The 55537-nt window shown below is 64.7% G+C and carries 53 protein-coding genes, 4 tRNA genes, 1 other RNA gene and 2 pseudogenes (1 of these 60 cut by a window edge); 34 read left to right on the forward strand and 26 right to left on the reverse strand.

Features of this window, described 5'->3' with window-relative positions; genetic code table 11:
- A pseudogene (locus tag AC1DD3_RS19170) lies at positions 1 to 115 on the forward strand (IS30 family transposase); the annotation flags it as partial.
- Between the two features lie 73 nt (positions 116 to 188).
- Here the strand turns inward: AC1DD3_RS19170 and AC1DD3_RS19175 are convergent.
- The 3 genes from AC1DD3_RS19175 to AC1DD3_RS19185 form a co-directional block, all read right to left on the reverse strand.
- Positions 189 to 1538 carry an MFS transporter gene (locus tag AC1DD3_RS19175; RefSeq protein ID WP_476882293.1) on the reverse strand — a complete coding sequence of 450 codons (1350 nt, stop codon included), beginning with the start codon at positions 1536 to 1538 and terminating at the stop codon, positions 189 to 191.
- Between the two features lie 181 nt (positions 1539 to 1719).
- Positions 1720 to 2517 (reverse strand): IclR family transcriptional regulator, encoded by a 798-nt coding sequence (locus AC1DD3_RS19180; protein WP_230120888.1) that lies wholly within the window; start codon positions 2515 to 2517, stop codon positions 1720 to 1722.
- A gap of 1173 nt (positions 2518 to 3690) precedes the next feature.
- The gene (locus AC1DD3_RS19185; protein WP_354962213.1) at positions 3691 to 4755 is read right to left on the reverse strand and encodes a D-2-hydroxyacid dehydrogenase; all 1065 of its coding nucleotides are present in this window, start codon (positions 4753 to 4755) and stop codon (positions 3691 to 3693) included.
- Between the two features lie 69 nt (positions 4756 to 4824).
- Here AC1DD3_RS19185 and AC1DD3_RS19190 point away from each other — a divergent pair, with 69 nt between their 5' ends.
- The 3 genes from AC1DD3_RS19190 to AC1DD3_RS19200 are packed head-to-tail and all read left to right on the forward strand — an operon-like array spanning position 4825 to position 7588.
- Positions 4825 to 5757, forward strand: coding sequence for an NAD(P)-dependent oxidoreductase (locus AC1DD3_RS19190; RefSeq protein ID WP_230120884.1), 933 nt, complete (start codon positions 4825 to 4827; stop codon positions 5755 to 5757).
- Complete coding sequence (locus tag AC1DD3_RS19195; RefSeq protein ID WP_476882294.1) at positions 5754 to 6524, forward strand: SDR family oxidoreductase; 771 nt, start codon at positions 5754 to 5756, stop codon at positions 6522 to 6524. Before AC1DD3_RS19190 ends, AC1DD3_RS19195 begins: the two co-directional genes overlap by 4 nt.
- An 8-nt stretch (positions 6525 to 6532) precedes the next feature.
- Positions 6533 to 7588 carry an L-idonate 5-dehydrogenase gene (locus AC1DD3_RS19200; protein WP_230120899.1) on the forward strand — a complete coding sequence of 352 codons (1056 nt, stop codon included), beginning with the start codon at positions 6533 to 6535 and terminating at the stop codon, positions 7586 to 7588.
- On the opposite strand, the gene AC1DD3_RS19205 is transcribed toward AC1DD3_RS19200, so the two are convergent.
- Positions 7585 to 8313: a FadR/GntR family transcriptional regulator gene (locus AC1DD3_RS19205; RefSeq protein WP_230120880.1), complete on the reverse strand. Its 729-nt coding sequence runs from the start codon at positions 8311 to 8313 to the stop codon at positions 7585 to 7587. The genes AC1DD3_RS19200 and AC1DD3_RS19205 overlap by 4 nt on opposite strands.
- Positions 8314 to 8553: 240 nt before the next feature.
- Between AC1DD3_RS19205 and gndA the strand changes: the two genes are divergently transcribed.
- Both gndA and AC1DD3_RS19215 read left to right on the forward strand, forming a co-directional pair.
- Positions 8554 to 9990, forward strand: coding sequence for an NADP-dependent phosphogluconate dehydrogenase (gene gndA, locus AC1DD3_RS19210; RefSeq protein ID WP_476882295.1), 1437 nt, complete (start codon positions 8554 to 8556; stop codon positions 9988 to 9990).
- A 101-nt stretch (positions 9991 to 10091) separates the two neighbouring features.
- Positions 10092 to 10925 carry an oxidoreductase gene (locus AC1DD3_RS19215; RefSeq protein WP_476882296.1) on the forward strand — a complete coding sequence of 278 codons (834 nt, stop codon included), beginning with the start codon at positions 10092 to 10094 and terminating at the stop codon, positions 10923 to 10925.
- 36 nt (positions 10926 to 10961) lie between these two features.
- On the opposite strand, the gene epsC is transcribed toward AC1DD3_RS19215, so the two are convergent.
- The 3 genes from epsC to msrA form a co-directional block, all read right to left on the reverse strand.
- Positions 10962 to 11546, reverse strand: a complete 585-nt coding sequence (gene epsC / locus AC1DD3_RS19220; protein WP_230120874.1) for a serine O-acetyltransferase EpsC — start codon at positions 11544 to 11546, stop codon at positions 10962 to 10964.
- 41 nt (positions 11547 to 11587) lie between these two features.
- Positions 11588 to 12523: a cysteine synthase A gene (gene cysK / locus AC1DD3_RS19225; RefSeq protein WP_230120872.1), complete on the reverse strand. Its 936-nt coding sequence runs from the start codon at positions 12521 to 12523 to the stop codon at positions 11588 to 11590.
- 65 nt (positions 12524 to 12588) lie between these two features.
- The gene (gene msrA, locus AC1DD3_RS19230) at positions 12589 to 13113 is read right to left on the reverse strand and encodes a peptide-methionine (S)-S-oxide reductase MsrA (RefSeq protein WP_476882297.1); all 525 of its coding nucleotides are present in this window, start codon (positions 13111 to 13113) and stop codon (positions 12589 to 12591) included.
- Positions 13114 to 13213: 100 nt separating this feature from the next.
- Between msrA and AC1DD3_RS19235 the strand changes: the two genes are divergently transcribed.
- Complete coding sequence (locus AC1DD3_RS19235; RefSeq protein WP_230120868.1) at positions 13214 to 14131, forward strand: Nif3-like dinuclear metal center hexameric protein; 918 nt, start codon at positions 13214 to 13216, stop codon at positions 14129 to 14131.
- Between the two features lie 62 nt (positions 14132 to 14193).
- Positions 14194 to 14931 (forward strand): zinc ribbon domain-containing protein, encoded by a 738-nt coding sequence (locus AC1DD3_RS19240; protein WP_230120859.1) that lies wholly within the window; start codon positions 14194 to 14196, stop codon positions 14929 to 14931.
- A 67-nt stretch (positions 14932 to 14998) separates the two neighbouring features.
- Here the strand turns inward: AC1DD3_RS19240 and AC1DD3_RS19245 are convergent, their stop codons facing one another.
- The 3 genes from AC1DD3_RS19245 to AC1DD3_RS19255 all read right to left on the reverse strand — a co-directional run bounded on the left by AC1DD3_RS19245 (position 14999) and on the right by AC1DD3_RS19255 (position 17600).
- On the reverse strand, positions 14999 to 15763 hold the full coding sequence (locus AC1DD3_RS19245) for a YaaA family protein (protein WP_230120857.1): 765 nt from the start codon (positions 15761 to 15763) through the stop codon (positions 14999 to 15001).
- A 51-nt stretch (positions 15764 to 15814) separates the two neighbouring features.
- Positions 15815 to 16663 carry an alpha/beta hydrolase gene (locus tag AC1DD3_RS19250; RefSeq protein ID WP_230120855.1) on the reverse strand — a complete coding sequence of 283 codons (849 nt, stop codon included), beginning with the start codon at positions 16661 to 16663 and terminating at the stop codon, positions 15815 to 15817.
- Positions 16664 to 16742: 79 nt separating this feature from the next.
- Positions 16743 to 17600 carry a slipin family protein gene (locus AC1DD3_RS19255; RefSeq protein ID WP_230120853.1) on the reverse strand — a complete coding sequence of 286 codons (858 nt, stop codon included), beginning with the start codon at positions 17598 to 17600 and terminating at the stop codon, positions 16743 to 16745.
- Positions 17601 to 17726: 126 nt separating this feature from the next.
- Between AC1DD3_RS19255 and rnpB the strand changes: the two genes are divergently transcribed.
- From rnpB to AC1DD3_RS19275, 4 genes are all read left to right on the forward strand, one after another.
- Positions 17727 to 18118: RNase P RNA component class A (rnpB, locus tag AC1DD3_RS19260), an RNA gene on the forward strand.
- Between the two features lie 270 nt (positions 18119 to 18388).
- On the forward strand, positions 18389 to 19879 hold the full coding sequence (locus tag AC1DD3_RS19265; protein ID WP_476882298.1) for a glyceraldehyde-3-phosphate dehydrogenase: 1491 nt from the start codon (positions 18389 to 18391) through the stop codon (positions 19877 to 19879).
- 107 nt (positions 19880 to 19986) lie between these two features.
- Positions 19987 to 20196 (forward strand): hypothetical protein, encoded by a 210-nt coding sequence (locus AC1DD3_RS19270; RefSeq protein ID WP_230119703.1) that lies wholly within the window; start codon positions 19987 to 19989, stop codon positions 20194 to 20196.
- 155 nt (positions 20197 to 20351) lie between these two features.
- The gene (locus tag AC1DD3_RS19275) at positions 20352 to 21149 is read left to right on the forward strand and encodes an HNH endonuclease family protein (protein ID WP_476882299.1); all 798 of its coding nucleotides are present in this window, start codon (positions 20352 to 20354) and stop codon (positions 21147 to 21149) included.
- A gap of 27 nt (positions 21150 to 21176) precedes the next feature.
- Here the strand turns inward: AC1DD3_RS19275 and def are convergent, their stop codons facing one another.
- The 3 genes from def to orn all read right to left on the reverse strand — a co-directional run bounded on the left by def (position 21177) and on the right by orn (position 22773).
- Positions 21177 to 21749, reverse strand: a complete 573-nt coding sequence (gene def / locus AC1DD3_RS19280; RefSeq protein WP_230119705.1) for a peptide deformylase — start codon at positions 21747 to 21749, stop codon at positions 21177 to 21179.
- Between the two features lie 122 nt (positions 21750 to 21871).
- A tRNA-His gene (locus AC1DD3_RS19285) sits at positions 21872 to 21944 on the reverse strand.
- A 145-nt stretch (positions 21945 to 22089) separates the two neighbouring features.
- Positions 22090 to 22773 (reverse strand): oligoribonuclease, encoded by a 684-nt coding sequence (gene orn, locus AC1DD3_RS19290; RefSeq protein WP_476882300.1) that lies wholly within the window; start codon positions 22771 to 22773, stop codon positions 22090 to 22092.
- Between the two features lie 154 nt (positions 22774 to 22927).
- On the opposite strand from orn, the gene mptB reads away from it, so the two are divergent.
- Positions 22928 to 24484 carry a polyprenol phosphomannose-dependent alpha 1,6 mannosyltransferase MptB gene (mptB, locus tag AC1DD3_RS19295; RefSeq protein WP_230119706.1) on the forward strand — a complete coding sequence of 519 codons (1557 nt, stop codon included), beginning with the start codon at positions 22928 to 22930 and terminating at the stop codon, positions 24482 to 24484.
- On the opposite strand, the gene AC1DD3_RS19300 is transcribed toward mptB, so the two are convergent.
- The gene (locus tag AC1DD3_RS19300) at positions 24477 to 25163 is read right to left on the reverse strand and encodes a DNA alkylation repair protein (protein WP_476882301.1); all 687 of its coding nucleotides are present in this window, start codon (positions 25161 to 25163) and stop codon (positions 24477 to 24479) included. The two genes, mptB and AC1DD3_RS19300, sit on opposite strands and share 8 nt — an antisense overlap.
- A 210-nt stretch (positions 25164 to 25373) precedes the next feature.
- Between AC1DD3_RS19300 and map the strand changes: the two genes are divergently transcribed.
- Both map and AC1DD3_RS19310 read left to right on the forward strand, forming a co-directional pair.
- Positions 25374 to 26141, forward strand: a complete 768-nt coding sequence (gene map / locus AC1DD3_RS19305; RefSeq protein ID WP_476882302.1) for a type I methionyl aminopeptidase — start codon at positions 25374 to 25376, stop codon at positions 26139 to 26141.
- Positions 26142 to 26221: 80 nt separating this feature from the next.
- Positions 26222 to 27127: an aldose 1-epimerase family protein gene (locus AC1DD3_RS19310; protein WP_476882303.1), complete on the forward strand. Its 906-nt coding sequence runs from the start codon at positions 26222 to 26224 to the stop codon at positions 27125 to 27127.
- Positions 27128 to 27135: 8 nt separating this feature from the next.
- Here AC1DD3_RS19310 and AC1DD3_RS19315 read toward each other — a convergent pair whose 3' ends face one another.
- The gene (locus AC1DD3_RS19315) at positions 27136 to 27327 is read right to left on the reverse strand and encodes a hypothetical protein (RefSeq protein WP_230119741.1); all 192 of its coding nucleotides are present in this window, start codon (positions 27325 to 27327) and stop codon (positions 27136 to 27138) included.
- Here AC1DD3_RS19315 and AC1DD3_RS19320 point away from each other — a divergent pair.
- Positions 27260 to 27523 (forward strand): annotated as a pseudogene (locus AC1DD3_RS19320) (hypothetical protein); the annotation flags it as partial. The gene AC1DD3_RS19315 and the pseudogene AC1DD3_RS19320 sit on opposite strands and share 68 nt — an antisense overlap.
- Positions 27516 to 27947 carry an SRPBCC family protein gene (locus AC1DD3_RS19325; RefSeq protein WP_230119710.1) on the forward strand — a complete coding sequence of 144 codons (432 nt, stop codon included), beginning with the start codon at positions 27516 to 27518 and terminating at the stop codon, positions 27945 to 27947. The pseudogene AC1DD3_RS19320 and the gene AC1DD3_RS19325, both read left to right, overlap by 8 nt.
- 33 nt (positions 27948 to 27980) lie before the next feature.
- Here AC1DD3_RS19325 and AC1DD3_RS19330 read toward each other — a convergent pair whose 3' ends face one another.
- The 3 genes from AC1DD3_RS19330 to AC1DD3_RS19340 all read right to left on the reverse strand — a co-directional run bounded on the left by AC1DD3_RS19330 (position 27981) and on the right by AC1DD3_RS19340 (position 30496).
- Positions 27981 to 28448, reverse strand: coding sequence for a LapA family protein (locus AC1DD3_RS19330; protein WP_230119711.1), 468 nt, complete (start codon positions 28446 to 28448; stop codon positions 27981 to 27983).
- A gap of 171 nt (positions 28449 to 28619) precedes the next feature.
- On the reverse strand, positions 28620 to 29048 hold the full coding sequence (locus AC1DD3_RS19335) for a hypothetical protein (RefSeq protein WP_476882304.1): 429 nt from the start codon (positions 29046 to 29048) through the stop codon (positions 28620 to 28622).
- A gap of 1375 nt (positions 29049 to 30423) precedes the next feature.
- Positions 30424 to 30496 (reverse strand) — tRNA-Arg (locus AC1DD3_RS19340).
- Positions 30497 to 30709: 213 nt separating this feature from the next.
- Between AC1DD3_RS19340 and AC1DD3_RS19345 the strand changes: the two genes are divergently transcribed.
- The 4 genes from AC1DD3_RS19345 (at position 30710) to ettA (ending at position 33756) form a co-directional block, all read left to right on the forward strand.
- Complete coding sequence (locus AC1DD3_RS19345) at positions 30710 to 31291, forward strand: single-stranded DNA-binding protein (protein WP_230119713.1); 582 nt, start codon at positions 30710 to 30712, stop codon at positions 31289 to 31291.
- Between the two features lie 39 nt (positions 31292 to 31330).
- Positions 31331 to 31621 carry a hypothetical protein gene (locus AC1DD3_RS19350; RefSeq protein WP_476882305.1) on the forward strand — a complete coding sequence of 97 codons (291 nt, stop codon included), beginning with the start codon at positions 31331 to 31333 and terminating at the stop codon, positions 31619 to 31621.
- 136 nt (positions 31622 to 31757) lie between these two features.
- Entirely contained in the window at positions 31758 to 32027 is a 270-nt protein-coding gene (locus tag AC1DD3_RS19355) for a DUF6993 domain-containing protein (protein WP_476882306.1), read from the forward strand.
- Positions 32028 to 32073: 46 nt separating this feature from the next.
- Complete coding sequence (ettA, locus tag AC1DD3_RS19360) at positions 32074 to 33756, forward strand: energy-dependent translational throttle protein EttA (RefSeq protein WP_230119716.1); 1683 nt, start codon at positions 32074 to 32076, stop codon at positions 33754 to 33756.
- A 114-nt stretch (positions 33757 to 33870) separates the two neighbouring features.
- Here the strand turns inward: ettA and AC1DD3_RS19365 are convergent, their stop codons facing one another.
- Complete coding sequence (locus AC1DD3_RS19365) at positions 33871 to 34842, reverse strand: acyl-CoA thioesterase (RefSeq protein ID WP_476875636.1); 972 nt, start codon at positions 34840 to 34842, stop codon at positions 33871 to 33873.
- A 63-nt stretch (positions 34843 to 34905) separates the two neighbouring features.
- Between AC1DD3_RS19365 and AC1DD3_RS19370 the strand changes: the two genes are divergently transcribed.
- Positions 34906 to 35568, forward strand: coding sequence for a DUF8185 domain-containing protein (locus AC1DD3_RS19370; RefSeq protein WP_476882307.1), 663 nt, complete (start codon positions 34906 to 34908; stop codon positions 35566 to 35568).
- A gap of 57 nt (positions 35569 to 35625) precedes the next feature.
- Here AC1DD3_RS19370 and AC1DD3_RS19375 read toward each other — a convergent pair whose 3' ends face one another.
- The 4 genes from AC1DD3_RS19375 to pepN form a co-directional block, all read right to left on the reverse strand.
- Positions 35626 to 36084: a globin gene (locus AC1DD3_RS19375; protein ID WP_290369779.1), complete on the reverse strand. Its 459-nt coding sequence runs from the start codon at positions 36082 to 36084 to the stop codon at positions 35626 to 35628.
- Positions 36085 to 36086: 2 nt separating this feature from the next.
- Positions 36087 to 36758: a mechanosensitive ion channel family protein gene (locus AC1DD3_RS19380; protein WP_230119719.1), complete on the reverse strand. Its 672-nt coding sequence runs from the start codon at positions 36756 to 36758 to the stop codon at positions 36087 to 36089.
- 106 nt (positions 36759 to 36864) lie between these two features.
- Positions 36865 to 37344 carry an OsmC family protein gene (locus tag AC1DD3_RS19385; protein ID WP_230119720.1) on the reverse strand — a complete coding sequence of 160 codons (480 nt, stop codon included), beginning with the start codon at positions 37342 to 37344 and terminating at the stop codon, positions 36865 to 36867.
- A 31-nt stretch (positions 37345 to 37375) separates the two neighbouring features.
- A complete protein-coding gene (gene pepN / locus AC1DD3_RS19390; RefSeq protein WP_476882308.1) occupies positions 37376 to 39928 on the reverse strand; it encodes an aminopeptidase N in 2553 nt (850 codons plus the stop codon).
- Positions 39929 to 40061: 133 nt separating this feature from the next.
- Between pepN and AC1DD3_RS19395 the strand changes: the two genes are divergently transcribed.
- The 3 genes from AC1DD3_RS19395 (at position 40062) to AC1DD3_RS19405 (ending at position 42612) form a co-directional block, all read left to right on the forward strand.
- On the forward strand, positions 40062 to 41078 hold the full coding sequence (locus AC1DD3_RS19395) for a hypothetical protein (RefSeq protein WP_476882309.1): 1017 nt from the start codon (positions 40062 to 40064) through the stop codon (positions 41076 to 41078).
- Positions 41079 to 41182: 104 nt separating this feature from the next.
- Positions 41183 to 41677 (forward strand): ribose-5-phosphate isomerase, encoded by a 495-nt coding sequence (locus AC1DD3_RS19400; protein WP_476882310.1) that lies wholly within the window; start codon positions 41183 to 41185, stop codon positions 41675 to 41677.
- Entirely contained in the window at positions 41677 to 42612 is a 936-nt protein-coding gene (locus tag AC1DD3_RS19405; RefSeq protein WP_476882311.1) for an Fpg/Nei family DNA glycosylase, read from the forward strand. The genes AC1DD3_RS19400 and AC1DD3_RS19405 overlap by 1 nt, the downstream gene beginning before the upstream one ends.
- A 102-nt stretch (positions 42613 to 42714) precedes the next feature.
- Here the strand turns inward: AC1DD3_RS19405 and AC1DD3_RS19410 are convergent.
- Positions 42715 to 42785: transfer RNA gene (locus AC1DD3_RS19410), tRNA-Gly, on the reverse strand.
- A 133-nt stretch (positions 42786 to 42918) separates the two neighbouring features.
- Here AC1DD3_RS19410 and AC1DD3_RS19415 point away from each other — a divergent pair.
- From AC1DD3_RS19415 to AC1DD3_RS19440, 6 genes are all read left to right on the forward strand, one after another.
- Positions 42919 to 42993: transfer RNA gene (locus AC1DD3_RS19415), tRNA-Pro, on the forward strand.
- Between the two features lie 79 nt (positions 42994 to 43072).
- Positions 43073 to 44455, forward strand: coding sequence for a trigger factor (gene tig / locus AC1DD3_RS19420; protein ID WP_476882312.1), 1383 nt, complete (start codon positions 43073 to 43075; stop codon positions 44453 to 44455).
- Between the two features lie 254 nt (positions 44456 to 44709).
- On the forward strand, positions 44710 to 45306 hold the full coding sequence (locus AC1DD3_RS19425) for an ATP-dependent Clp protease proteolytic subunit (RefSeq protein ID WP_230119726.1): 597 nt from the start codon (positions 44710 to 44712) through the stop codon (positions 45304 to 45306).
- Positions 45307 to 45344: 38 nt separating this feature from the next.
- On the forward strand, positions 45345 to 46004 hold the full coding sequence (locus AC1DD3_RS19430; protein WP_230119727.1) for an ATP-dependent Clp protease proteolytic subunit: 660 nt from the start codon (positions 45345 to 45347) through the stop codon (positions 46002 to 46004).
- 182 nt (positions 46005 to 46186) lie between these two features.
- Entirely contained in the window at positions 46187 to 47476 is a 1290-nt protein-coding gene (gene clpX / locus AC1DD3_RS19435; protein ID WP_476882313.1) for an ATP-dependent Clp protease ATP-binding subunit ClpX, read from the forward strand.
- A gap of 67 nt (positions 47477 to 47543) precedes the next feature.
- Positions 47544 to 48158 carry a mycothiol-dependent nitroreductase Rv2466c family protein gene (locus tag AC1DD3_RS19440; protein ID WP_476882314.1) on the forward strand — a complete coding sequence of 205 codons (615 nt, stop codon included), beginning with the start codon at positions 47544 to 47546 and terminating at the stop codon, positions 48156 to 48158.
- Positions 48159 to 48502: 344 nt separating this feature from the next.
- Here AC1DD3_RS19440 and valS read toward each other — a convergent pair whose 3' ends face one another.
- The gene (valS, locus tag AC1DD3_RS19445) at positions 48503 to 51124 is read right to left on the reverse strand and encodes a valine--tRNA ligase (protein ID WP_476882315.1); all 2622 of its coding nucleotides are present in this window, start codon (positions 51122 to 51124) and stop codon (positions 48503 to 48505) included.
- Positions 51125 to 51198: 74 nt separating this feature from the next.
- On the opposite strand from valS, the gene AC1DD3_RS19450 reads away from it, so the two are divergent.
- Positions 51199 to 51567: a DUF488 domain-containing protein gene (locus AC1DD3_RS19450; RefSeq protein ID WP_230119731.1), complete on the forward strand. Its 369-nt coding sequence runs from the start codon at positions 51199 to 51201 to the stop codon at positions 51565 to 51567.
- Between the two features lie 31 nt (positions 51568 to 51598).
- Positions 51599 to 52360: an SDR family oxidoreductase gene (locus AC1DD3_RS19455; RefSeq protein WP_230119732.1), complete on the forward strand. Its 762-nt coding sequence runs from the start codon at positions 51599 to 51601 to the stop codon at positions 52358 to 52360.
- 56 nt (positions 52361 to 52416) lie between these two features.
- Here the strand turns inward: AC1DD3_RS19455 and AC1DD3_RS19460 are convergent, their stop codons facing one another.
- Complete coding sequence (locus AC1DD3_RS19460; RefSeq protein WP_476882316.1) at positions 52417 to 53574, reverse strand: endonuclease/exonuclease/phosphatase family protein; 1158 nt, start codon at positions 53572 to 53574, stop codon at positions 52417 to 52419.
- Positions 53575 to 53981: 407 nt separating this feature from the next.
- Here AC1DD3_RS19460 and ileS point away from each other — a divergent pair, with 407 nt between their 5' ends.
- Positions 53982 to 55537, forward strand: partial view of an isoleucine--tRNA ligase gene (gene ileS / locus AC1DD3_RS19465; RefSeq protein ID WP_476882317.1) — the start only. The gene runs 1771 nt beyond the window's last position; 1556 of the gene's 3327 nt are visible here — the first part of the coding sequence; it begins with the start codon at positions 53982 to 53984; the stop codon falls past the right edge of the window.

Below are 55537 nucleotides of genomic sequence, written 5' to 3' on the forward strand. Positions count from 1 at the left end.
CTACGGTCCCGAAGACCTCGAACTCGTCGCTCAGAAACTCAACGGCCGGCCACGTAAAACGCTCGGCTGGGAAACCCCAGCCGAGCGTTTACGTGCTTTACTACTAACCACCTAACCAACAGGTGTTGCAACGACCCCTAGAAACCGCCAGGGGCCGCAAGTGTCCGTTCGCGCTTTTCAGGGAGGGGTTAGCTGGCGTCCTCGACCAGCAAGAGGTCGCGGGCCACGGTTTCCGGCGTGAAAAAGGTGGTGCCGAAGGAAATGAGGGCGAGCACCACGGAGTAGACGGCCAGCACAAGCCACGAATATCCCGTGGCGGCCAGCAGGGCTGCACCGACCAGCGGAACCAGGCCGCCTGCCAGAACGGCCGAGAGTTCACGGCTCATGGCCACACCGGTGAAGCGGTACTGGGAGCCGAAGAGTTCGGGAAGCAGCGGGCACTGCGGGCCAAGCATCGATTGCACACCGAGCGCGATGCCTACCACCATGACCACCCACACGAGAGTCACGTTGCCGAGGGTTACCAGATAGAACGCGGGGAAGGCGATGGCTGCCTGGAACAGTGCCCCGTAGCGGTATACCGGGACGCGGCCGAAGCGGTCGGACAAAGCTCCGAAAGTGACCACCATGACGGCGGCGAAACCGGCAGCGATCAGGAGACCGACCGGGCCGATGAACTTGTCGCCAGGGAAGACCCCGTCCTTTGCTGCCAGGAAAGCGATCAGCAACGCGGAATAGATCGAGGAGTTGCCGTTCTCTCCCATGCGCAGGCCGATGCCGATCAGGACATTCTTCTTTGAGTGCTTCCACAGCTGGCCGATGGGATTCTTAACCACATTCTTGTGCTTCTCCAGCTCCTGGAAGACCGGCGTTTCCTTCAGCCGCAGCCGGATGAAGATGGCCACCGCGATCAGGATCACGCTCGCGAGGAACGGCACGCGCCACAGCCAGCCCTCAAGAACAGCCTTGTCCGCCGTGGCGATCAGCGCAAAGGTGCCGGCACCCAGGAGCGTGCCCAGCTGGATACCAACGAACGGCAGCGAAGCAAAGAATCCGCGACGGCGGCGCGGCGCGACTTCGGAAATCAGGGTGGTGGCGCCTGCCTGTTCAGCGCCTGCACCAAGGCCCTGCAGGATGCGCAGCGTCACCAGTAGGACGGCGCCGAGCATGCCCGCCTGCTCGAAGGTGGGCAGCAGGCCGATCGCGAAGCTGGCTGTGCCCATCAGTCCGATCGTCAGGATCAGCACCATCTTCCGGCCAAACCGGTCTCCGATGTAGCCGAAGACAATGCCGCCGAATGGCCGGGCTGCGAAACCCACGCCGTACGTGGCGAAGGATGCGATCAGTGCACCTTCTTCACCAAGCGGCTTGAAGAACAGCGGCCCGAAGATCAGGGCGGACGCGAGTCCGTAAATGTAGAAGTCGTAGTACTCCAGGGCCGAGCCTACGGAGCTGGCAAGAGTTGCCCTTCGCAGCTGGTCCGGATCGACGACGGCGTCATCCGCTTCAGCCAGCGGTGTATCAGTACGAGTTGTCACAGGCACTCCCTCAAGAACACTCCAGGCCCCCGTTGGCCTGGTGGGATAGCGGCAACACCTATGGTGTGGATCACTATGTTGAACAGAGTACAACAAGTTGAACGACTAGCCAATACCCGGGGGAAGGAAAGGAGACGACGCGTCATTGTGACGCCGCTCGCACCGGGGAACGACGGGAAGATCAGCCCATGGGGTTGCCCAGGGACCTCGCCAGCTCCTTCAGCTCCTTGACCATTTGCGCGCCCTGCTCGTCCGAATACGTGGCCTTGAGCGCCGTAACGGACAGGCCCAGGCTGGGACCGTGGGCGCCACGGGTTGGCACCGAGACGGCGAGACAGACGACGCCGGTGGTGGATTCCTCATCCTCGAAGGCGTATCCCTTTTCCCGGATGTCTCGGAGCTGGGCCTTGAACTCGGCGCCGGTGCGGATCGACTTCGGGGTGAGTACCGGCAGTTCAACGTCGTCAGTGAACATGGCGTCGATGTCATGATCGTGAAGACGGGCAATGAGGGCCTTGCCCACCGCGCACAGTGAAACCGGCATCTTGTCTCCGATGTTGGAGGTCAGCCTGACGGCAGGATGTCCTTCATAGCGGGCAAGGTAGATGACGTTCGTGCCGTCCAGCATGGCAATCCGGACGGTTTCCCCGGAAAGCGTGGGGGCCTGTTCACAAAAGCGGTAAAACTCCTGGACCTCATCCAGCCTGCTCAGGTAGGCAGCGCCGAGCTCGACGAGCTTGCGGCCCAGGGTGAATTCAGAGCCTTGCCGGCTAATCAGGCGGGCATCCTCAAGGGCCAGCAGCAAATTGGACGTGGAGGACTTTGGAATGCCCAGTTCGCGTGCCAGATCACTGAGCGTCAAGCGGCCCGTGGCTGATCCGGCGAGGGCTTCCAACACCGCCGCGGCACGGGTCACGGCGGGTGCCGGCGAGGTACTGCCTAATCCATCGCTGGGGCGGGAAGCGCGGGAATCGACCATGATTCTCCTTCAATCGGTACGCGCTCAGGACAGCGCAGGCAGCATAATCGGTTAGCGGCGGCAGCGGCGGGGGTAGTCCATCGCTGTTCATTTGGCTGAACACTTACCATCATAATGGCTCGGCGGATCACGGCGGCATGACGCTGGCCACGGAACCAGCGGTGCGAGGCTGGGCGGGGGCCCGCCTTGGTCGGGCCCAGCATCGGTTCTGTCTACAGCGCTGGCCTGATTAGACGCATGCCCACCCGCGCGGCAGGTGTGGCCCATTACAGACCTGCCACGCCGTAACCCACCGACGCGCTTCCATTCGCCATGGACGCGGCACAGGCTGGCGAGGCACTTCTTTGCCGATTCTAAGATCGGGTAACTAGCCTTCCGGGAGCTGTAGAAGGTCATGAAAAGCCCCCTACAGCCCCTAAAGGTTAATTTCCGCAGTTCCAGTAATAAGTACCGTCGTATGCCGAGGCGGTGTACCGGGTACCGCCGGAATACAACTCGCCGGTGGTGCTTCCCGAGAAACCGCTGTAGATGCCGGTCGTGCATGTGAAGGTGGGGGTTGTCGTAAGGGAGGCTACGTTGTATCTCCCATCAGAATCAGAAGCCACATCATCCCACCAACCCCAAAATGTGTCGTCCTTGTTCAGTATGGAGTTCTTTCCGACCCTTAAACGCGGAACGTGCAGCAGGTGAGCGCTGAATGCACAACGTCGCTGTAGGTACCGGAGTTCTAATTGAGGTACGTAATAACGTGAAGGCCACACCCGCTGGGATAGTACATGGGTGTCACGGTGCCGCGCTTCTTTGCTGACCCTTTCACCGGGTCGGCTTCGTAGGCAACCTTTTGTTCGCCGACTATACGGCCACCCTTGATGCGGATTTCTTCCTTCACTTTGGCCATGTGAGCGTCGAAATCTGTCTTGATTTTCGGCGAAGACGCCTCAATCGGAAGTGGAGGAGCCGGCGTGTAGCTTCCTGGAGGATCAGCTGGTGGCTGTGCCGCATTTGCAGCGCCTGCACTCCACAATGCACTGTATACAAGTGCGACCGTCGCGCTCACTCGGTACGGCAAGGCGCTCAGTCCGTGCCGCAAAGGGCCGGGCATCCACAGTGGTTGCCCGGCCCTTCGTTTCATCGGCTTACACGCTGCGCGGGTGCGTCCTGTTGAGGCCCGGCCTAGTAGAAGTGAACCGTGTCCACGAGGTGTGGGAGCTCTCCGCCGTCGAGGAACGTGCGCAGGTTGCTGCAGAACCGATCCGCAATGAGGCGGTTCTCGGCGGCGCTGAGTGCCGACGTGTGCGGCGACACCATGACCCTGGGGTGGTTCCACAATGGGCTGTCCTGGGGGAGCGGCTCAACCGCGAAAACGTCCAGGCAGGCGTAGGACACCTGCCCGTTCTCCAGTGCCTCGAGCAGCGCTTCCTCGTCCACCACCGTGCCGCGTCCCACGTTCACGAACACGGTGCCGGGCTTCATGGCGGAAAAGGTCTCGCGGTTGAAGAGCTTCTCCGTGTAGGGCGTTCCGGGCAGCGTGTTCACCACGGCGTCGGCGGAGGCCAGCAGGCCGGCCAGGCCATCGTTGCCTGCCACTTCCTCAATGCCCTCGATGGGTTCGACGTTCCGTTTCGTTCCGCTGACCTTCATGCCGAGCGCCCGGGCAATCCGTGCCGTTTCCAGGCCGATTTCGCCGAGGCCGGTGACCACCAGGGAGGAGCCGTTGACCAGCCGCGTCGGGGTGCGCAGCTCCGGCCAGACCTTTGCGGCCTGGTCCTGGGCGAGCTCGGCGCTCCGCTTGAAGCCGTTGAGGATGCCGAGCGCCGCAAATTCCGCGAGCGGCAGCGCGTGAACGCCGGCGGAGGTTGTCACCTTGAACTTGTCCAGCGTTTCGGCGTCAAGACCCGAGGCCTTCACTGCCCCGCCAGCCCCTGCGGCCATCGCGTGGATCCACTGCAGGTGGGGGTTTTCGCGGGCGATCCTCGCCAGGCCGGCCGGGCTTTCGTTCGGAAGGCCGTACAGGACCTGGGCCTTGCCCAGCATCCCCCAGTAGCGCTCTTCCTGCTCGGGGGTCCGCCTGAAGTCGGGATCACCGGAGTGGTCTGCCGGGAAGCGCTCAGGGGGCAGCAGCTCGGGTTCGTAGAGAACGGTCACGGAGGGATCTACGGCGCGAATGCGCTCCACCAGCTCGGCTTCGAGCGGGACGGCGATTGCGACGGTGGTTTCAGTCGTCATGCTGTTCATCATACTGAATGGAGGCTAGAATACTGAACAGGTTCCGAAGATTAACCACGACGAAGTGAGGCAGCACCACAGATGAATATACAGAAGGCAGGCTTTGTCGGCCTGGGCCTCATGGGGGCACCAATGGCCGCGAACCTGGTGAGGAAAGGCTGGACGGTTACCGCCTGGAACCGCTCCGCCGCGGCGCTGGATGCATTCGGGCAGCTCGGTGGGGCGAACGCCAAGGAGGTGTCATCGCTCCGCGACGAGCCCGTGATCGTCTTCATGTTGCCCGACCTTGGCTACATCGAAGAGGCAGCGGCAGGACTTCTCGCCAGCTGGGTGGCCTCGCCGCCGGAGCCTGGCACGGCCCTCGTGATTATGAGCAGCGTTTCCCCCGCCGGAGTAAGGGATTTCGGATGCCGGGTGCGAGAAGCCAGCGCAGGCAATGCCGTGGTGGTGGATGCGCCCGTGAGTGGCGGCACGAAGGGTGCCGTCGAGGGGACGCTGGCCATCATGGCCGGTGCCGACGACGCCGCAGACTTCGAAAGACTGCTGCCGCTGTTCGAAGCCATGGGCACGACCGTCCGGCTGCTCGGCCCGCTGGGTTCCGGGTCACTCGCGAAGGCCTGCAACCAGCTGATCGTAGGAACCACGACGGCGGCCCTCGCCGAAGCAGCGGAACTCGCCGAACGCTCGGGACTGGATGTGGCAGCACTCTATGAGGTCCTGGCCGGGGGACTGGCCGGCAGCAGGGTGCTGGACATCGTGGGGCCCCGGCTCGTCAAGAAGGACTACACGCCCACCGGACCCGCCAAGTTCATGCACAAGGATCTTTGCTTCGTCGTCGAATCAGCCGAAGCGGCCGGCACCGCAGTCCCCATGGCGACAGCCGGCGTCGGCCTCTATGCGGAACTCAAGCGGCAGGGACTGGGCGACCAGGACCTGGCCGTTGTGAGGCAGACCATTTCCAATCTCAGCAACAGCGCCGCGGCCGCCGCGGCTGAAGGGACCATCAAGGCATGAGCGCGCTTTTTGACCTGACCGGGCGCATCGCCCTCGTAACCGGCTCCAGCCGGGGAATCGGAAACGCCTTGGCGCGGGCCCTGGCAGACGCCGGCGCCACCGTGGTCCTGAACGGCATCACCCCCGGCAGGCTGAAGGCCGCCGAAGACTCGATGGCCGCCGACTACCCTGAAGGCAGGGTCCGCAGCTGCGCGTTCGACGTCACCAGCGACACGGCGGCGGCGGAGGGCATCGCCTGGGTAGAGGCCAACGTGGGTCCGCTGGACATCCTGGTGAACAACGCCGGCATCCAGCACCGCGTGCCCATGCTGGAGCTCGACGTCAGCGACTGGGAGCGAGTCATCTCCACCGACCTGACCAGCGCCTTCCTCGTGGGCCGCCAAGCAGCCCGCCACATGATTCCGCGCGGCCGCGGCAAGATCATCAACATCTGCTCGGTGCAGACCGACCTGGCCCGCCCGACCATCGCCCCGTACATCGCCGCCAAGGGCGGCCTGCGGAACCTGACCCGAGCCATGACCGCTGAATGGGCCGCCTCGGGGCTGCAGATCAACGGAATCGCACCGGGCTACATCCATACGGAAATGACCCAGAACCTGGTGGACGACGAGAAATTCAACGCCTGGATCCTGGGCCGGACCCCGGCGCACCGCTGGGGCACAGTCGAGGACCTGGCGGGGCCGGCTGTCTGGCTGGCCTCCAGCGGCTCGGATTTCGTGAACGGCCAGACCATCTTCATCGACGGCGGAATGACGGTGGTGGTCTGATGGCACCGATGATTGCGCCAACAGAACTCCCGGCCACCTCACCGGCCGTGGTGGCCCACGCCGCCGGGGACCTGAGGCTGGAAGACATCGCGCTCGCCGCTCCTTCGCCGGACGAAGCCGTGGTGGAGGTGGCATACGGCGGCATCTGCGGCTCCGACCTGCACTACTGGCTGCACGGGGCCGCCGGCGAGTCTGTGCTCAAGGCTCCTTTGGTCCTCGGCCACGAAATTGTGGGTACCGTGGTCCGTTCCGCGGCCGACGGGAGCGGCCCTTCCGTTGGCGCTGCAGTAGCAGTGCATCCGGCGACCCCGGCCCCCGGGGCGGCCAGGTACCCCGAAGACCGGCCCAACCTGTCGCCGGGCTGCACCTATCTGGGCAGCGCGGCGCGGTTCCCGCACACGGACGGTGCCTTCAGCCGCTATGTGAACCTTCCCACGCGCATGCTCCGGACACTTCCGGACAGCATCGAACTGCGGACCGCAGCGCTCATCGAGCCCGCCAGCGTTGCCTGGCATGCTGTTGCGCGCGCCGGGGAAGTGGCAGGCAAGACCGCCCTGGTGATCGGCTGCGGCCCCATCGGTGCACTGGCCGTGGCGGTGCTGAAAAGGGCAGGGGCCAGCCGGATCACCGCGGTGGACATGCACGCCAGGCCGCTGCAGATTGCCGCGGCAGTCGGCGCGGATGACGTTCTCACCGCGGACGATGCCGACGCCGTCGCGGCAATCGAGGCGGACATCGTCATCGAGTCCTCCGGCAGCCACCAGGGACTGGCTTCCGCCATCCGGGGCGCCGTCCGCGGCGGCACCGTGGTGATGGTGGGACTGCTGCCGTCAGGTCCGCAACCCGTCCTGATTTCGCTGGCCATCACCCGTGAACTCGAGCTCCGCGGGTCGTTTCGCTTCAACGACGATATCGACGAGGTCATCGGAGCACTGGCAGACGGCTCGTTGCAGATCGGACCCGTAATCACGCATGAGTACCCGGCGCAGCGGGCGCTCGAAGCCTTCGCCGTGGCACGCAACTCGGCCGAATCCGGAAAGGTGCTGCTCGACTTCCGCGGCTAGACGCGCGGCACCGGAACGAAGACCCGCGGCTGTTCCACCCAGACCGGCTCCATCTCGGAGATGGTCTGGCGCATGATCATGTTCGACGCCTCGCGCGCCTCCGCGGCATCCCCGGTGAAGATTGCCTTGGCGACGTCCAGGTGCCACTGCAGCACGACGTCGCGGGGGCGGTCCGGCATCAGCCCGTGCACCGTCCGGCCCGTCAGCGTCTCGGCCACCTGGCCCACGAGGTTGGCGAACATTTCGTTGCCGGAGCCGCTCAACAGGAGGGAGTGAAACTGGATGTCCAGCTCCAGGAAGCGGGGCACATCGCCGGCCTGGCCGGCGTCGCGCATTGCGAGGGCCACGTCAAGGAGTTCGCGGCGGAGATCATCGGGAGCGTTCACCGCCGCGAGTTCGGCGGCAACAGGCTCGACGGCGGAACGCAGCTCCGCGAGCGAGCGCAGCTGGGCGCCGCGGCCCTCGCCTGCCAGCCGCCAGCGGATGACGAGCGGATCGAAGGGGTTCCAGCGGTGCGGTGGCAGGACCTTGATGCCGACGCGTTTGGTGGTCTCAACGAGGCCGAGCGACTGCAGCACGCGGACAGCCTCCCGGACCACCGAGCGGGATACTTTGAGCTCGTCTTCCAGCTGTTCGGCCAACATGACATGGCCCGTGGGAAGGATGCCACCGACGATTCGGGTTCCCAGATGCTCGATGGCACGATGGTGGAGGCTGGTTGACATATTGGTAAGCATAATGGCGCCCGGCCGGATTGTTTCCCGCGCGGCGCCGGGCACCCGGTCCATGGCGCTGCAGCACATCATAGACTGTTTGTGACGCGTCTCCTTCCACTAAGTGGGCGCCACTTCCCCATGCGGCCGGCAATACATATGGTTTATTCACAGCCACTTTTTCTTTAAGCGTGTTCCGCAGGACGTGCGGGACTCATTGCACACGTTGCACAGAAATGAATTGGAGTTTTGATGTCAGCACACATCGGTGTCACCGGCCTTGCGGTGATGGGTGCCAACCTGGCCCGCAACCTGGCCCGGAACGGCTTCACCGTTGCCCTCCACAACAGGTCTGTTGAGAAGACCGACTCATTGCTGGAAAAGCACGGCCACGACGGCGACTTCGTCCGTACCGAAACCCTGCAGGAACTCGTTGACTCGCTGGAAAAGCCGCGTCGCGTCCTGATCATGGTCAAGGCCGGCAAGCCGGTTGACTCCGTGATCGAGCAGCTCGAGCCGCTGCTGGAGGCGGGGGACATCATCATCGACGCCGGCAACTCGCACTACGAGGACACCCGCCGCCGGGAAGCAGCCCTCGCCAAGAAAGACCTGCACTTCGTGGGCATCGGCGTGTCCGGCGGTGAGGAAGGCGCCCTGAACGGCCCGTCCATCATGCCCGGAGGTTCCAAGGAGTCCTACGACGCCCTCGGACCGCTGCTCGAGAAGATCGCCGCTAACGTTGACGGCCAGCCCTGCTGCGCCTGGATCGGCACCGACGGCGCCGGCCACTTCGTCAAGATGGTTCACAACGGCATCGAATACGCCGACATGCAGGTCATCGGCGAAGCCTTCGACCTGCTGCGCTCAGGTGCCGGCATCGAGCCCGCCGAGCAGTCCAAGATCTTCGCCGAATGGAACAAGGGCGAGCTCGCCTCCTTCCTGATTGAAATTTCCGCAGAGGTCCTCGGCCACGTGGACACTCGCACTGGCAAGCCGTTCGTGGACGTCGTGGTGGACGCCGCAGGCCAGAAGGGCACCGGCCGCTGGACGGTCATCTCAGCACTTGAGCTGGGATCCCCGACGTCGGGCATTGCCGAATCCGTCTTCGCCCGCGCCCTGTCCTCCCAGTCCGAGCAGCGGAAGCTGGCCCAGGAACTCCTGGCCGGCGAGGAAATCGCCGTCGAGGTCCCGGAAACGTTCGTCGAGGATGTCCGCCAGGCGCTGTACGCGTCCAAGCTCGTTTCCTACGCCCAGGGCCTGGACATGCTGACCTCCGCCGCTACGGAATACGGCTGGGACCTGAAGCTGGACGAGATCGCCTCGCTGTGGCGCGGCGGGTGCATCATCCGTGCCGAACTCCTGAAGGAAATCACCAAGGCCTACGCCGCCGACGAGAAGCCGGCCAACCTGCTGTTCGCCCCGGCGTTCACCAAGGCCATCGCCGAGGTTCTCCCGGCCTGGCGCCGCGTGGTGTCCACCGCTGTGCAGCTGGGCATCCCCGTGCCGGTGTTCTCCTCCTCGCTGGCCTACTACGACGGCCTGCGCCGCAAGCGCCTGCCGGCCGCCGTCATCCAGGGCCAGCGCGACCTCTTCGGTGCGCACACCTACGGCCGCGTCGACGCCGAGGGCACGTTCCACACCCTGTGGGGCGAGGACAAGTCCGAGATTGAGGCCGTGGACACCCACTAGCCACCGGCGCACCGCCGGAACGGTCTGATCGGCAAACGGCCGGCGCTTCCCGTTACTCTGGGAAGCGCCGGCCGTTTGCGTATCCAAGACCAGGAGTCCCAGTGTCCCAGCCAGTAGCGTTTGTCACCGGAGCTTCCACCGGCATCGGGTTTGAAGCGGCAAAGAAACTCAGCCGCAACGGATTCACCGTTTATGCCGGCGCACGGCGGGTGGACAAGATGGAGCCGCTCAAGGCGGACGGCGTGAACGTCCTGCAGCTGGATGTCACCGATGAGCAGTCCATGCAAAGCGCGGTCCGCACGGTCCTTGGGTCACACGGGCGGATCGACGTTTTGGTCAACAACGCGGGCTACGGATCATTCGGCGCGCTGGAAGAGGTGGAGCTGTCGGAGGGCCGCCGTCAGTTTGATGTCAACGTCTTCGGCCTCGCCCGGATGACCCAGCTGGTGCTACCGGCAATGCGTGCCGCAGGGCAGGGCCGGATCATCAACGTCTCCTCCATCGGAGGGAAGTTCTACGAACCCCTGGGCACCTGGTACCACGCCACGAAGTTCGCCGTGGAGGGCCTCAGCGACGCGCTTCGGCTCGAACTGAAGCCCCACGGTGTCAAGGTGGCGATCATCGAACCTGCCAGCACCCTGACCGAATGGGGCAGTATCTCCGCCGAGGGGCTGCTGGCCAGCTCGGGCAACGGGCCATACCGGGACCAGGCGAAGGAGATGGCCGCGGTACTCGCGTCCACGGGACGGCCGGCCACGTCAACCCATCCCGGAATCATTGCCGACGCTGTGGTCCATGCCGCCACCGCGGCGCGGCCGAAGACGCGCTATCCGGTCGGCCGGGGAGCACCCGCCATCATGATGCTCCGCCGGATCCTTCCGGACCGGATGTTCGACGCCGCGGTCACGGCTGTCCTCAAGCGCGTGGGCCGCTGAGCCGGCCAGACCGGAAGCTTAGCCGTGCTCAGAAGTTCAGATCCGGTACTCGATGTAGTACTCGGCCGGGTCCACCGCGGGTTTTGTTTCCCGCTGGGCATCGCGGTGGCGCCAGCTGGCGGGGACGCCGGTCACGATCGACTCGGGCGGAGCATCCTTGACCACGACGGCGTTGGCCCCCACGGCGCTGTCGCTGCCAATCGTGATGGGGCCGAGAATTTTGGCGCCGGCTCCGATCGTGACCCGGTCTCCGATGGTGGGGTGGCGCTTCACCTTGGCCAGCGAGCGTCCGCCGAGGGTTACGCCGTGGTAGATCATCACGTCTTCCCCGATTTCTGCTGTTTCGCCGATGACCACTCCCATGCCATGGTCAATGAAGAACCTCCGGCCGATCGTGGCGCCCGGATGGATCTCGATCCCGGTCAGGAACCGCGCCAGCTGCGAGACCAGACGCGCGGGGAACCGCGTAGACGGGTTCTGCCACAGTTTGTGCGTCAGTCGGTGTGCCCAGATGGCGTGAAGCCCTGAATAGGCGAAAAAGTTCTCAAAAGAACCTCGAGCCGCCGGGTCGTGGGACCGGGCGGCGTCGAGGTCTTCCTTAAGTCTTGCGAAAAAGCCCACAAAGATCTTTCTACAGGAAACGGCGAGGCGCAGGTTAAGGCTTAGCCCCGAATGTCGTCATAGAGGACGGTGGAGATGTAACGCTCGCCGAAGTCGCAGACGACGGCCACGATCAGCTTGCCGGCGTTCTCCGGGCGCTTAGCCAGTTCCAGCGCACCCCAAACGATGGCTCCCGAGGAGATACCGCCGAGGATGCCTTCCTTGATGCCCAGTTCCCGGGCAACAGACACCGAGTCCTCCAGCGTGGCGTCCAGGACCTCGTCGTAGACGTTGGTGTCCAGGAGCTCCGGAATGAAGTTGGCGCCGAGGCCCTGGATCTTGTGGGGGCCCGGTGCTCCGCCGTTGAGGATGGCTGAGTCCTTCGGCTCGACTGCGACGATCTGAACGTCGGGGTTGCGCTCCTTCAGGACCTGGCCCACGCCGGTGATGGTTCCGCCGGTCCCGATGCCGGAGACGAAGATGTCCACCTTGCCGTCGGTGTCGGTCCAGATTTCCTCGGCCGTGGTCTTGCGGTGGATCTCCGGGTTGGCCTCGTTGGCGAACTGCTGGGCCCAGACGGAGTTCTCCGTGTTGGCCACGATTTCCTGGGCTTTCTCCACGGCGCCGCGCATGCCTTCGGAACCAGGGGTCAGCACGATCTCGGCGCCAAAGGCGCGGAGCATGACACGGCGTTCCGTGGACATGGTCTCCGGCATGGTCAGGATGACCTTGTAGCCGCGTGCCGCGCCCACCATGGCCAGCGCGATGCCGGTGTTGCCGGACGTGCCTTCAACGATAGTTCCGCCGGGCTTGAGCGCTCCGGACTTTTCAGCAGCGTCGATGATGGCGACGCCGATGCGGTCCTTGACGCTGTTGGCCGGGTTGTAGAACTCGAGCTTGACGGCCACCGTGGCATCCAGGCCTTCGGTCAAGCGGTTGAGCCTGACCAGGGGGGTGCCGCCTACCAGCTGCGTCACATCGTCGTAGATCCGTGCCATGTACTTACGCCTATCTCTCAGGAGGGAATACTTTGGTCAGCCTAACGAGGGCGCAAGGGCCCCTGCTAAGCATTAAGCCATGCAGAGTAATATTTCCGGGCCTTGGCCAGCTTGGGGTTGATGATCACCTGGCAGTAGCCCTGCTCGGGGAACTTGGCGTAGTAGTCCTGGTGGACGTCTTCGGCAGGGTAGAAAACCGGAAGCCGGCTTACCTCGGTCACGATCGGACGCGACCACAGGCCCTGGTTCCGTTCAATCGCTTCCTCAAAAAGGATTTTCTCCTCAGTCGACTCGTAGAACATGGACGAGCGGTATTGCGTGCCGACGTCGTAGCCCTGGCGGTTGAGCGTGGTGGGGTCATGCAGCACGAAGAACATGTCCAGGATGACCTCCGGCGGAATGACCTCCTCGTCAAAGGTGACAGCCACGACCTCGGCATGGCCAGTGGTGCCCGAGCAGACGGAATAGTAGTCAGGGTGGCGTTCATGGCCCCCGGTGTAGCCCGATACCACCGACTTAACACCCATCGTTTTCTGGTAGACGGCGTCCAGGCACCAGAAGCAGCCTCCGCCAAGCACAAAAGTTTTCATGTCCTCTTCAATGGTTGAGATGCGCCGATGATTCCCGGCGCCACCTTACGGCCCCGCGCCGGGACGGGCCAGTGGGCGCCCATAGGGTAAAAATGTGAGTATGGAACCTGTGAACAGTGGCGTTGCAGCAGAGCCGGCGGAAACCGCGGAAGCGGCGGACGCCGCGGAGGCGCCGGACGCGCCGACGCTCGGGCAGCTCATGCTGGCCGTCGAAGAGCTCTGGCCAGAGTCACTCGCCGAGGAGTGGGACGAGGTGGGGCTCGTCGCGGGACACCCGTCAGCTGAAATCAGCCGGGTCATGTTTGCCGTGGACCCCACGCTTGAAGTCATCGACGAGGCCATCGAATGGGGCGCCGAGCTGCTGATCACGCACCACCCGCTGCTGCTCAAGGGCGTCACTTCCGTGGCTGCCAACACCCCCAAAGGCAAGGCCGTCCACCGCCTCATCGAGTCCGGTACCGCTCTCCTGACCGTCCACACGAACGGCGATTCCGCCGTCGGCGGTGTTTCGGACGTCCTGGCGGATGCCCTGGGCCTCGAAAACGTGTCGCCGCTGACTCCAGCCGCCAACGGCCTTCCGGAGGAAGGCATCGGCCGGGTCGGTGATCTGGCCGAGGCCATGACGCTCGGTGACTTCGCTGCAAGGGTCTTCGGGATCCTTCCTTCCGTCGCGGGCGGCGTCAGGGTTTCCGGTGACAAAGACGGCCTGGTTCGCCGGATCGCGGTTTGCGGGGGCGCCGGCGATTCGCTCTTCAACGAAGTCAGGGCCAGCAGCGCCGACGTGTTCGTCACGGCGGACCTCCGGCACCATCCGGCCTCCGAAGCCCGCGAGGCCGCGGTCAACGGCCGGCCCTACCTGATCGATGTATCCCACTTCGCCAGCGAGTGGCTGTGGCTGCCAGCGGCCGCGGACGCACTGGGCAATGTCCTCTCGGACCAGAACCTGGACGTCGAAATCCGCGTCAGCACCACCAACAGCGATCCGTGGGACTTCATTCTGACTCCCGGCGGGGACTAGAGTCTATAAAGCCCCTGCAGGGGTGCCCGGCGCAGGCCGGATGGGATCAAGCGGAGGTAATAGTGGCCAAGGCAGCACCGGCGGAACAGTTGAAGTTGCTCGAACTCCAGGGGCTGGACGCCAAACTCAAGTCCCTGTCCAACCGCCGCCGCAGCATTGAGACCGATCCCCGCATCGAAGACCTTCAGTCGGCCCTCAGCATTGCCAACGGCGAACTGGGCGCAGCCAAGATGGCCGTCCATGACGCCGAGTCCGAGCTGAAGCGGGCAGAAGCCGACGTCGAGCAGGTGGCCAGCCGGATCGAACGCGACGAAGCCAGGCTGAACAGCGGAACCGGCCTGTCCAAGGACCTTGTGGCGCTGCAGAAGGACATCGTGTCGCTCAACAAGCGTCGCTCGGACCTCGAAGACGTCGAACTCGAAGTCATGGAGAGGCTGGATGCCCTCCGCGAACGGCAGTCGGCCCAGCAGCAGATTGTTGATGACATCCAGGGCTCCTTCGGCGTGATCCGGGCGGAACTGGACGGGCAGCTGGCCGAGATCAGCACCGAGGCCGCCGAGGTGTCAGCCAATCGCTCCGAATTCGCAGCCGGCCTGGACGCCGGAATGCTGGCCGTGTACGAGAAAACCCTCGCCCGGCGCGGCGTCGGGGCCGCGCGGCTCTTCCACGGCACGTCCGAAGGGTCCGGCATGCAGCTGAGCCCGGGCGATCTTGCCGAAATCAAGGCCGCCGCCGAGGACGACATCGTCTTCTGCCCCGACTCCGGCTGCATCCTGGTGCGCTCCGCCGAGTGGGCCTGACCGAAAGTAGCTCGCATTAGATGGCGTTGTGAGCCCTCAAACGCCATAATTGCGAGCCAGCTCGGTTTCAGCCGGGCAGAATGATGTTGAGCGCATGCGCCTTGCGGGCGGTCCCGGGAATCAGTTCGGCATTCCACTTTTCGCGGGCAGCCTTGTGCAGCTGCGCCGGCGTTTCCGGGGCCTTCCCGCGCCGGGTCAGCAGGTGCCGCGCCAGTTCTCCGCGGGTGTGCTTGGCGAAATGGCTGACCACCTTGCGCTCGCCGTTTACCTCAGCGAGAACGTTCACGGCCACCGTGGACGCAGCCGGGGGAGTCCACGCCGCAGCATAGGTGCTGGACCGGCAGTCCACCAGCAGCTCCCCGACCGCCGCGGAGGCGAGGGCGTCGGTGAGCTGCGGCTTCCAGAACGAGGCAAGGCGTCCGACGTCGGGCAGTGCCGTTGACATGGACAGCCGGTAGGCGGGCACGGAGTCTGCGAACCGGATGGCGCCCCACAGGGCCGAAATCACCAGCACGGACGCGTCCGCCCGACGGCGCTGCAGCGCCGTCATCGATTTGTAGCCCAAAGCGTCGTACAGCACGCCGGAATAGACCTGGTGGGCCGGCGCCGCGGGTTCGGCATGCAGCCGGGTGTTGCGTTCGACGTCGGCCCTCAGCGATGCTCCGACGCCGAGTAACGCCAGGGCGTCCTCGTGCGCGCTCACCGTCCCCAGCGCCTCGAGCACCTTGGCCCGGCAGCTATTCAGGTCCGGGAAGCTCAGGGACGTCCAGTCCATGGCGTCGCCGCGGACGGCCGGGGTCTTGCCTTCGGACGGGGGGAGCAGAATCAGCACCGTACGATCTTACCGATGCCGGCTGCCCGCCGTTCTCACGCGGCCGCCTGCTCAGCCGAGATGACGGCCCAGGAAGGAAACCACGTCCGGCAGGACGGACCGCCAGTAGGCCGCGTCGTGGCCGCCGGGCCGGAAGCCGCCCTCCACCGGATCCGGCAGGGCGCTGACGTAGTCCTTGACCGTCGCGTACAGCTCGTCCTCTGTGCCGCAGTCGATCCGTTTGGGCGTCGCTGCGAGTCGGGGCCGGAGCGCGAAGACGTCGTGTGCCGCGAAGTCAGCCGCACTGTCGAAGGCGCCCTCGATCCCGGCGCCGTACCGGTTCCAGGCTGCCGGACTCATGGCTGCCACGGCCCGAACGCCGGGTAGCCGGGCCTGGGAGGCCAGCAGCAACGAGCCGAAGCCCCCCATTGACAGGCCGAAGAGTCCGATCCGCCCAAGGTCATAGCCCTGGTCGCCGAGGAAAGGAACAAATTCCTTCACCAGCATCGACTGGGTGTCGCTGCCATCTGCGCGGGCGTGCCACCAGGTATCGCCCCCGTCCGCCGACGCGATGGCGAACGGCGTCCCGCCCGCGGCGAGGTGGCGCTGCAGGACGTCTTGTGCGTCGAGGTCGTCGAAGATTACCTGGTTGTTGGCGCCCCGGCCATGGAGGAACAGCGCCACGGGGTAGTCTGTACCGCTCCGCCCTGGGACCACCGGGGTGGCGACGGTCCAGTACGTGCGTGCCTCCGTCCGGAACTTCGAGGCGAAGGATCCGCTGATCATTTCGACGGATGGCGGTCCGCCAGGGGATGTGGGAGCCGGCGAAGGGCCGGCTTCGCAGGCCGCGAGGGCGCACGCGCCGAAGCCGGTTCCTGCCAGCTGCAGCAGGCGGCGCCGGGTCAGAGCGGACTCGTCCATGTCCCGATCATAGGCGCACGGCGTTTCCCGGCGTGCCACGCGTGACCGACGGCCTCTGCGCAGCGTTCCCGGCGGGCAGCTAAGCCGCCTTCACCGATGACGGTGCGGCCTGGGACGGCACAGCCTGCGATGACACGGCCTGTGCAGCGGCGGCCGTCTGCGCGGCTTGCCTCTCCCGGGCGAGGAATGCCGAGAGTTCACCAATGGTGCTCATGAGCGGCGCCGGGAACACGACCGTCGTGTTCCTGTCCACGCCGATCTCGACCAGCGACTGCAGATTTCTCAGCTGCAGCGCCAGCGGGTGGGCCATCATGGTGTCGGAGGCATCCCCGAGGGCGGCCGCCGAGATGGCCTCGCCCTGGGCGGCGATGATCTTGGCGCGCTTCTCGCGCTCCGCCTCGGCCTGGCGGGCCATGGCGCGCTTCATACTCTCCGGAAGCTGGATATCCTTGAGCTCCACCAGCGTGACGGCCACGCCCCACTCGAGCGTCAGCGCATCAAGAATCTCGCGGATGTCAGTGTTGATCCGCTCGGTCTCTGACAAGGTCTGGTCGAGGCTGTGCCGTCCCACCACCTTGCGCAGCGTGGTCTGGGCGATCTGGTTGATGGCCGCCGCTACGTTTTCAATCGCCACCACGGATTTCACGGCATCGACCACCCGGTAGTAGGCCACGGCGGAGATGTCCACGCTGACGTTGTCCTGGGTGATGATGCCTTGCGACTGGATCGGCATCGTCACGATTCGCAGGCTGACGAGGTGAAGCCGGTCAATGACGGGGATGATGAAGCGCAGCCCCGGCATTCTGACCCCGATCACCCTGCCCAGCCTGAACAGCACGCCCTGCTCATACTGCCGGACAATCCGGACGGACATCCTGGCGGCGATGAGCAGCAGCGCCACAAGCACGGCCACAATGAAGATGCTGGTGGGGTCCATCAGGATCCCCTCCTTATAACTAAGAGTTGAGCCTCCTTAATTGTCTCACCGCGACGGGCGCATGGCTCCGCGGAGGATCGCCCGCGGAGGAGGGCATGCCCGTGAGCCCGTAGACTGGTGGGCGGATGGGTTGACCAGGCGGCCGCGCGTCACGCAAGTGGCTCGAGGAACGTCCGGGCTCCGCAGAGCAGGGTGGTGGGTAACGCCCACTCGGGGTAACCCGCAGGCCAGTGCCACAGAAAACAGACCGCCTGCCACGCGCCGTTTTGAAAGCGGCACGAAGCAGGTAAGGGTGAAACGGTGGTGTAAGAGACCACCAGCTTCCCGGGTGACCGGGAAGGCTAGGTAAACCCCACCCGGAGCAAGGCCAGACAGGGCACGTTTGAGGGCTGCTCGCCCGAGTGCCCGGGTAGGCCGCTGGAGGGCGTCGGCAACGGCGTCCGTAGATGGATGGCCGCTACTCCCGCGCCGGCAACGGCACGGGAACACAGAACCCGGCGTATCGGTCAACCCATCCACTTTTTGCCGCGACACTGACCGGCCGCGCCCGGTGTGAGTGAATTCACGCACGCAGCGGCGATACGGGCAAGCGGCCCGCCTTAGAATGGACAGTGAACGTAGAAGTTCTTCCGCCGGATCTGCGTTCGCAGCCGGCGGTTTTTCTTTGCAACGTACAACGGCATCCGGGGTGGACCGAACCCTGCCGGTGCCAGCGCCCCTGGATAACTTCAGGTGGCCGCCATCCGGTTTACGACGACGTATCCGGTTGAACCAAGGAAGGTAGTTCTGTGAGCCAGACGTCAGATTCTTGTCTTGATACGTGGATGGGCCGGGAGGCGCTCGCCGAGGCCATGATTCCGGTGATCGGCCGGCTGTACCGCGAGAACAACGTGGTGACCTCCATCCACGGGCGCAGCCTGATCAACAAGTCCACCATGAACATCCTCAAGGCGCACCGCTTTGCCCGCCGGATGAGCAAGGATGAGCTCCTCCTGGAAGAGACGGCACCGCTGCTGGACACTCTCGCCAAGCTGGAGCTGGGCGCCGCGGCCATCGACATCGCGCGCCTGAACCAGAAGTACAAGTCCGACGGCGGGGACCTGACTTTGGAGGAATTCCTCCGCGCCGAGCTGGCTGAGGTCGTGGGCAAACGCGGCGCAGACGACCGCACCAGCACCGACGTCGTACTTTACGGCTTCGGCCGGATCGGCCGCCTGCTGGCGCGCCTCCTCATCGAAAAAGCAGGCGGCGGCCACGGCCTGCGGCTGCGCGCCATCGTGGTGCGCCGAGGCTCCGACAACGACCTGTCCAAGCGTGCCAGCCTCCTGCGCCGCGACTCGGTGCACGGCTCCTTCGAAGGCACCATCAAGGTGGACCAGGAAGCCAACACCATCACGGCCAACGGCGTCCAGGTCCAGGTCATCTACTCGGACAACCCCGCCACCATCGACTACACGGCCTACGGCATCAAGGACGCCCTGGTGGTGGACAACACAGGACGCTGGCGCGATGCCGAAGGCCTGTCCCAGCACCTCCTGAGCAAGGGTGTGGCCCGTGTGCTCCTGACTGCCCCGGGCAAGGGCGACCTGAAGAACATCGTCCACGGCATCAACCATGGAACGATCCTGGACTCGGACAAGATCGTGACCGCAGCATCGTGCACCACCAATGCCATCACCCCGGTCCTGAAGGCGATCAACGACAAGTACGGCGTGGTCCACGGCCACGTGGAGACCGTGCACTCCTTCACGAACGACCAGAACCTGATCGACAACTTCCACAAGGGTGACCGCCGCGGCCGCTCTGCTGCGCTGAACATGGTCATCACCGAGACCGGCGCCGCCAAGGCTGTGGCCAAGGCGCTCCCGGAACTGCTGGGCAAGCTCACCGGCAGCTCCATCCGCGTCCCCACGCCGGACGTCTCCCTGGCGATCCTGAACCTGAGCCTTGAGCAGGGAACCACCAAGGACGAGATCAACGACTACCTGCGCGAAATGTCGCTGCACTCGAACCTGCGCAAGCAGATCGACTACATCGACTCCCCGGAGGTCGTCTCCACGGACTTCGTCGGCTCCCGCCGGGCGGGCATCGTGGACGGCCTGGCCACCATCTCGAACGACAAAAACCTGGTTCTCTACGTCTGGTATGACAACGAGTTCGGCTACAGCTGCCAGGTGGTCCGCGTCATGGAGGAAATGGCCGGTGTGAACCCGCCCGCCTTCCCCGCAAAGGACTCCGTGAAGGACGCCGCCCCCGTGCTTGCCGCCGCAGCGGTCTAACAGAGGCAGTCCTGGTTCCGCGGTCATCCGGCTGCGGGAAACCTGTTCCCGGGAAGTTCCCGGCTGGTTCTCTGGAATCAGCCGGGAAAGGGGACCAAACTGTTGTCATGGAACACGACTCGACTCTCCAGCACGAAACAACCCTCGAACATGCCCTGGACGTAGCACGGGCAAACCAGAAGGAGGCACAGCGCCTCCTGGACGGGGCTAAGACCAGTCATGCCGCGGGCGAGATTGGTGAAGAGCGGGTCGCCCAGCTGGGACGGCTGCTTGACCTGGCCAACGAAGATCTCCGGCGGGTGACCAGGGAGCAGTAGGGAGCAGTTTCGCCGTTCCTCCGGCCTCCAGGTGTGCACGCACCATTCCTCCGCAAGGCACCTGTCCCCAACACTGTGGATAACAGCTGTGATGTCAGGGGGCTGCCCTAGGCTCTGGGGGTGCGCACAAAACATGTCCCGAAACACCAGGCCTCATGACTGTCAGCTGGGCTGCCTACCGGCGTGCCCGCCGGCGCTCACGCCAGGCCTGGGCCGTGCTGGTCATTCTCGCGGTGTCCGCAGTCTGGGGAGTCGCCTGGTTCTTCAGCGAAGGCCAGTTTCTCGTGGCGGAGCCTGCCGTTGCCGGCCCCAGCGAGGCGCCGGTCTTTGACCCCGCATGGATGAAGCCGGTGATACGGCCCGCGGCTTTTCCTGAGGGCAGCGCGGCTGCGGCGCTGGATACCCTGTCCGTCAAGGGGCGCGCACCCAAGAACAATTACGACCGTGCGGCGTTTGGCCAGGCTTGGCTGGACGCCGACCGCAACGGGTGCGACACCCGCAACGACATTCTCCGGCGCGACCTCAGCGAGGTGGTCTTTTCCAAGGGCTCACGGTGCAAGGTCGCCTCCGGGACCTTCCATGAACCGTACGTCGGCCGGAGTGCCACATTCAGGCGCGGGGCAGAGTCCAGTAAGGCCGTCCAGATCGATCACGTGGTGGCGCTGGGGGATGCCTGGCAGAAAGGCGCTCAGCAGCTCACCCCGAAGGAGCGACAAAACCTGGCCAACGATCCGCTCAACCTCATCGCGGCGGACGGGCCAGCGAACCAGGAGAAGAGCGCGTCGGACGCAGCCAGTTGGCTGCCCAAGAACAAAGCCCTCCGCTGTCACTACGTCGCCCGGCAGATCTCAGTGAAGGCAGCCTACGGACTCTGGGTGACGCAGCCTGAGAAAGATGCCATGGCCCGTGTCCTTGGTTCGTGCCCACAGCAGCAAACCGTCATGGCGCCCTGAGCCCCAGGCCACGATAGCCGTCGCCGATCAGTGTCCGAACGGGTCTGGATCCACTCCGGGCATCCAGGTCAGCCCGGGGACTCCCCAGCCGCTTTTCTTGGCCTGCTTCATGGCCTTGCGCGCATAGCGGTCAAGGAGACGGTTCACGTACAGCTTTCCGTCCAGATGGTCATATTCGTGCTGGATGACCCGGGCAAACCAGCCCGTGGCCTCGAACTCGACAGGCTTGCCAAAGCCGTCGAAGCCCTGCACCCGCGCCCATTCCGCCCGTTTGAGGGGATACTGCTCGCCGGGGAAGGAGAGGCATCCCTCCACTTCCTCGTCCGGATCGGGCAGTGCACCGGAAACCTTGGACAGGGTGAGGATCGGGTTTACCAGCACTCCGCTCGGCGGGGCGTCGTCATCATTCTCATACTTGTAGACGAAAATCCGCCTGCCCACGCCGACCTGTGGGGCTGCGAGCCCGACGCCATTGGCCTTGTCATTGGTCTCAAACATGTCGGCAATCAGCTGGCGAAGCTCGTCGTCGAAAACCTCAACTTCGGCAGCCCGGCGGTGCAGCACCGGCTCGCCCCAGATCGTGATCGGCAAAACGGTCATGGCAGATGGTTCCTTTGATGCTTGGATGGACGACCCGGCGAGGGGTAAAACAAACAAAGGCTGCACCGGATAACCGGTGCAGCCTTTGTGATTGGACGACATACAAGCTGCCGACCTATGAGGGTGAGCGACGGGGGTTGAACCCGCGACCTCCTGGACCACAACCAGGCGCTCTGCCAACTGAGCTACGCCCACCATGTGCCCCGCAGGCCTGCCGGCTTACCGGCTGGCTGGAAAGGCAACGTCAAATAGCTTACCTGCTGTTTGGGGTTGGTTTTGCCACTTTTGGCAGTTTCGGCAAAATTTCCCCCAAACGTGAGGCAGATTACTTTCTGTCCGCTTATTTTCCGGGTCCGGCGTCGGCCCGGGTGGGAAGGTCCTGCTCCGCGAGTCCCTGTGTCAGCTGATTGATGGCTGAGGGCTGGGCGGAGATGCCCTTGGAGATCTGCAGGGCGGTGGCGCTGTCCGGTCCCGGGGCGGGCACAAACACCGCTTCCCTGTAATAACGGAGTTCGTCGATGGAATCCTTGATGTCGCCCAGGGCGCGGTGGCCGCCGAGCTTGGCAGGGGCCTGAAAGTAGGCGCGCGCAAACCATCGACGGGCCAGTTCCTTGATGGTGCTGACGTCGATGATCCGGTAGTGCAGGTGGTCCACCACGGACGGCATGTCCCGGGCCAGAAAGACCCGGTCGGTCCCCACCGAGTTACCGGCGAGGGGTGCCTTGCGCGGATCGGGAACCCATTTCCGGATGTAGGCAAGAACGGCTTCCTCCGCCTCTTCCAGCGTCTTCCCTGCTGGGAGTTCCTTCAGGAGCCCGGACCGGGTGTGCATGTCCCGGACAAAGTCGTTCATCTGCGCGAGGGCTGCGGCGGCTGGTTTGATGACCACGTCCACCCCGTCCCCGAGGATGTTGAGTTCGGAATCCGTCACCAGGGCCGCGACTTCGATCAGGGCGTCATTGACGGTGTCGAGGCCGGTCATTTCGCAGTCGATCCAGACGATGCGTTCGTTAGATATAGGCACCCGATCAGCCTACCGTTTCGTGGTGTCAGAGCGGTCCGATGCTAAGATTTCGGGTACGTGGCGCCGCCCTGCGCAGTCGCCGCAATCCAGTCTGCCCGGTCAAGCCGGCAGCAGATTGAGGCAGCACGCCCACAAGAGATTGGACAATCCTGAGATGACGGCGCCTGTGCCTGAGACGGAGGAAATGGCCACCGATACTTCCACGGATCCGGCCCTCGCGGAGGTGGACAACCCCCGGTCGCCCATCCTCTCCGGTTTCGTGGGGTCGCTTTTCCTGGTGATCGGCTCCCTCGGCGTCGGCTGGCTGGCTCCGGCCTCGGAGCTCCGGCGGATGCCGTTGTTCATCTGGATGCGCACGGAGGCGTGGGGCGTTGGGCTGTCCATCGTATTGATTGCGGTGGGCGGCATGCTTCTGGTGCGGGCGTGGCTCCGGCTTGGCCAGCGTGTCCGCGTCTGGGGGCTTGAGGCCCGCAAAGCCACACTCCAGGCCGTCGCGGCGTGGGGGCTTCCCATGATGTTCACTGTGCCCTTGTTTAGCCGGGACGTGTATGCGTACATCGGGCAGGGCCGGTTGATGGTTGAGGGATTCAACCCCTACGAGAACGGTATTTCGGCGCTCTCCAACTATTTCCAGCTTGGCGCAGACAAGATGTGGACCGAGGCGCCCGTGCCGTACGGGCAGCTGTTCCTTTGGATCGAGCAGTTCGTGGTCTGGTCCACCAACGTCCATCCCGAGGCCAGCATCATGCTCTTCCGCCTCGCTGCGCTGGTGGGCGTGGTGCTGTGCATCATCTATGTCCCCAAGCTCGCTGAACTGCACGGGGTCAACCCGCATCGGGCCCTGTGGCTTACCGCCGCCAACCCGCTCTTCCTCACGAACTTCATCGCCAGCGTCCACAATGACTCGCTGATGATCGGGCTCGCCCTTGCCGGCCTGTACTACTGCGCCACGCGGCGGGTGATCTTCGGAATTGTCCTCGTCACGGCCTCCATCGCAGTCAAGCCCATCACCGTGGTGTTCCTGCCGTTCATTGGACTGCTCTGGGCGGGCAAAGGTGCCCGCTGGCCGCGCAAGTTTGTTTTCTGGGGGCTGACGGCGGGCATCAGCTTTGCTCTGCTGTACCTCATGAGCCTGGTGAACGGATTCGGTTTCGGCTGGATCAACGGCCTCTCGGCGCCCGGAAGCGTCTGGATCTGGTACGCCCCGGTGGGGCTGCTGGGACTCGTTGTCGCTTCCATCGCCAACGCCTTTGGACTGGACGGGTGGGGGCTCGCCAAATGGGTTTACGACGCCGGGAAGTTGCTCGCCGTCGGAATCGTCGCCTGGCAGATCTTCAGGGGAGACCACGACCGCATCATGCGCCGGCTAACGCTGGCCTTCGCCGCCGTCGTCGTGCTGGCGCCCATGATCCAGTCCTGGTACGTGGTCTGGCTGATTCCGCTGTTTGCCGTGACGGGCATCCGGGCCGACTGGCAGGTCAAGGCCCTGTACTTCATCGTGTCCTTTTTCATGGTCTACGCCATCTCGGACCAGCTTGAGGTCTTCCCGTATCTGCAGTCAGAGGATCTCGGACTGGCACTGGCCCTGGCCAGGAACGCCGCCGCCATCATCGCGCTGCTGTTCGCGCTCTACCTTATTTTCCTGGACCCGCGCACCAAACTTCTGTTCAGCAAGTCGGATCAGCCGGTCACCACCCGGCCCGTCATCTGACCGGCAGGTTTTTCACCGCTTCCCGGCGGGACAGCGGGCTGAGGGACTGGCCATTGCGCTCGACGAAGTCCATGACCCAAACCGGATCCGTCTTGGCGTATTCCCGCAGCGCCCAGCCGATGGCCTTCCTGATGAAAAACTCCGTGTCAGCCATGTTCGCTTCAATGACTCTGGCGAGCAGAGTGGTGTCCGTGCCGGATTTCGCCGCGAGCTGGGCGGTAATGGACGCCCGCCTGAACCAGAAATCCGCGTCCTCGCTCCATGCGAGCAGCACAGGCGTTAGCTCCGCCCGGTGCGCCTGAAGGAGGGCGCAGAGGCGGTGGGCAACGCCGTCCACAAGATCCCAGGATGCTCCGGTGCGGATGATCTCCTCATAGACGGAAAGCATCCCAAGGTCTCCGGCCACCAGCCGCAGCCCGGTCAGGTCGATGGCCGCGTAGCGCTCTTCGCGGTACTCCGCCCCGCGCCAGAGGTCGAGCACGGTTTCACGCAGTTCTTCGGCGGACTCGAGAGGATAGGCTGCCGCGGCTGCCTTGGCAGCCCTGCGGACCTCGGGTACGCGGACGCCCAGCGACGGTGTTGACGACTTCATGTAGGCCTGCGCCGCAGCGCCCCGAACGGGATCCGCGGCAGCCCGAAGCGCGGAGCGGATCGCGGCCCGGACCTTGTCGTTTGCCATGAAGCCAACATAGCGGCTCCAGAAAGGGCCAGGCTGAGCGCAGCCGACATGAAATGATCCAGCACCCGAGGGGCGCGGCCGTTCCTGAGCCGGGAGCGTCCTTGAGTGGGGAGAGGCCTTGGAGCAGGAAGCGTTCTACAGTAGACAGGATACAAGGCGCTGCCGGCCTGTCCCTGTCAGCGGCACCGCCAAAAGCCCGGAGGCCAGCAGATGTCCATGATCAAAAGCCCTGATGAAATAGCCCTCATGCGTGAAGCGGGGCGCGTGGTGGCCAATGCCCTGGCCGCCGTCCGCCAGGCGGCCGCCGTCGGCGTTTCCCTCAAGGAGCTCGACGGCGTTGCCGCCGCCTCCATTTCTGATGCCGGCGCCACGCCGGCCTTTCTCGACTACAGGCCGCGCTGGGCTTCGGTACCGTTTCCGGGGGTCATCTGCGCCAGCGTGAACGACGCTGTAGTCCACGGGATCCCCAACGGGTACCGGCTTCAGGACGGGGATTTGCTGAGCGTGGACTGCGGCGCCTTCCTTGAGGGCTGGTGCGGCGACGCCGCCGTCAGCTTTGTCGTTGGCACCGTTGATCCCGTTGACCAGGAACTCATCGACGCAACCGACGCGGCGCTGGCCAGGGGCATCGGCGCGGCGCGGGTGGGCAACAAGATGGGTGACCTCGCCTATGCCATCGGTGGCGCGGCCCGCCGCGCGGGCTACGGGCTGCTGGCCGACCATGGAGGTCACGGCATCGGCCGGACCATGCACGCGGAGCCCTCTGTCCCGAACGACGGACGCCCAGGTCGCGGAATCAAGCTGACCGAAGGGCTGGTCATTGCCATCGAGCCAATGCTCATTCTCGGCGGCAAGGGGGACTATTACCACGACGACGACGAATGGACGCTGCGGTCAGCGAACGGCCGCAGGGCAGCCCACAGCGAGCACACGGTGGCCATCACCGCCGACGGCCCGGTAATTCTTACGCTGCCATGACCCTGAATGCCTTCTTTGGTCGAGTGGGGTATTCTGGCTGACGAATTCAGTTAGCGCTAACAACACCTCGTAGGAGTCCCATGCCGGCCACGGAACACAGCATCAGCTTTGGCCCTTATTCAGCCATCGTCACTGAGCGAAGCGGAGCCCTGCGGCAACTGCGGTACGGCGAGCGGGACCTGGTGGTCGGTTTCGGTGCGGCCGGGCCCGTTCCGGACTACCGCGGAGTTGTCTGCGCCCCGTGGCCCAACCGCGTGGCCGACGGCCGCTACAGCCATGGCGGCAGGAGCTTCCAGGCCACTATTAACGAACCGGAGCGCCAGACGAGTCTCCATGGACTGGCGCTGGATGCCCGCTGGACTCTCGCCGGGCGCACAGCCTCATCGGTCAGCCTGACCTGCCAGGTCGATTCCGGTCCTGCCTATCCCGGGCGGCTGCAAATTACGGCGGCCTATGAGCTGGTGGAAGACGGCCTGCACTGCAGGGTCACTGCCACCAACACCGGCGACACCCCGGCACCCTACGGCGTCTGTCCCCATCCCTATCTGGTCGCGGGACCGGCTCCGCTGGATGAGTGGACCCTGGAGCTCCCGGCCGGGGAGTTCCTGGAAGTTACCCCGGACCGGCTGCTGCCGCTTGAGCTGGAATCGGTGGAGGGCCACAAATTCGACTTCCGGACCGAACGCCCCCTGGGAAGCATCCGGATTGACCACGCCTTCACCGGAATCAGCCGCACGGAGTACGGCCTGGCTGCGGTGCGCGTGTTTGACCCTTCAGACACGGGAGTGGAGCTCGAATGGGACGAACGCTGCCCCTGGGTGCAGGTTCACACCGGTGACAAGCCGGTCGGTCCAGACCGGCTCGGTTTGGCGGTCGAGCCGATGACGTGTCCTCCGGACGCGTTCAACTCAGGAACCGATCTCGTGGAGCTGGCACCAGGCTCGTCACACGCAGCGGGCTGGACCATCCGGGCCCTGACTCGCTGACGGCAGGGCTACGCAGCAGCCTCCGAGACTGGCTCGGCGCTGCGGCGAAGCGTTACCTGGCCGGTCACCGGGACTGTGGTGCCGCCGTCGGACGTTGAGCCTCCGGCAGCGGTCCCCAGGACGGCCAGCCGGCCGATCGCTTCGCTGCTGACACGGGGAATGATGGGCGACGGCGTCATCGACTTCGCGACGATCGGCACCTGGGTCCGGGACGCCGGCTACACCGGCGACATGGAGGTGGAAAATCTTCAATCGGGGGATCTGGGACTCCGACGGCGACACAGTCCGCGCGCCAAGAAGGAGCGCTACCGGCGCCTTCCCTTAACAGCGCCGTCCGCAGCGCGTAGGGTGATGCTCACGCGTTGGATGGCAATCAGGAGGCGGGCTGATGAATGAGCGTGGCAAGGATGCGGTGGCGTCCATCGATGTGGCGGCCACACCCCAGCGGGTCTGGAAAGCCCTCACCGACCCCGTCGACGTCAAAGAGTATTTCCTGGGCACGAATGTTTCCTCAACATGGCACGAGGGCGATCCTGTGACCTTTGCGGGGGAGTGGAAGGGGAAGGCCTACGAGGACCGGGGGATAGTTCTGGCGAACAGAGCCAACGAGCTCCTTCGCATCAGCCACTACAGCCCGTTGAGTGGTCTGCCCGACGTCCCGGAGAACTATCACACGGTGGAGTACCGCCTGGCTCCGAGGCCCGAAGGCACCGGCGTCACCATCACTCAGGGCAATAACCGGAGCGACTCCGAGGCGGATGAGTCTGCCAAGCTCTGGGAAACAGTGCTTGGCAACCTCAAGGAGTACCTGGAGCGCTGACGGGGAGAGGGCTCGCCGGCAGCGACGGGATTCTTACCGTTTGCGTGCGGCCAAGGACCGGCGCCGGTGTTCAGCTGCGCGCAGCTGGATGATTCGTGCGGCACCGGCCATTGCCACCAAAACGCCGCCGCCGACGGCCGCTATGAAGAGGGCGATGCCGAGGGCCACTGCACCTTCAAGCCCGAAGAACTTTACCTGAACCAGTTCCTGGTTTTGCAGGATGAACACGATGAGCAGCACAAGGACCACCAGCGCCGAGGCGACCGCGGCCCAGATCATGCCTGCCCGGGTCACCGGACGTTTCGGTTCGGCCATGCCGGCCTGCGGGGCGGAGGTCCCGCCGTAGCTCGGCAGCGGAGATGTGCCGGGCGGGATTTTGTCCTCTTCGGCGGCCGGGCGCCGTCCGTCGAGGGGCGAATGTTCTGTCCCGTCCGAAGGCTGCGCCGGCGGCCGTAACGGTTGTCGCTCGAACGGATCGGGTTCAGATGGACTCTGCCGCATGCTGTGGATCCTTCCTCTTGTCTGTCCCGCAACGGGCCAGGAACGTGGGCGCCGGCGCCACATCACTGTGCCGGCGCCCGGTCTGATCATAGGCACATGTCGCGCCAAGTAATAAGCATGCTTTCCATTAATTGTTCCGCGTGTCGGGTTTGGCGTCCACCCGCCCGCTGGTCAGACTTCGAACATTCCGTGGATCCAGATGTTGGCATTCGCTTTCGCGAGCTCGGACATCGGAACGCGGCGCGCTCCGGTGCGGGTTATCCAAAACCTGTTGTCCTTGGTCGGTGTTTTGACGGCAACCCCGACATTGTCGACAAGGTACAGCGACGTCGATGTGGCCGATATGCCTTCCATGGAGGCTCGTTTGGTAAGGCTCCTCGACGTGACGGAGCCGCCGAAAGGAGAGGGCATGGCGGCGTGCATGCAGGTGATGAGTCCGGTGCCGGCGTTCATTGATGTTGACTGGACGAGTCCGTTGAGGGAAACCCAGGCAGCTCCGTTCCAGGAAACGTAATCGCCGAAGCCGCCCGGCTGTGACGCGAATATCGTCACCGAGTTCAGCCCGACCGAGGCGCCCAGCTGATACCCGGCTGCGGCCAACGTTTCGTCGGGTGCCGCGATGACGGAGCCGACCCGCAGGCCTTCGAACTGAGATTGACGGTGACGGGCATGCCATCGAATGACGTCACGACGGATTCGACTTGAACGGGCATGTGGTTGTCATCGTTGATGAATTTGAAATCCTGTGCCGCTGTTGCGAAGGGCGCAGGCCACCATCCGGTAACGCTTGCCGTCAGTTTTCTGGGACTAAGAAGAAGCCCGCTAGCAAGACTGGGAGCGACGAGGCAGGCAGCTGTAACTGGAGCCCTACCAGATCAAAGCTCGGCTTTGCGAAGCTCTCGGGCGGCCGCCGGGGGGCGTACGGTCGGTGGAATACTCAAAGGATGCAACAACTTGGGGATGATTTGCAGCGCGTTCTGGTCGGTACGCCCAGGGGCAGAAGGCCTTGGATCGCTGCTGCCGTCTCTGTGATGGTGATTGGGCTTCTGCTGCTACTGACCGAGATTCCGCGGGGACCGGCTGTTGAGTTGATTTGCGGATATGCAGCTACATATGTCCTGGTGGGGCTGTTTATGTTCGGGCCCAACATGAGAGATCTTCGCGGCGGACGGATTGTCGGCTTCGCCGGGCCCGGCTTGGTCATGGTGATTCTGTGGGTGCTGGGCACTGGCTATTGGGGCGGACTTTGGCTCCTGGGACTCCCGGCGTGGGCCATCGTTTGCCGTGATTGGACCAGTTACACAACGCGGCAGCGGATTGTCCGGCCCCTCATATTCCTCTTGCTGCTAGCCGTAGCGTCGGCAATCTTTGTCGTCGCCGGCATCTACCCAAACTTCAGCGCATTCTTGTTCCCCCTCATACCCTTAGCGGGCCTTGCCGACCCGAAGTACAGGGCCCGAACCGTCCAAGCTGTCACCGAACTTGCTCTCTCCTTCGCGGTTATAGCAGTGGCCGTGGCCCAACCGTCAAGCGGGTGGGCATGGTCCCCAAGCTATGCAGGTGGAGCTGTTTTGGGTTGCGGACTGGTTCTTGCAGGCATGCTGCGTTGGGCGCCGGCCAGCTCCCTGCCAAAGCGAACCAGTTTCGACGTCGCGTCATAGTCGGACCGTGCTGCCAGCTGGCCATCAGGCCGTCAGGGCTCGGACACCGGAAGCGGAACCTTGAGCGGGTTCTTTTCGTGTGGTTTCGTCTCGTCTCCGCGGATCTAGTCGTTGAAAATCGTCGATCGTTCGGGCCGCGAGGGTCGCCTCTGATGACTAAACAGAGATGCTGTTACCTTCAAATCGAACGCGTTGCGACGATGGTCGGAAACCGCATAACCAGCCCAGACAAAGAAAAACACCCCGGTCCGAAGACCGGGGTGTCAACGATGACCCGATACATCCGTAAAGGATGTCTCGACTCACCACACAAGTGCCCCAGGAGGGAATCGAACCCCCGACCGGCGGATTAGAAGGCCGCTGCTCTATCCCCTGAGCTACTGGGGCCTGTGGCCGCCCGGCAGATTCCGGGTTGCCTCAAAAAGTTTACATTGACTTTCGCCCAGGTGTCGGCATGGGCCGGGACGGTTTTCCCGATCCTCCGCCGGCGGCCGGACCCGGGTTATCCACATACGGCAGTTGGGCTCTCCCCGTTGCCGCGCCGCCGACTGATGCTGGGAGTGCCTGCTAGGGCAAGACACATCGAGACAGGACACCAAGATGACCGACAACATCACTGTCCGCGGCTTCGTTGCCTCGGAAATCAGGAGCTCCACCACACCAGGAGGCGTCGCAACAGCCTCCTTCCGCCTCGGGTCCACGGACCGCCGTTACGACCGCGCAAGCAGCACCTGGGTAGATGGCAACACCAACTGGTTCACCATCCAGGGGTATCGCCAGCTGGCCGGGAACATCGGGTGCAGCATCAAGAAGGGCCAGCGGGTCATCATCGTCGGACGGCTGAAGATGCGGAGCTGGGAAAAGGACGGCCGAATCTACCATGTGGCGGAGATCGATGCTGAGTCCGTGGGCCACGATCTTATGTGGGGCTCGGCCAACTTCACCCGGACGGCGGGAATCAACTCCCAGCCTGCCGTGGCGGCCGGCGTGGTTGGCAGCGAACACGACGGCCACGGTGACGGAAACGGTTCAGAGCCATCAGACCGCGACGAAGCTGGGTCTGATGAGGAAGGGGACGAGGACGACGGCGGCGACGCGGCAGGCATCTTCATCGACGACACCACCGGGGAAACCATGCAGCTCGACTCCGATACCGGCGAGCTCACCGGAGCCGCAGCCTGACCGGCGGAGCCATGCGGCACCGTACCCCCGCGGTGCCGCATGGCAGAATGGCAGCGTGAGACGACCCAGGATATTCCAATCGACCACCCGACTCTTGGGCTCCTGCAGCAGGGTACCCGTCAGGGCATCGGTCGGAACATCGAGCAGAGCTTCGAGCACAACCTCGAGCAGAACGTCCAGCAGGACGTCGCTAATGGCATCCGTACGGATCACGTTTACCGCGCTTCTGCTCGGAGCCATGGCTGCCTGCAGTTCCGGAACCGCCCAGCAGCCCGGTCTCGGCGCAGCGGGGGCTACCAGCCAGTCATCCGCTCCGTCCGCCGCGGCTAGCCCGCCGCGATCTGCCCGCTCCTCGCAGGCGCCTTCTGCGGCAGCCGGCCAGGCATCACGGGCTACGGAGACGCCCGGTACGGAGACGCCCGGTACGGAGACGCCCGGTACGGCGACGGCCAAGATGCAAAAGACAATGTCTGAGACGCTGGGCGTCGTCGCCTCGGGAACCCCTAAACCCGAAGCCGAGCAGGTCAGGCAAGCGCTGACCGCCGCGGGAGTCCCGGCTGCCACCCTTGAGGTTTCGGCGGGCCGAACGCCCACCGGCCTGGACGTTGATTCCATCGAGGCGGCGGCGGTGCAGGGCAAGGACTGCGTCATTGGCCAGATCCGCGACGGCAAAGTGACGATTGCGGTGCTGCCCGTCCTGGCGGGCGGGAAGTGCTTCGTGGGGCCCCAAGCCTGACGTCCCGAATGTGAGATATACCCGTCAACCCACTAGATTTGGAACCATGGCGGAATTTATCTACACAATGACCAAGGCCCGTAAGGCTGTTGGCGAAAAACTTATTCTCGACGACGTAAGCATGTCCTTCTTTCCGGGCGCCAAGATCGGCGTTGTTGGCCCCAACGGTGCCGGTAAGTCCACCATCCTGAAAATCATGGCAGGCCTGGACACCCCCTCCAACGGTGAAGCCCGGCTGAGCCCCGGCTACTCCGTGGGCATCCTGCTCCAGGAGCCGCCGCTCAATGAGGAAAAGACAGTCCTGGGCAACGTCCAGGAAGGCGTTGGCGAGATCTACGGCAAGATCCAGCGTTTCAATGAGATCTCCGAGGAGATGGCCAACCCTGACGCGGACTACGACACCCTGCTGGAGGAAATGGGCCACCTGCAGGAAGCCATCGATGCCGCCGACGCCTGGGACCTCGATTCCCAGCTGGAGCAGGCCATGGATGCCCTCCGTTGCCCGCCGGCCGACGCTGACGTGACCCTCCTTTCCGGCGGTGAGCGCCGCCGTGTGGCGCTCTGCAAGCTGCTTCTGCAGAAGCCGGACCTGCTCCTCCTTGACGAGCCCACCAACCACCTTGACGCCGAGAGCGTGCTCTGGCTGGAACAGCACCTGTCCAGCTATGCAGGCGCAGTCCTTGCTGTCACCCACGACAGGTACTTCCTGGACCACGTCGCCGAGTGGATCGCTGAAGTGGACCGCGGCCACCTCTACCCTTATGAAGGCAACTACTCCACCTACCTGGAGAAGAAGCGCGCCCGCCTCGAAGTCCAGGGCAAGAAGGACGCCAAGCAGGCCAAGCGCCTTACCGAGGAACTGGAATGGGTCCGCTCCAACGCCAAGGGCCGTCAGACCAAATCCAAGGCCCGCCTGGCCCGCTACGAGGAAATGGCGGCCGAGGCTGACCGCACGCGGAAACTGGACTTTGAGGAAATCCAGATCCCGCCGGGCCCCCGCCTGGGCGGCCTGGTTCTGGAAGCCAAGAACCTGCAGAAGGGCTTCGACGACCGCACCCTGATCGACGGACTGTCCTTCTCCCTGCCCCGCAACGGCATCGTCGGCGTCATCGGCCCCAACGGTGTCGGCAAGTCGACGCTCTTCAAGACCATCGTTGGCCTGGAGCCTCTCGACGGCGGCGAGCTGAAGATCGGTGACTCCGTCAAGATCTCCTATGCGGACCAGAGCCGCGGCGGCATCGATCCCAACAAGACCCTCTGGGAGGTCGTTTCCGACGGACTGGACTTCATCCAGGTCGGCCATGTTGAAATGCCGTCCCGCGCCTACGTTGCCGCCTTCGGCTTCAAAGGCCCGGACCAGCAGAAAAAAGCGGGCGTGCTCTCCGGCGGTGAGCGAAACCGTCTGAACCTCGCGCTGACCCTCAAGCAGGGCGGCAACCTGCTGCTCCTCGACGAACCGACCAACGACCTCGACGTCGAAACCCTCAGCAGCCTCGAAAACGCGCTGCTGGAATTCCCCGGCTGCGCCGTGGTGGTCTCACACGACCGCTGGTTCCTGGACCGGGTTGCCACGCACATCCTCGCCTACGAAGGCGACGAGGAGAACCCGTCCAAGTGGTACTGGTTCGAGGGTAACTTCGAATCCTACGAGGAGAACAAGGTGGAGCGTCTCGGCCCCGACGCCGCTAAGCCCCACCGCGTTACGCACCGCCGCCTCACCCGCGACTAGCAATACGCGACTAAGCGTTAAGCCGCAAAGGCCGGTTCCCCGAAGGGAACCGGCCTTTCGCATGCGCGTGAGGCGACGCCGTGCCCGCAGCAGCCCGCAGGACCGTAATCCCGCTCAGGCTTTGCGTATCTGGTGCTGCAGGACTTTGGACTGGAAGGCGCCGGCAACCTTGCTCTTCAGGTCCGTCGGCACCCTGACCATGCCCTCCTGGGCCACGGACGCCACGTGCAGCCCCTCTCGGCTAAAGATCTTGCCGGTGGCGAGCCCCCGGGCCCCCTGGGCGCTCGGTGACTCCTGGACATACAGCAGCCACTCGTCCACCCGCACCGGCCGGTGCCACCACATGGCGTGGTCCAGGCTGGCCACGCTCATGCCGGGCGTGATCCAGCTGAGCCCGTGCTTGCGCAGAATGGACTCGAGCAGAGTGTAGTCGCTGGCATAGGCCAAGGCGGCACGGTGCGTGTTGGCGTCGTCCGGCATGGGGCTGAAGGTCTTCATCCAGACCGCGTTGCGGGCTTCCTTCTGACCCGTGGCCGCAACGTAGAGCGCGGGGTCCACGTGGCGGATGTCGAAGGGACGCTCATACGCCCAGTGCCTGGCCACCGGGTGGTCGAACTTCCCCAGGAGGTCTGCGGTGCTGGGGAGCGTTTCCGGATCCGGAATTCCCCGGGGCATTTCCGACTGGTGTTCGATACCCTCGTCCTCGGCTTGGAATGAGGCGATCATCGAGAGGATCGGCGAACCGTCCTGGTACGCGTGGACCCGGCGCGCCGAGAAGGACCGGCCGTCCCGCAGCCGCTGCACGCCGAAGGTGATGGGCTTGTTAGCGTCACCAGGGCGCAGGAAATAACCGTGCATGGAGTGCACCGTCCGCTCGGCGTCCACGGTCCGCATCCCTGCGATGAGGGACTGGGCCAGCACCTGGCCGCCGAAGACCCGCTGGTGCGGCTGCCGCTGCGACGGGCCCATGAAGATGTCCTCGTCGGTGCGGGCGCCCTCAAGCTCGCCAAGATCAAGCAGTTCGATCAGGGAAGTCGTGGGGTCGTTCGTGGGCAGTTCCTGCAATCCGGCGTCCGCTTCAGTCATGGTTTGACTCTAGACGTCGCCCCGGCACCGCTCAACCGAGGCTCAGCCGGTAGTGTTCTTAATGTGTCTGATCTTCTCACCCAGTCCTTCCGCTTCGCCGATCCCCGCGACCTCGCTGATCTTCGGACGTATGCCACCCGCGCCAAGGCCATCGACGACGGCGCCATCCGGCTCCAGGCCGCAGGGTCAGTCCTCGCCGCGTACGTCTGCGTGCTCCGCCCCAGGATCCTGGGGGAGTCCACGCCCACCATCCTCGGCCTGCGGACGGTGGCCCTGGCGGAGCCGTCCGCAACGGATGTCACGGTGCCGCTGGCAGCCGTCCTTGACAGGCTCGCCCGGGCGGGGGAGAACGACGCCGAGCTGCCGGTCCCGCCGTCGACCGTCACCGAATCGTGGGCGGGTGTCGGAGCCCCCCGCAGCGGCTGGGAGCTGATCGGATCCGTTCCCGACGCCGAACTGCGGAAGACCGCCGAAGCGGGAATCGCCGAGGTCGCCGGACTCGTACCGGACAAGCCCGGCGCCCTTATTGTCAACAACGCCCGCGCCGCAGTCTGGGGGCGCGAGCTGGACGGCAGGTCGGGGCTTCCCGCCGGCGCGGCCTTCGCCGCACTCGCACTCGGCTTCCTCGGCGACGACGAGCAGCGCCTCTACCGTGCCGGGCGCTGGTTCCGACTCAGTGGCAGCCGCGGGCACGTCCTGGCGAGGACGGGTGCCGGCCTGTCCTAGCCGGCCGCCTTCGCCAGAATCGGTCAGGGAGTGCCTCAGTCCAAGGCCTACGGGTTCCTAGGACCCTGACGGGCTGTTGACCATGGAGAGCGCGGCACGCTCCATGTAGTCCCACAGGGTTCCCTCGTAGAGCGGGGGCAGCTGCAGGGCGTCCACGGCAGCGCGCATGTGGTGCAGCCAGCGGTCCTTGGCCTCAGGTGTGACCTGGAAGGGTATGTGGCGCATTCGCAGCCGCGGGTGGCCGCGTTCTTCGCCGTAGGTGGTGGGGCCGCCCCAGTACTGCTCAAGGAACATCAGGAACCGCCGCTTGGCCGGGCCAAGATCCTCTTCCGGGTACATGGGACGCAGGAGCGGATCGGTTGCCACGCCGTCGTAGAACACGTCGATGAGTTTTACGAACGTTTCGTGCCCGCCCACGGCGTCGAAAAAGTTGTCCGTGTAGCCCGGCTGGCTGAAGGGATCATTGCGCATCAGCTGCCTGGGCGCGCCGGGTTCGGATGGTGTGGGACTGGTCATGGCTATTCTCCGGCCTTCTGCTGCGGTCCGTGCTGGGCTTCGGCCTCGAGCGGCCCGTCTCCTGGCTCATCGGCGGGAGCCACGTAGTTGCCCTGCGACCGGTTTCCGACGCGGAGGATCTCACCGTTGCGCAGGTACCAGATCGCACCATTGTCGTCGCGGACGCGGGTAATCCTCAGGCCAATCGACTCCACGACGCCCACGACTTCGCTGGTCTCGATGATGTCACCGATCCCGTACTGGTCCTCGATCGTGATGAAGATGCCGGCCAGGAAGTCGCGGATCAGCTGCTGGGCGCCAAAGCCGATGGCGATGCCGAGGATACCGACGCTGGTCAGCAGCGGCGCCACGTCGACGTCGAGATTCTTGAGCACGTAGATGCTGGTGATGACCGCGATGACCACCCCCACCACACTGTTCAGCAGCGATCCGATGGTATTGGCCCGCTGGACCCGCCGCTCATGGTCCAGGGCCCGCAGCGCGGGGGCGACCCACTTGAAGTGGGGCTTCTTGAACAGCGCTGTTCCGCTGGCGACCCGCTTGGTGATCCGTGAGATCACGAAGCTTGCCAGCAGCCACAGGATGATGCCCGCGCCGAGGCTGATCGCGATTCCGGCGACGTCGAACCCGGTGGGTTCCAGCGAGGCCGAAGGCGTTGTAAACATGCTGTACATCTGCAGGGATGCTCCTTGTTGCTCTCCGGCGCCAGCCGGATTTCCCCGCCGGCGTTCGCGGCGGCTGGACTCGTTCCCTTTTAAGCCTAGCGGGGTATGCCGGTGGCTAGCTTCCTGCCGCTGTGGTAACGGGAACGTGCATTACGGGGAAATTTACGCTGCGGGCGATGAAACAAACCTGGTTGGCCTGCCGGTGCATCTCCTCGGCGAGCCCCACGTGGACAGGATCACCCACTTCCACACGCGGATGGAGCGTCACGTTTTCGAACTGGCCGCTTCCGTCGCGGTTGACGCGCATGAGGCCGGAGGCATTGTCCTCATAGGACAGGACGACGACGCCGTGCCGCACCGCGACGTGCAGGAAGGACAGCATGTGGCACTGCGCCAGCGCCGTGAGCAGCAGCTGCTCCGGGTTGTACCGCGAGCGGTCGCCGTGGAATGTGGGGTCGGCCGAGCCCTTGAGGACCGGCAGCCCGGGAATCTCGACGTCGTGGTCCCGGGAATACTCCCGATACGACGACGTGCCGCTTCCAAGGTTGCCGGTCCATCGAACAGTCAGCGAATAGTGATGCTCGTCAAGGGCCATGCCGCCAGTTTAGATGCCTGCGGGCCGTCGCCTAGACGTCAGCTGCACGTGCCCGCAAGGCCCGGGCAACGCCGTCGCGGTTTTCCAGCATCATGCGGCGCAGCGCCGCGCTGTCCTCGGGAAGCGCCGCGAGGAACTCGTCCGTCCGGTCCACGGTGGCCTGGGTGGTCAGCTGTGCCGGGTAAAGCCCGACGACGATCTGCTGGGCCAGTGCATTGGTGCGCTGGGCGACAATCCCCGGTACGGCGTCGAAGTACTTCCCGGCATAGGGCTCAAGCAGTTCCGTGTCCAGCACCCGCGTGAAGCCGGCGACGGCCGAGGCCTGAATGGCGTTGGACAGCTCGCCCTTTTCCACGATGGATTCCCAGGCCGCCGCCTTGGCCTCGGGGGTGGGGATGGCAGCCTTGGCCAGCGCGGCCGCGTTCTGGCCGCTGGAGGTGTTGTCCCGCTGCAGCTCGGCGTCGATCTGCTCCTGGCCCATCCGTCCGCCCACCACGAGTGCTGCCAGGAGTTCCCACCGCAGGTCCTGGTCCACCGTCAGCCCGGGCAGCGCGACGGAGCCGTCCAGCAGCCCGGCAACCGCGTCCAGCTGCTGTTCGCTTCGGGCCAGCAGAGCGTAGGACTTGATGAACTGGAGCTGGGCATCGGATCCGCCCGGCACCGTCGAGGCGAGATCCCAAAGCCTGTCTCCGGCTGCCACGATGGTGGCCTCACGGTGTTCCCCGGCCACGTAGAAAGTAAGCGTGGTGGCCAGCTGACGCAGCTGCACAAGGATCACCGACGAGTCACTTTCAGAGGCGATGTTGGCCAGGATCAGGTCCACGTAGCCGCGCGCTGGCGTCTCGCCGTCGCGGGCAGCGTCCCAGGCCGATCCCCAGACGAGCGTGCGGGGCAGGCTCTCCCGGAAGTCCTTCAGGTGCGACTTGGCCGTGGCCAGCGATTTTTCGTCCAGCCGGACCTTGGCGTAGGCGAGGTCGTCGTCGTTGAGCAGGATGAGGTCCGGCCGCCGCAGCCCCGCCAGCGCTGCCACCTCGGTGCGTTCGCCGTCGATGTCGAGCTCCTCGCGGTGGACGCGCTCCAGCTTGCCGTCGTCTGTGACGTCGTAGAAACCCACGGCGAGCCGGTGCGGGCGGAGGGTCGGCTGCGCGGCAACGGCTGACTGCAGGATGGCGAAACCGGTGATGGTGCCGTCCGCGTCCACTGTCAGTTCGGGCTGGAGCGTGTTCACCCCTGCGGTTTCGAGCCAGAGGCGGCCCCATCGGTCCAGGTCACGTCCACTTGCTTTCTCCAGTTCACTCATCAGGTCGCCCAGCTCGGTGTTGCCCCAGGCATGCTTGGCGAAGTACTCCCTGACACCGGACATGAACTGCTCCGGGCCCACCCATGCCACCAGCTGCCGCAGCACGGAAGCACCTTTGGCGTAGGTGATGCCGTCGAAGTTGACCTCCACGTCCTGAAGGTCGTTGATCTCGGCGAAGATCGGGTGTGTGGTGGGGAGCTGGTCCTGGCGGTAGGCCCACGACTTTTCCACCGACGCGAAGGTGGTCCATGCGCTCTGGAACTTGGTGTTCTCTACTGCGGCGAGGTGGGACATGTATTCGGCAAAGGATTCATTGAGCCAGAGGTCATTCCACCAGCGCATGGTGACGAGGTCGCCGAACCACATGTGCGCCAGCTCGTGCAGGACGGTGATGGCGCGGCGCTCCACCTGCGCTTCGGGGACCTTCCCGCGGAAGACGTAGCCCTCCAGGATGGTCACGGCCCCGGCATTCTCCATGGCGCCGGCGTTGAACTCCGGCACGAACAGCTGGTCGTACTTTTCAAACGGGTACGGGCAGCCGAACTGCGCCTCGAAGAACTCAAACCCCTGGCGGGTCAGTTCAAAGATGTTGTCAGCGTCCAGGTACTGCATCAAAGACTTGCGGGCGAACACGCCGAGCGGAATGACGCGGCCGTCGGATCCCGTGACGTCGCTGCGCACCGACTGGTACGGCCCGGCGATCAGGGCCGTCACGTAGGAGGAGAGCCGCGGCGTGGGGGTGAATTCCCAGACCGAGCGGGCGCCGCCGTCTGCTCCGGGCGAAGTTTCCACCGGCGACGGCGTGGGGGAGTTGGAGACGACGTCCCAGTGTGACGGTGCCGTCACTGTGAACTTGAACGTCGCCTTGAGGTCCGGCTGCTCGAACACAGCGAACATGCGGCGCGAATCCGGCACCTCGAACTGCGTGTAGAGGTAGACCTCACCGTCCACGGGATCAACGAAACGGTGGAGCCCCTCTCCGGTGTTCATGTAGGGGGTGTCCGCCACCACGGTGAGCTCGTTTTGCGCGGAGAGGTCCGCCAGTCGGATGCGGATGCCGTCGGAGACCGCCGCAGGGTCCAGTTCGCGGCCATTCAGGGTCACGCTGTGAACGGTCTCGGTCACGGCGTCAATGAAGCCGGAGGACCCGGGGGCAGCGCTGAACTTTACGGTGGTGGTGGAGCCGAAGACCTTCCCGCCCCTGGTCAGGTCCAGGCGGACATCGTAGGACTCGACGGCGATCAGATCGGCGCGCTCACGTGCTTCGGCGCGCGTCAGGTTCATTCCTGGCAAGGTTGGGCCTCCTGAGGGGTGGTGGGTCGTTACTGTGAAGCCATTGTTTCATTTCCCGGTTCTTTGGCAAGTTGCGTGGATCACTTTCCCGGTCCCGGCGGCGCCGCAGGGGTAGCGTTAACGCATGGGAAAGTTCCTCGATTCGGTGGACATCAAAGCGCTGCGCTTCGCAGTAGGGTTTCCCGTCCTGCTTGCGGCTGCCTTTGCGCTGAGCGCCGCATTTCTGCGTCCCGACCTTCCGGAACCGCTGGCGGTCCGCTGGAACGACGACGGCGGCATCAGCTTTGCGCCGTTTGCCGCCTACGTGGGGGTCGGGGCCGCGATGATCGTGGCCGTCGGCTGGCTCGTTCTCCTGCAGGCTGTCCCTGTTTCCCGGCCCACGGTGATGCGCCGCATCATGATGGGGGCCGGCCTGACGGTGAGCCTGTTCGTGACGAGCGTCCTGGCCGCCGGCCTGGTGGGACAGGCGGGCCTGGCCGACGCTCGGGAATCCCGGGTGGACCTCATCGTGCTGGCCATGGGCAGCGGCGCCGCTCTTTCGCTCGGCGTCATCCTGGGATTCGTTTTCAAGGCGGACCAGCAGTGGACGCCGGAGGACGACCGGGCCCTCCGGCACGCCCTGGAGCTTGAGCTCGACCCCGAGTTGGCCAGCGATTCGATCAGGCTATGGGTGCACGCCCGCAGCTCTGTCTTTGTCATGATCGGTATCGCCAGCCTGTTCCCGGCGTCCCTTGTTTCGATTGCCGTTCCCTGGCTGGGTGCACTGTTGGTTGCTGCGGCCCTTGTCGGCGCTGCCTTCCTCTTCGCCCGAGTCACCGCAGACCGCAGCGGGCTGCGGGTTTTCGTTGCCGGAATACTGAGGGTGGTGAACATTCCGGCGGAGGCCATCTCGGCGGCCGCTCCGGCGGACGTCCGCGCCGCCGACTACGGCGGCTGGGGCTACCGCCACCACGGCGGAACAGCAGCTGTGCTCGTGAGCAGTGGGCCCGCCGTCGTGGTCCGCAAGACCGACGGCCACCGGCTGGCGGTGAGTGGCGGAAACCCTGCCTCGGCAGAGCGCCTCGCTGAAGTACTGACGCGCGTGGCCGCGCGTGCCCGGCGCGAGGGCCGCTCTCCTTCCCAGGGCGATGCCGGCGCGTAATTTGCACGACATCACGGGAACCGGACCTAGTACTCTTGGACCTGTTGATTTGACCTGTACCAGCCCGGCCGCGCCCCGGTGCTCATGACTGAACGGAAGCCACCGTGACCACAACTCCTGCATACCCGCGGGTCCACATCGCCACCGACCACGCCGGCATGGAGCTGAGCGCCCACCTGGTCAGCCACCTGTCGGCCAAGGGTTACGACGTGGTGGACCACGGGCCGAAGGAATACGACGCACTGGACGACTATCCGTCGTTCTGCATCAACGCTGCGCTCGCTGTCGTGGCGGACCAAGAGGCGGGAGTCCACTCCCTCGGCATCGTGCTGGGCGGCTCCGGAAACGGCGAACAGATCGCTGCGAACAAGGTCAGGGGTGTCCGCGCTGCCCTTGCCTGGAACCATTCCACGGCCACCCTGGCCCGGCAGCACAACGACGCCAACGTCGTCGCCGTTGGGGGACGGCAGCACAGCGTTGACGAGGCCACCGCCCTGATCGAGGCATTCCTGGAGGAACCCTTCAGCAACGACGAGCGCCACATCCGCCGCATCGGAAAGATCGCCGCCTACGAAACCAGCGGCGAGGTCATCGAGTAGTGCCCGAGGGGCATTCCATCCACCGGCTGGCTCGCCAGTTCGGTGACGTATTCGCTGGCGGACGGCTCGCCGTCTCCAGCCCCCAGGGCCGCTTCGCCGCGGGCGCAGCTCTGCTTAACGGCCACACTCTGGTCAACGCCGACGCTCACGGGAAGCACCTGTTCCTGCACTTCGAGCACGGAATGGTGCTGCACGTCCACCTGGGACTCTACGGCGCCTGGGACTTCGGCGGCGACGGCGAGTTCCGCGGCGCGTCCAGCATCGGCGCGCCCCGCAGGGTGGGGGAGCGTGAGGTGGCCGGCGAAACCGGCGTGGACCTGCCCGCGTACGCCGGCCCGCCGGCGCCTGTGGGTGCCGTGCGGGTGCGGCTGGCAGGCGAACACGGCTGGGCAGATTTGCGCGGCGCCACCACGTGTGCGGCCATCACGGAGGACGAAGCGGCGGCGGTCCTCGGGAGGCTCGGCCCCGATCCGCTTCACAATCCGGGTCCGCTGGGCACTCCGTATCCCCTGAATGAAGCGAACGTCAACCGTGAAGACTTCGTCCAGCGGGTTCTGGGGCGCAGAACGCCGGTGGCGACGCTGCTGATGGACCAGAAGGTGATTGCCGGCGTCGGGAATGTGTACCGGGCCGAGGTGCTCTTCCGCCAGCGGCTTGACCCCCTGCTCCCGGGCCGGGCGCTCACGGCAGCCGTTGCAGGCCGCATCTGGGATGACACAGCCGCCGTGATGTCCGACGGCGTCCGCGATGGCCGGATCATCACCACAACCCCCGGCTTCTGGAGCGATAAGACCTCGCTGCCGCCCACGGAGGAAGCACATTTCGTCTACCGGCGGCACGGGCAGCCGTGCCGGGTGTGCGGCACTCCGGTGGCTCTCGCAGAGCATGCCGCCCGCAAGCTCTACTGGTGCCCGCTGTGCCAAAGCTCGGCGTGAGCAGACGGTCCGGCTCAACGGCCGGCCACAGCCTCCGTTGCAGCAGATCCGGGAACGAATGCAGGCACAAAAAAGGGCCCCTCACCGAGGGGCCCTTCGCCGAGGGGACGACGGGAATCGAACCCGCGTAATCAGTTTGGAAGACTGAGGCTTTACCATTAAGCTACGTCCCCGAAAGAAAGCAGTTGTCGCAACTGCGGATCTTCGGGCTGGCTGTTGAAGCCGGATATAACTAAACCTAATTCATGCCCCACGTGTCAAATGTGCAAAGCCGGCGGGTATGAACGTAGACTGTCCTGTGCATTACGGGGTGTAGCTCAGCTTGGCTAGAGCGCCTGCTTTGGGAGCAGGAAGTCGCAGGTTCAAATCCTGTCACCCCGACTCTGCGGCCCGGGCCGATGGCCTGGGCAGAGAATCGCGATTGCAGAACCCCATCCAACAAATCAGGAGTACTTAGACTGTGAAGAGCGCTGTCGAGAACCTCACCCCCACGCGGGTCAAGCTCAATGTTGAGGTCCCCTTTGAGGAATTGAAGCCCAGCATCGAAGAGGCATACAAGACTGTTGCTTCCCAGATCCAGGTCCCTGGCTTCCGTAAGGGCAAGGTTCCCTCCAAGCTGATCGACCAGCGCGTTGGCCGCGGCTACGTGCTGGAGACCGCCATCAACGAGGGCCTCAACGGCTGGTACCAGGCCGCCGTCCAGGAATCGGGCATCCGTCCGCTGAGCCGCCCCGAAGTTGAGATCACCGAGGTTCCGGACCCGTCGGCAACCGACGGTGAACTCAAGTTCCACGCCGAGGTTGACGTCCGCCCGGAGATCGAACTCCCGGAATACGCAGGCATCAAGGTTGAGGTGGCTGCAGCAGAGTCCTCCGACGCCGACGTCGACAAGGCTCTGGATGAGCTGCGCGGCCGCTTCGGCACGCTGAAGTCCGTGGACCGCCCGGCGGCCGACGGCGACTTCCTCACCATCGACATCACGGCCACCATCGACGGCGCAGAGGTGGACTCCGCTTCCGGTCTGTCCTACCAGGTTGGCGCCGGCACCATGCTCGAGGGCATGGACGAGGCAGTCACCGGCCTGAGTGCCGATGAGGACGCCATCTTCGACACCACCCTCGTAGGTGGCGACCACGCCGGCGAAGCCGCCCAGGTCAAGGTAGTGGTCAAGTCCGTCAAGGAGCGCGAGCTGCCCGAGGCAAACGACGACTTCGCCCAGCTGGCATCCGAGTTCGACACCCTTGCCGAGCTGCGTGAGGACCTTGCCAAGCAGGCTGCCGACTCCAAGGTCGTCGAGCAGGGCGTCGAAGCCCGCGACAAGGTCCTGGACAAGCTTGTTGAGCTCGTTCAGGTTCCCGTCCCGGAATCCGTTGTTGAAGAGCAGCTCGAGCAGCACTTCAACGCCGAGAACGCCCACGGTGAAGGCGAGCATGACACCGAGGAGCACCGCGCCGAGGTCAAGGCCAACACGGAGCGCGCCTTCCAGAACGAAATCATCCTCGACGCCATCGCCGAGAAAGAGGAAGTGGGCGTCAGCCAGAACGAGCTGATCGACTACATCGTCACCACTGCCAGCCAGTACGGCATGGACCCGAACCAGTTCGCCCAGATCATCGATCAGAGCGGCCAGGTCCCCATGATGGTGTCCGAGGTCCGCCGCCGCAAGGCACTGGCCGTCGTGCTCGGCCAGGCAGAGGTCACGGACTCCGAGGGCAACAAGGTTGACCTGAGCGACTTCGTCCGTCCTGCCGGCGAGGACGAGGCCACGGCCGCCGAAGAAGAAGCTGCTGACGATGCAGCCGAGGTCGTCGCCAGCGACGATCCCGCAGCTGTGAAGTTCTAGCAGCTGTCTCGCACTGACAGCTTAACGGCAGCCCCCGGATCCGCGGATCCGGGGGCTGCTGTGTTTAACCTCAATGGCCGGCGGAAGGCGCCGCCTCAGCCGCCCGCGGCAGTCGTGCGCCGTCAGCGAACAGCGCGATTCCGACGAACAAAACCGCTGCGAAAGCAGTTAGTGTCCAAGTAGTGAAGTTCAGTGATGTCACCGTCACCAGCGAGAGGTAAGTACTTATGTCACAGCAAGCAGGGGCGCCCCGCATGGCAACTGTCGATCCGGCAGCCCAGGACAACTACATCTACAACCGACTGCTGAAAGAGCGCATCATCTGGCTTGGCTCCGAGGTCCGCGATGAAAACGCGAACGCGATCTGCTCGCAGCTGCTGCTCCTGTCGGCAGAGGATCCGAACAAGGACATCTACCTTTACATCAACTCTCCCGGCGGCTCCGTCACGGCCGGTATGGCGATCTACGACACCATGCAGTTCATCCCGAACGACGTCGTCACCGTGGCCACCGGGCTTGCTGCCTCCATGGGCCAGTTCCTGCTGTCCTCCGGCACTAAGGGCAAGCGTTACGCCACCCCGAACGCCCGCATCCTGATGCACCAGCCGTCCGGCGGCATCGGCGGCACGGCCTCCGACATCAAGATCCAGGCCGAACTGATCCTGCACATGAAGAAGGTCATGGCCGAACTGACTGCGGAGCAGACGGGCCAGACGGTGGACACCATCCTCAAGGACAACGACCGCGACAAGTGGTTCACCGCAACCGAAGCACTGGAATACGGCTTCTTTGACAAGATCTCCGCCCACGCCGGCTCTGTAGCCGGTGGCGGCGGAACTGCCCAGAACTAACCGGCACGCAGAGCGAATTGAATCCAGGAGTAAAGAACATGAACTACAACTTCGGCTCGACTGCCGGCAACCTGCCGACCAGCCGCTACGTGCTGCCCCAATTCGAAGAGCGCACGCCCTACGGCTTCAAGCGCCAGGACCCCTACACAAAGCTCTTCGAGGACCGCATCATCTTCCTCGGCGTCCAGGTCGATGACGCGTCCGCCGACGACGTCATGGCTCAGTTGCTGGTGCTGGAGTCCACCGACCCGGACCGTGACATCACCCTGTACATCAACTCGCCGGGCGGCTCCTTCACTGCCATGACCGCGATTTACGACACCATGACGTACATCCGTCCGGAAATCCAGACCGTCTGCCTGGGCCAGGCGGCCAGCGCCGCAGCCGTCCTCCTCGCTGCAGGAACGCCCGGAAAGCGTCTCGCACTGCCCAACGCCCGCGTGCTGATCCACCAGCCCTCGCTGTCCGGCGGCCAGGGAGGCCAGGCCTCTGACCTGGAGATCCAGGCGGCCGAGGTCATGCGGATGCGGTCGTGGCTGGAAGACACGCTGGCCAAGCACTCCGGCCGGACGCCGGAGCAGGTCAACAACGACATCGAGCGGGACAAGATCCTGACCGCGGCCGAGGCCATGAACTATGGCCTCATTGACCAGGTGTTGGATTCCCGCAAGATCAAACCGCAGGCGATTGCAAGGTAGAAGCGGCTGTCCCCGGCGCCGGTGTGGTTCAGTTTTTTGGACCGCACCGGCGTCCGGTTTCACCCTCTTGGGCCGAATGTGACCTAGAGTGGATGTAATCACGGCCAGACCGCGACGGGTGACCGTGATTCAAGCAACCGGTGCAAGGCTGCACTCGCAGCAAGATACTAAGGGGTTCACATATGGCTCGGATTGGCGAGAGCACGGATCTGCTCAAGTGCTCTTTCTGCGGAAAGAGCCAGAAGCAGGTACGCAAGCTTATTGCCGGGCCCGGCGTGTATATCTGCGACGAGTGCATTGAACTCTGCAACGAGATCATTGAAGAGGAACTCGCCGAAGTGGCCGATCTGGGCAGTTTTGAACTGCCCAAGCCCCGGGAGATTTTCGATTTCCTCCAGGAATATGTCATCGGCCAGGAACCCGCAAAGCGGTCCCTCGCCGTCGCCGTCTACAACCACTACAAGCGGATCCAGGCCGGCCACGCTCCCAAGAGCGGCAGCCTGGCGGAGGGTGTCCACCATGACGACGTCGAGATCTCCAAATCCAACATCCTCCTGATCGGCCCCACCGGCTGCGGCAAGACCTACCTCGCGCAGACCCTCGCCCGCCGCCTCAACGTGCCCTTCGCCGTGGCCGATGCAACTGCCTTGACCGAAGCTGGGTACGTGGGCGAGGACGTCGAAAACATCCTGCTGAAGCTCATCCAGGCAGCGGACTACGACGTCAAGAAGGCTGAGCAGGGCATCATCTACATCGACGAGATCGACAAGATCTCGCGCAAGAGTGAGAACCCGTCCATTACCCGCGACGTCTCGGGTGAGGGCGTGCAGCAGGCGCTGCTCAAGATCCTCGAGGGCACAGTGGCCTCCGTTCCGCCGCAGGGCGGCCGCAAGCACCCGCACCAGGAATTCATCCAGATCGACACCACCAACGTGCTGTTCATCGTGGCTGGCGCCTTTGCCGGCCTGGAGGACATCATCGGCTCCCGGTCCGGCCGCAAGGGCATCGGTTTCGGGGCGCCGCTGAACGAGGTCAAGAACACCACTGACTCGTACGGCGAAGTGATGCCGGAGGACCTGCTCAAATTCGGCCTCATCCCGGAATTCATCGGCCGCCTCCCGGTGATCACCACAGTCTCGAATCTGGACCGTCCCGCGCTGATCCAGATCCTCTCCACTCCCAAGAATGCCCTGGTGAAGCAGTACCAGAAGATGTTCCAGCTGGACGGTGTTGAACTCGTGTTCGACGACGCCGCCCTGGACGTGATTGCAGACCAGGCGCTCGAGCGCGGGACCGGTGCACGCGGACTACGCGCCATCATGGAGGAAGTCCTCCTGCCGGTGATGTTCGATCTGCCCAGCCGCGACGATATCGCCAGCGTTGTGATCACGGCGGACGTTGTAGCCAAGAAGGCGCAGCCCACCATGATTGCGCACGACGTCGTCGCGAAACGCCGGAATAAATCCGCCTAGATTCTCGCTGTCGCCTAGGCGTGCCCTGGGTACGCAACACCCTGATGACTTTTCGAGGAGATTCGCTGTGTCTGAAACCGCTGCCAACAAAGCTGATTTTTGGTTCGACCCCCTGTGCCCCTTCGCCTGGATCACCTCGCGCTGGATCGGTGAGGTGGAAGATGTTCGCGACATCACCACGGAATGGCACGTCATGAGCCTCTCCGTGCTGAACGAGGGCCGGGACCTGGACCCCAAGTACCGGGAAGCCATGGACAAGGCGTGGGGACCCGTGCGCGTGATCATCGCCGCGCAGGAACAGCACGGCGGCCGAGTGGTCAAGGACCTCTACGACGCCATGGGCACGCAGATCCACGACGGCGGCCAGAAGGATTTTTCGATTGTCATCGGCAAGGCCCTCGCCGACTGCGGTTTGCCGGCGGATCTGGCCCACGCTGCGGAGTCCGACGCGTATGACCCCCAGCTGCGGGCGAGCCACGAACAGGGCATTTCCCTGGTGGGCCAGGACGTCGGGACACCCGTGGTGGCGTTCAACGGCACGGCGTTTTTCGGCCCCGTCCTGACCCGCATTCCGCGCGGCGAAGAGGCCGGCCGGCTGTGGGACGCCGCGGTCACACTGGCCTCGTTCCCGCACTTCTTCGAGATCAAGCGCAGCCGCACCGAAAGCCCCGCCTTCGACTAGCCGGGTGCCCTGTTCGAAGGGACCAAGAGCCCCGGGAGAACTACATGCGAGTAGTTCTCCCGGGGCTCTTGCGCATCCAAATGAGGGGGACAACAATGGTTCTTACCCAATTCGAAAGAAAAGGGACGCAGGAACCAAAGATTCAGTGACACTCATCCGACGCAGCCTTCGGCAAAGTCAGATGATGGCTACCAGTGACAAGGTAGGAAGACCTGAAACTTCTGAGGATCTTGCCAGACCGTCATAGATGTCACCAGATGGCCGAAAGTCGAAGCCCCACCAACGGCAAAACGCTGATGGGGCTTCCCCTTTGCCCGGAAACTTTTAGCGGGCGTGCAATCCGGTCAGGCCGGCCCGGTCTCCTCGGCTGGAACCAGCACCACGTCGCTGACACTCAGTTCGCCGTCACCCGCTATCAGCGTGATTTCGCGGGCGTTGGAGGCCGCCTTCAGATCAGCCAGACCTGCCTTGAGCTGCGTGGTGAGGGATTCGGTGGCCGTGATGGTGGCAGACAGAACCTCGGTGCGCTGCTTGACCTTGGCCTCCGACTTCGCCTTCCGGATGCCGCTCAGGGCCAGGCCCACCGTCGCGAGCAGCGTGGTGTCTCCGTCCGCGACCTCAAGCGCCGCAGGCCATTCAGCGCGGTGTACTGAGGCGTTTCGCCACCAGCTCCAGACTTCCTCGGTGGCGAACGGCAGGAATGGCGCGAAGAGCCTGAGCAGGGTGTCCAGGCTGGTGGCCAGCGCGGCGAGCACTGAGGCCTGCTCTGTTTCACCCGCGGCCCCGTAGGCGCGGTCCTTGATGAGCTCCACGTAATCATCGGTGAACTGCCAGAAGAAGCTCTCGGTGATCTGCAGTGCCCGGGCGTAGTCGTAGTTCTCAAATGCCTTGGTGGACTGCGTCACGACGTCGGAGAGCTGCGCCAGGACGGCGCGGTCAAGCGGGTTGGTGAGAACCGCGTGGTCGTCCGTTACCACCGAGTTTTCCGTCGCACCCAGGTTCAGGACGAACTTGGAGGCGTTGAGCAGCTTGATGGCCAGGCGGCGGCCGATCTTCATCTGCGCAATTTCATACGCCGTGTCCGCGCCGAGCTTGGCCGAGCTGGCCCAGTAGCGGACAGCGTCGGAGCCGAACTCGTTGAGCACGTCCGTGGGCACCACCACGTTGCCCTTGGACTTGGACATCTTCTTGCGGTCCGGGTCCAGGATCCAGCCGGAGATGGCCGCATGCTTCCAGGGGGCCGTGTTCTGCAGGGCGTCTGCGCGCACCGCGGACGAGAACAGCCAGGTGCGGATGATGTCGTGGCCCTGCGGGCGGAGGTCGAAGGGGAAGACGTTGGCGAAGAGCTCCTCGTCCCTGCTCCAGCCGCCAACAATATGCGGCGTCAGGGAAGACGTGGCCCAGGTGTCCAGGACGTCGGCGTCACCGGTGAAACCGCCCGGAACGTCGCGCTGCGCTTCGTCGTAGCCGGGGGCCGCGTCCGCGGCGGGGTCCACGGGAAGCTGCTCGTCGGCGGGCACGACGGGGGCGTCGTAGTCCGGGTTCCCGTCCGCGTCCAGGGGGTACCAGACAGGCACGGGCACGCCGAAGAAGCGCTGCCGGGACACCAGCCAGTCGCCGTTGAGGCCGGAAATCCAGTTCTCGTAGCGTGAGCGCATGAAGGCCGGATGGAACTCGATCTCGTGACCTCGCCGGATCAGGCGTTCGCGGCGGTCCTCGTCGCGGCCGCCGTTGCGGATGTACCACTGGCGGGAGGTTACTACCTCGAGGGGCTTGTCGCCCTTTTCGAAGAAGTTGACCGGGTGCATGATCTTCTTCGGCTCGCCGTCGAGCAGTTCGGCCGCAGCGAGGAGCTCCACCACGGCTTCCTTGGCACTGAAGACGGTCTTGCCGGCGATGGCGGCGAAAGCTTGCCGGCCCTCTTCCGTGGTGATCCACTCGGGCGTTTCGCCGATGATGCGTCCGTCGCGGCCAACAATGGCGCGGGTGGGCAGCTGGAGTTCCCGCCACCAGGTGACGTCGGTGAGGTCACCGAACGTGCACACCATGGCGATGCCGGAGCCCTTGTCGGCCTTGGCCAGCGGGTGGGCCTTGACCTCAAGCTCGACGCCGAAAAGGGGAGACGTGACCTTCTTGCCGAACAGCGGCTGGTACCGTTCGTCGTCAGGGTTTGCCACGAGCGCCGCGCAGGCGGCGAGCAGCTCGGGGCGGGTGGTCTCGATGTAGATCTTTTCGCCGTTTTCAGTAAAGAACGGGTAGCGGTAGTAGGCGCCGGCAACTTCGCGGTCCTCAAGCTCCGCCTGGGCGACGGCGGTGCGGAACGTGACGTCCCACAGGGTGGGTGCCTCGGCCATGTAGGCATCGCCGGCAGCCAGGTTCTTGAGGAAGGCACGCTGGGACACGGCACGGGAGGTGTCGTCGATGGTGCGGTACGTGAGGTCCCAATCGACGGACAGGCCGAGGGTCTGGAACAGGTTCTCGAAAACCTTCTCGTCCTCAACGGCGAGTTCCTCACAGAGCTCGATGAAGTTCTGCCGGGACACGACGTCGAAGTCGCGCTGGTTCTTGGCAGCCTGTGCCGGCGGCCGGTAGTCGGCGTTGTAGGGGATGGCTGGATCGCAGCGGACGCCGTAGTAGTTCTGCACGCGGCGCTCGGTGGGCAGGCCGTTGTCGTCCCAGCCCATCGGGTAGAAGACGTTCTTGCCGGTCATGCGCATGTAGCGGGCCTGGACGTCGGTCTGCGTAAAGGAGAACATGTGGCCCACGTGGAGGGACCCCGATGCCGTGGGCGGGGGAGTGTCGATCGAGTAGACCTGCTCCCGGGTGGTGTCCGGGTTGAACTTGTAGGTTCCTTCGTCCAGCCAGCGCTGCGTCAGGGCAGCCTCAAGGCCTTCAAGGGCCGGCTTGTCGGGAACGTTGATGGGGGCGGTGGCGGGCGTGTCTGTACCCTGCGTTGATTCAGCCATGGGCCAATTGTTTCATGACCTTAGCCGGGAGCCTGCAGCAGACCGCCCGGTGAACCTGCAGTAGCATGCCGCCTATGGAGAATGCAGACGGTCCCTTTGTGATCAAGCGCATTTACGAGGACCCCGCGGACGACGACGGCTGCCGGGTTTTGGTGGACAGGCTCTGGCCGCGCGGGGTCAGTAAGGAACGCGCCCGTCTTGAGCTGTGGCTGAAGGAAATTGCGCCCTCCCCGCCCCTCCGGCAGGAATTCGCCCACATGCAGGAGCGTTTCGCCGACTTCCGGGCGCAGTATGAAGCGGAACTCGAACAGAACCCCGCAGTGGGGCAGCTGCTGGACCTGGCCCGCGGCCACACGAGGGTGACGCTGCTCTACGGTGCGCGGGATCCGGAAGTGAACCACGCCCGGGTGCTGCTGGAGTTCCTACAGGCGAGACGCGGCTGAGGCATGCTCCGAATGCCGTTAGGGTGGTGCCATGACTGAGGTATCGAAGAACAAAGCAGCTGTCGTCACAGGTGCAAGCACCGGCATCGGCGAGGCGACCGTCCGGGCGCTGAGGGCCGAGGGGTGGACGGTTTATGCCGTTGCCCGGCGCCAGGAGCGGCTGGCCGCGCTGGAAGCTGAGACGGGTGCCGTCGGAATTCCGGCTGACATCGCCGAAGACGGTGACGTTGCCAGGCTCCTGGCCGAGGTGACCGCCGCAGGCGGCATCGACACCCTGGTCAATATCGCCGGCGGAGCCCGCGGCGCGGATCCGGTGGGGCAGGCCCAGACCGATGACTGGGAGTGGATGTACCGGGTGAACGTCCTGGGGACCATGAAACTTACTCGCGCCTTCCTCCCGATGCTGCGCGAAAACGGTGAGGGCACTGTCCTGAACCTGACGTCCACAGCGGGGCTCGTGGCCTACGAGGGCGGCGCCGGATACAACGCCGCCAAGTTCGCCCAGCACGCCGTGACCGGAGCGCTTCGCCTTGAGGAAGCCGAAAACAATGTCCGCGTGATCGAGGTTGCCCCGGGGCTCGTCCAGACCGAGGAGTTCGCCCTCAACAGGCTGGGCGACGCGCAAGCCGCCCAAAAGGTCTATCAGGGCGTGGAAAACCCACTGACGGCCGCCGATGTGGCGGACGTGGTGCGCTACGCCGTCTGCGCACCGCACCACGTGAACCTGGACCAGATCGTGATCCGTCCGGTCGCGCAGGCGGCCAACCACAAGCTGATCCGCAAGCAGGCCTGAACACCTGAGGTTCACTCGGGGTTGATGGGCGAATACGGCATGAAGCTGCCCCGGGCCTAGCCCGCTGCCGGGATCCTGAGCGTGGCCAAAACCGCGGCGTGATCCGTTCCCGGGATCCGATGCACGGCATAGCCGGAACTGGCGATCTGCGGGCTCGTGACGAGGTGGTCGATGGTGATCCCGGGCAGGGGCATGCCTTCCATCGGCCACGAGGGGACCAGCCGCAGGCCCGCGGCGGTTCCCACGTCAACCAACTTCAATCCTGAACCGTTGGCGCCGCCGTCGAGCACTGCCCGGAACTCGGAGTGGTCGTAGGTGGCGTTGAAGTCTCCGATCAGCAGGCGGTTGGCCGGCAGTCCGGGAGGACTCCCGTGCGCTGCCGTCCCCGCGGCCGTCCCCGCAGCCGGACTCGCTGCCGTCCCCGCAGCCGGACGATCCTGCGCAGCGAGCCGCCCGAGTGCCGCCAGGTCGCTGCGCCATTGGGCGACGCGGACGTCCACCGGCGGCAGCGCGTGGACGTTCGTGACGTCGAGCGTGCTTGTGCGGCCGGTGTCCTCGATCGCCAGCCGGACCGTAGGCATTTGGAACGGCGTGTCAGGCAACACCCCCAGGGCCTGCATTGGATGGGCAGAATAGATCGCGCTCCCGGCGCCGTCGTCCGTTGGACTGCTGATCCTGTGGGGCAACAGGCTTCCCAGCCCCTCGGATGCCAGGCTGTCCTCAAGGTCCTGGGTGTGTTCCTGAACCGTGAGCAGATCGACGCCGTTCTCCCGGACCAGGCGGACGATCTCCGCCGCATCGGCCTGGCCGAATTCGGAGTTGATGTTCATGGCCGTCAATGACGTGGCGGCGGCGGACTGGCCCGGCAGGGAGCGCCCGGCGTCCAGGGGAAAGAGCCAGAACAGCTGGGCGGCCAGCAGCACCGCGGCCGCGGCGTTGACCCACACCCGGCGGCCGGCCAGCGCCAGCCCCAGAGCCAGGACGGCGGGAACCACCATCCAGGGCGTGAAAGACAGCAACTGGACCACGGGCGTCGGCCATTGCGCGGGGATGGCCCGGAAGATCGACAAGGACGCCACAGGCACAAGGACGGCGAGCGCCAGCAGCCGCCACGCGAAACCCCTGCCGCGGCTCGAAGCGGGGGATTGCGGGGATCCGGGGGGATTCGCGGAAGCAAGGCCTCGTTCCGAGGAGTCCGGGGCGGGGACTGTCATGGCATTGAGTCTAGGCAGGAAACAGCGCTTGACGCCCGTTCTGGAGGGTCCCCTCGGTTATGGCGTCCGGGAGCACAGCCGTTAGACTGGTGCCAACAGCTTTGACCCGGCCATCACCGGTGAGCTTCCGGAAGAACCCCGGCCCGGTACTCATGAATTGACCGAACTCATGAACCAACCGTGCAGGCCAGTAGAACCGGACGGGTAAGCCCGTCACAGCAGTAATGAGCGGCCGGCGCCGGAACACCTCCTTTGGGGGCCAGTCCCTGTGCCGGTAAGTGAGGTGGTACCGCGGTGCCGGCATCGTTGGGCAGTGACACTGGACAGTGACACGGGACAACGGCGTACGGGCCGTCCTCGCATCCTGAATGATCCACTTGTTCACCAGCTCAACCCAGGATGTCGAGATGACCTATTACCCCAAGGCTTCTGCCGCACCGTCAGGCGCCAACACCTCCGGCGTGTCTGCCTCCGTGAAGTTTCCGGAGATCGAGGAGCGCATCCTCAAGTACTGGGATGAGGACGGCACCTTCCAGGCAAGCATCGACCAGCGCCATCCGGACCTTCCCGGCGGAACGTCCGGCAGCAACGAATTCGTCTTCTACGACGGCCCTCCCTTCGCCAACGGCCTGCCGCACTACGGCCATTTGCTGACCGGCTACGCCAAAGACCTCGTGGGCCGGTACCAGACCCAGCGCGGCAAGCGGGTCGAGCGACGCTTCGGCTGGGACACCCATGGGCTGCCCGCCGAGCTGGAAGCCATGAAGCAGCTCGGCATGACGGACAAGACCCAGATCGAAGCCATGGGCATCGACAAGTTCAATGACGCCTGCCGCGCGTCGGTGATGAAGTACGCCAACGAGTGGAAGGCGTATGTCACCCGGCAGGCGCGCTGGGTCGACTTCGACAACGACTACAAGACGCTCAACGTCGAGTACATGGAGTCGGTGCTGTGGGCCTTCAAGCAGCTGCACGAGAAGGGCCTGACCTACAACGGCTACCGTGTGCTGCCGTACTGCTGGAAGGACGAGACGCCGCTGTCCAACCATGAGCTGCGCATGGACGACGACGTCTACAAGAACCGCCAGGACCAGACCGTCACGGTGACCTTCCCCATCACGGCGGGGGACTCCGGGCTCTCCCGGCAGCTTGCCGGAGTCCAGGCGCTCGCCTGGACCACCACCCCCTGGACGCTGCCCACCAACCTGGCGCTCGCCGTCGGGCCTGCCATCACGTACGCCGTGCTGCCCGCCGGCCCCGGCGGCGTCAAGGCTGCCTCCCCGGAGGCGCCGGTCACCGGCAGGTTCCTGCTCGCCGAAGACTTGCTCGGCACCTACGCTAAGGATCTGGGGTACGACGACGGTGCTGCCGCGGCAGCCGCCGTCACATCAACCCACACGGGCGCGGAGCTGGAGGGCCTCGAGTACGAGCCGTTGTGGCACGACTTCAGCGACACCGAAAAGTTCGGCACCGAGAACGCCTGGCGGATCCTTGTGGCCGACTACGTCACCACCACGGACGGCACGGGCATCGTCCACCAGGCACCCGCCTACGGTGAGGACGACCAGAAGGTCTGCGAGGAAGCGGGCATCCCCGTGGTCCTGTCCGTGGACGAAGGCGCCAAGTTCCTGCCGCTGTTCAAGCATGGCGACCTGCACGACATCGCGGGGCTGCAGGTCTTCGAGGCCAACAAGCCCATCACCCAGGTGCTGCGCGCCCAGGGACGGCTGGTCCGGCAGGCCAGCTACGAGCACAGCTACCCGCACTGCTGGCGCTGCCGCAACCCGCTGATCTACCGGGCCGTGTCCTCCTGGTACGTGGAGGTCACCAAGTTCCGCGACCGCATGTCCGAGCTGAACCAGGAGATCAACTGGATCCCGGGCAACGTCAAGGACGGCCAGTTCGGCAAGTGGTTGGCCAACGCCCGCGACTGGTCCATCAGCCGCAACCGCTACTGGGGCAG

The sequence above is a fragment of the Arthrobacter sp. 05T444 genome, from assembly GCF_056395905.1.

Excerpts from the sequence above, each read along its gene's own strand:
- AC1DD3_RS19345 (WP_230119713.1), top strand. The coding sequence starts at position 30,710 with ATGACCGACAACATCACTGTCCGCGGCTTCGTTGCCTCGGAAATCAGG.
- AC1DD3_RS19275 (WP_476882299.1), top strand. The coding sequence starts at position 20,352 with ATGACTGTCAGCTGGGCTGCCTACCGGCGTGCCCGCCGGCGCTCACGC.
- AC1DD3_RS19235 (WP_230120868.1), top strand. The coding sequence starts at position 13,214 with ATGGAACCTGTGAACAGTGGCGTTGCAGCAGAGCCGGCGGAAACCGCG.
- pepN (WP_476882308.1), bottom strand. The coding sequence starts at position 39,928 with ATGAACCTGACGCGCGCCGAAGCACGTGAGCGCGCCGATCTGATCGCC.
- AC1DD3_RS19385 (WP_230119720.1), bottom strand. The coding sequence starts at position 37,344 with ATGGCCCTTGACGAGCATCACTATTCGCTGACTGTTCGATGGACCGGC.
- mptB (WP_230119706.1), top strand. The coding sequence starts at position 22,928 with ATGACGGCGCCTGTGCCTGAGACGGAGGAAATGGCCACCGATACTTCC.
- AC1DD3_RS19425 (WP_230119726.1), top strand. The coding sequence starts at position 44,710 with ATGGCAACTGTCGATCCGGCAGCCCAGGACAACTACATCTACAACCGA.
- ettA (WP_230119716.1), top strand. The coding sequence starts at position 32,074 with ATGGCGGAATTTATCTACACAATGACCAAGGCCCGTAAGGCTGTTGGC.
- AC1DD3_RS19300 (WP_476882301.1), bottom strand. The coding sequence starts at position 25,163 with ATGGCAAACGACAAGGTCCGGGCCGCGATCCGCTCCGCGCTTCGGGCT.
- gndA (WP_476882295.1), top strand. The coding sequence starts at position 8,554 with ATGTCAGCACACATCGGTGTCACCGGCCTTGCGGTGATGGGTGCCAAC.
- AC1DD3_RS19380 (WP_230119719.1), bottom strand. The coding sequence starts at position 36,758 with ATGTACAGCATGTTTACAACGCCTTCGGCCTCGCTGGAACCCACCGGG.
- AC1DD3_RS19450 (WP_230119731.1), top strand. The coding sequence starts at position 51,199 with ATGGAGAATGCAGACGGTCCCTTTGTGATCAAGCGCATTTACGAGGAC.
- AC1DD3_RS19250 (WP_230120855.1), bottom strand. The coding sequence starts at position 16,663 with ATGGACGAGTCCGCTCTGACCCGGCGCCGCCTGCTGCAGCTGGCAGGA.
- AC1DD3_RS19325 (WP_230119710.1), top strand. The coding sequence starts at position 27,516 with ATGAATGAGCGTGGCAAGGATGCGGTGGCGTCCATCGATGTGGCGGCC.
- clpX (WP_476882313.1), top strand. The coding sequence starts at position 46,187 with ATGGCTCGGATTGGCGAGAGCACGGATCTGCTCAAGTGCTCTTTCTGC.
- AC1DD3_RS19330 (WP_230119711.1), bottom strand. The coding sequence starts at position 28,448 with ATGCGGCAGAGTCCATCTGAACCCGATCCGTTCGAGCGACAACCGTTA.
- def (WP_230119705.1), bottom strand. The coding sequence starts at position 21,749 with ATGACCGTTTTGCCGATCACGATCTGGGGCGAGCCGGTGCTGCACCGC.
- msrA (WP_476882297.1), bottom strand. The coding sequence starts at position 13,113 with ATGAAAACTTTTGTGCTTGGCGGAGGCTGCTTCTGGTGCCTGGACGCC.
- AC1DD3_RS19200 (WP_230120899.1), top strand. The coding sequence starts at position 6,533 with ATGATTGCGCCAACAGAACTCCCGGCCACCTCACCGGCCGTGGTGGCC.
- AC1DD3_RS19195 (WP_476882294.1), top strand. The coding sequence starts at position 5,754 with ATGAGCGCGCTTTTTGACCTGACCGGGCGCATCGCCCTCGTAACCGGC.
- AC1DD3_RS19395 (WP_476882309.1), top strand. The coding sequence starts at position 40,062 with ATGGGAAAGTTCCTCGATTCGGTGGACATCAAAGCGCTGCGCTTCGCA.
- valS (WP_476882315.1), bottom strand. The coding sequence starts at position 51,124 with ATGGCTGAATCAACGCAGGGTACAGACACGCCCGCCACCGCCCCCATC.
- cysK (WP_230120872.1), bottom strand. The coding sequence starts at position 12,523 with ATGGCACGGATCTACGACGATGTGACGCAGCTGGTAGGCGGCACCCCC.
- AC1DD3_RS19455 (WP_230119732.1), top strand. The coding sequence starts at position 51,599 with ATGACTGAGGTATCGAAGAACAAAGCAGCTGTCGTCACAGGTGCAAGC.
- AC1DD3_RS19255 (WP_230120853.1), bottom strand. The coding sequence starts at position 17,600 with ATGGACCCCACCAGCATCTTCATTGTGGCCGTGCTTGTGGCGCTGCTG.
- AC1DD3_RS19270 (WP_230119703.1), top strand. The coding sequence starts at position 19,987 with ATGGAACACGACTCGACTCTCCAGCACGAAACAACCCTCGAACATGCC.
- AC1DD3_RS19180 (WP_230120888.1), bottom strand. The coding sequence starts at position 2,517 with ATGGTCGATTCCCGCGCTTCCCGCCCCAGCGATGGATTAGGCAGTACC.
- AC1DD3_RS19355 (WP_476882306.1), top strand. The coding sequence starts at position 31,758 with ATGTCTGAGACGCTGGGCGTCGTCGCCTCGGGAACCCCTAAACCCGAA.
- map (WP_476882302.1), top strand. The coding sequence starts at position 25,374 with ATGTCCATGATCAAAAGCCCTGATGAAATAGCCCTCATGCGTGAAGCG.
- AC1DD3_RS19375 (WP_290369779.1), bottom strand. The coding sequence starts at position 36,084 with ATGACCAGTCCCACACCATCCGAACCCGGCGCGCCCAGGCAGCTGATG.
- AC1DD3_RS19460 (WP_476882316.1), bottom strand. The coding sequence starts at position 53,574 with ATGACAGTCCCCGCCCCGGACTCCTCGGAACGAGGCCTTGCTTCCGCG.
- AC1DD3_RS19205 (WP_230120880.1), bottom strand. The coding sequence starts at position 8,313 with ATGTCAACCAGCCTCCACCATCGTGCCATCGAGCATCTGGGAACCCGA.
- AC1DD3_RS19185 (WP_354962213.1), bottom strand. The coding sequence starts at position 4,755 with ATGATGAACAGCATGACGACTGAAACCACCGTCGCAATCGCCGTCCCG.
- AC1DD3_RS19365 (WP_476875636.1), bottom strand. The coding sequence starts at position 34,842 with ATGACTGAAGCGGACGCCGGATTGCAGGAACTGCCCACGAACGACCCC.
- AC1DD3_RS19350 (WP_476882305.1), top strand. The coding sequence starts at position 31,331 with ATGGCAGAATGGCAGCGTGAGACGACCCAGGATATTCCAATCGACCAC.
- AC1DD3_RS19430 (WP_230119727.1), top strand. The coding sequence starts at position 45,345 with ATGAACTACAACTTCGGCTCGACTGCCGGCAACCTGCCGACCAGCCGC.
- AC1DD3_RS19190 (WP_230120884.1), top strand. The coding sequence starts at position 4,825 with ATGAATATACAGAAGGCAGGCTTTGTCGGCCTGGGCCTCATGGGGGCA.
- AC1DD3_RS19310 (WP_476882303.1), top strand. The coding sequence starts at position 26,222 with ATGCCGGCCACGGAACACAGCATCAGCTTTGGCCCTTATTCAGCCATC.